Here is a 57,671-nt window from a genome sequence, read left to right on the forward strand (position 1 = left end):
CGCCGAAAAGTGTCCACCATGTCCCCGCACACCCGTCAACCATGTGTCCGGTCCGTACACGCTTTTTTCAAAAGTGACCCGCTGTAAGAGCGGAACCAATAGTGGCCGTTACCTAAATAACGGATATGTACTCGGTTTGATCCGGCATCCTGGTCGGCCCTAAGGCCGCCATCGGGAGCAAGTCGAATCGTCGCACCGCCCCTCCCACAGGGACAGCGCCATACCAGAAGTTGTGTAGATACCCATGCCCATCGCAGGCAAGCCAGCTCCCACATTCGACTGCATTCATTCAGACAAAATGCGGTCAACTGTGGGAGCTGGCTTGCCTGCGATAGCGGTCTAAAGGCTACACAGCTTCCCGATACGGATTACGCGGATCTTGCGTCCAATTCAAAAATGGCTTGCCGGTGTCCATCGGCACCATCTCGATGCAGTCCGCCACCGGGCAGGTGATCTGGCACAAGTTGCAGCCCACGCACTCATCATCAATCACTTCATACTTATGCGTGCCGTCCGCCTGTTTCAAACTGGCGATCGCCTGGTGTGAAGTGTCCTCACAGGCAATGTGACAACGCCCACAACCGATACACGCCGCCTGATCGATCTTGGCGATCACCTGGTAGTTGATATCCAGGTACTTCCAATCCGTGGTGTTACCCACGGCCCGCCCGGAAAAGTCCTGCAGGCTGGTGTAACCCTGGCTGTCCATCCATCGCGACAGCCCGTCCTTCATCTCGTCCACAATCCTGAAGCCATGCAGCATCGCCGCCGTGCACACCTGCACTGCGCCACAGCCCAGGGCGACGAATTCCGCTGCATCGCGCCAGTTGCCGATACCGCCGATGCCGCAGATCGGCAAGCCCTGGGTCTGCGGGTCACGAGCGATTTCGGCGACCATGTTCAGGGCGATCGGCTTGACCGCCGAACCGCAGTAACCGCCGTGGGTACTCTGGGTGCCGACCACCGGCAGGGCGACCATGCGCTCCAAATCCACGCTGGTGATGGAATTGATGGTGTTGATCAACGACACCGCGTCCGCGCCGCCGCGATACGCTGCCCGCGCCGCCACGCGGATGTCGGTGATGTTGGGCGTGAGCTTGACGATCACCGGCAGCGAGCAATATGTCTTGCACCAGCGTGTCACCTGTTCCACATACTCCGGCACCTGGCCGACCGCTGCGCCCATGCCACGTTCGGGCATCCCGTGGGGGCAGCCGAAATTCAACTCGATGCCGTCGCAGCCGGTCGCCTCCACCAGAGGCAGGATGTTTTTCCAGGACTCCTCAACACATGGCACCATCAGCGATACGATCAGTGCACGGTCAGGCCAGTCCTTTTTCACCTGGGTGATTTCCCGCAGGTTGATCTCCAGGGAGCGGTCGGTGATCAGTTCGATATTGTTGATGCCCAGCACTTCACGATTCGCCCCGAAATGCGCCGAGTAGCGTGACGACACGTTCACCGCCGCCGGGTCTTCGCCCAGGGTTTTCCACACCACGCCACCCCAGCCGGCTTCGAACGCACGGACCACGTTGTAGGCTTTGTCGGTGGGCGGTGCGGAGGCCAGCCAGAACGGATTGGGGGCTTTGATACCGGCGAATACAATCGAGAGATCGGCCATTACGCAGCCTCCACATTCAGCATGAGTTGGGCGTGCATGGCCTCGGCGGCCAGCTTGCCGTGTTGCACGGCCTGCACGGTGAGGTCCTGGCCAAGGCTGACGCAATCGCCGCCGGCATACACGCCGGGGATACTGGTACGCAGCTGTTCATCGACAAAGATGCGCTCGCCCACGCGGTGCAGTTGTTGGGCCAGCAGGTCGTGCAGTGCGTCGTTGTCAAAGCCTTGGCCGATGGCCTTGAAGATCGCATCGGCGGCCAGTTCGAAGGTTTCCCCCGTCGGTAGCAAGCGACCATTTTCCAGGTGGGTGCGGGCCAGGCGCATACCGCGTACGCGGCCCTGGTCGTCGAGCAACACTTCGTCGGGTTGGGCCCAGGTCAGCAGCCGCACTTGATTGGCCTTGGCAATGTCTTGTTCGTGTTGGGTCGCGCCCATGTCCGCCAGGCCACGGCGGTACACAAGGTTTACCTCGCGGGCACCGAGGCGGGCCATTTGCACGGCCATGTCGATGGCGGTATTGCCCGCGCCGAGCACGATGCAGCGGTCGGCCAGGGGCAGTTGGGTGAGGTCATCGGCCTGGCGCAGCTCGCGGATGTAGTCGGTGGCGGCGAGCAGGCCGGGGGCGTCTTCGTGGGCCAAGCCGAGCTGTTTGCTGGCCGCCAGGCCGAGGCCGAGGAACACCGAATCGAATTGCTGATGCAGTTCGCTCAAGGTCAGATTGTCGCCCAGGCGCTGGCCATGGCGGATTTCGATGCCGCCTACTTGCAGAAGGAAATCCAGTTCTTTCTGAGCAAAATCATCCACCAGCTTGTACTTGGCGATCCCGTATTCATTCAGGCCGCCGGCTTTCTCCTGCGCTTCGAAAACCACCACGTCATGGCCGTGCAACGCGGCGCGGTGGGCGCAGGCCAACCCCGCCGGCCCGGCGCCGACCACGGCGATGCGTTTACCGGTGGGCGTGGCGCGCTGGAACGGGTGTTCGCTGAAGTGCGCGTTGTCGATGGCGTAGCGTTGCAACAAACCGATCAGCACCGGCGCGCATTCTTCGGCGTTGTTACGCACGCAGGCTTGCTGGCACAGGATCTCCGTGGGGCAAACCCGAGCGCAACTGCCGCCGAGGATGTTGGCCGAGAGGATTTTCTGCGCAGCGCCTTGCACGTTCTCGGTGTGGATATTGCGGATGAACGACGGGATGTCGATCTCGCTGGGGCATGCGTTCACGCACGGTGCGTCGTAACAGTACAGGCAGCGCGAGGCTTCCAGATGCGCTTGCCGGGCGTTGAGCGGCGGTGCCAGGTCGCTGAACTGGCTGGCGAGGGTGGCCGCGTCATCGCGGGGGTGGGGAAGGTGGGTCAGGGTCTGGATCACGGTATTGGCCTCACGGTTATTGAGGTGCTGCCTCTGATGGGCATTGGTTTTTGTGTTGATTGTTCGTGCCTCATCGGGAGCAAGTCGAATCGTCGCACCGCCCCTCCCACATTGGAATGCGTTCCACTGTGGGAGGGGGCTTGCTCCCGATAGCGGGTTCAGCGGTTCACAGCCACTGGTTTGGAAAGCGCTGCCCGCTTGCTCAACTGCTCGAACACCGACGGATACGCCGGCCGCTCCACATAGCGCCCGGCACCCCGTTCTGCGCGCAGGTCGCCATCGGCCCAGACCAGCTTGCCCTGGCTGATGGTGTGGCTCGGCACGCCGCGCACGGTCTTGCCTTCGAAGATGTTGAAGTCGACCTGCTGGTGGTGGGTCTTGGCCGAAATGGTTCGCGTGCCTTCAGGGTCCCAGAGCACCAGGTCGGCATCCGCCCCGACGCGAATCGCGCCTTTACGGGGGTAGAGGTTGAAGATTTTCGCCGTGTTGGTGGAGGTCAGCGCAACGAACGCCTGCATCGACAGGCGCCCCGTGTTGACGCCTTCGTGCCACAGCAGCGCCATGCGGTCTTCGATACCGGCGGTGCCGTTGGGGATCTTGCTGAAGTCGTCACGCCCGGCGGCTTTTTGCTCGGCGCAGAAGCAGCAGTGGTCAGTCGCGGTGGTGTGCAGGTTGCCCGATTGCAGGCCGTGCCACAGGGCCTCCTGATGCCCGCGCGGACGGAACGGCGGGCTCATGACATAGCCGGCGGCGGTCTGCCAATCCGGGTGCTGGTAGACGCTGTCGTCCAGCAGCAAGTGGCCGGCGAGTACTTCACCGTACACCGCCTGGCCCTTGCCCCGAGCGTAGGTGATTTCATCCAGCGCCTCTTTGGTCGACACATGTACCAGGTACAGCGGCGTGCCGATGGTCTCGGCAATTCGTATTGCGCGGCTGGCCGCTTCGCCTTCCACCTGGGACGGGCGCGACAGCGGATGGGCTTCCGGTCCGGTGATGCCCTGGGCCATCAGCTTGCGTTGCAGGTGATACACCAGCTCGCCGTTTTCCGCATGAACGGTGGGCACCGCGCCCAGTTCCAGGCAGCGTTCGAAGCTGGCGACCAAGGTATCGTCAGCGGCCATGATTGCGTTCTTGTAAGCCATGAAATGCTTGAAGCTGTTGATGCCGTGATGGCTGACCAGTTCGGCCATTTCCTCGCGTACCTGCTCGCTCCACCAGGTGATCGCTACATGGAAGCCATAGTCGGATGCGGACTTTTCTGCCCAGCCGCGCCACTGGTGGAAGGCTTCCATCAACGATTGCTGCGGGTTGGGAATCACAAAGTCGATGATCGACGTGGTACCACCGGCCAAGCCTGCGGCCGTACCACTGAAAAAGTCTTCGCTGGCCACGGTGCCCATGAAGGGCAGTTGCATATGGGTGTGGGGATCGATGCCGCCCGGCATCAAGTATTGGCCGCTGCCATCGAGTATTTCAGTGCCGGCGGGAATATCCAGATCGGTGCCAATGGCCCGAATTAGACCGCCTGCGCATAACACATCGGCGCGGTAACTTTCATCATGGGTAATAACGGTTGCGCCACGGATCAACAGCGACATGTCGAGTTCCTCACAGGCTTGACCGGCTTATGCCAGTTCTAAGTGTTGTAATACTGCCGGTCGATGGAGGATTAATTCCTGTCATCGGTGACAGGAATAGAAACTAGCCCGAGTTTTTCGATTGGGCAAGAAGATTTTTCTTAAGCTTATAATTAAATTAAGTGGCTGAATTAAAAGAGAAAAATAACAAAATCACCAAAATGTAGCGAGCGCTCACCATTTTGACGCACTTGACAGCTTCTGTTTTTGAGCAACATTTCTTATTGCAAATCAGACGCTTGAGATATGCCTCTTGACGGCACTGAAAAATAAAAATAATTGTGTTGCACCAGATTGAGACCTGACGGTTCGAACAACTTGCGCAATGGCTGGCCCCAATAGCGCGACAAGTAACCCAGGCTCACTCGGAAAGCTGATAAACATCAGCACGTTATATAAGCGGTGCGGGTTCAGCAGCCGTTGTCGGCACGGTAATTGAGTGCAAAGGCAATTGGTCGGGGCCCGAGATGTCATGTTGTTTATGCGGTACTCCGGCCTCCTGTACACAGCGTGCAGGTGAGCAAAAATAACTTTAAAAAAAACCGTGGAGCGGCCATGCAACAGAACAGATCGCAAGTCATCGAGCGCAACGGCCTGTACGAACTCGACGCCGGCCCCGACGTCCTCGACAGCCCTCGCTACAACCATGACATGGCACCCACCAAGGTGCATGAGCGCACCTGGAACAAATGGCACATCACCGCATTGTGGGTCGGTATGTCGATTTGCGTGCCGACCTACACCCTGGGCGGGGTACTCACCGCGTATTTCGGCTTGTCGGTGGGCGAGGCGCTGATAGCGATCCTGCTGGCCAATATCGTGGTGTTGATCCCGCTGACGCTCAACGCATTTCCCGGCACCAAGTACGGCATCCCGTTTCCGGTGTTGTTGCGCTCGTCATTCGGCATTCTCGGTTCCAACGTGCCGTGCCTGATTCGCGCGTTGGTGGCCTGCGGCTGGTTCGGGATCCAGACGATGTTTGGCGGGTTGGCGATTCACCTGTTTCTCGGTTCGATTTTCGAGGGTTGGAAGTCGCTGGGTGGCACCGGTGAAGTGATTGGCTTCATGATTTTCTGGTGCCTGAACCTGTGGGTGGTGTTGCGCGGTGCCGAGTCGATCAAGCGCCTGGAAACCCTGTCGGCGCCGTTGCTGGTGGCGGTAGGTATCGGCCTGCTGGTGTGGGCGATGCCGAATGTGTCCCTCAGCGAGCTGATGGCGATCCCACCCAAGCGCCCTGAAGGCGCAAGCCTCACCGGCTATTTCATGGCGGGTCTGACCGCGATGGTAGGCTTCTGGGCCACCTTGTCGCTGAACATTCCCGACTTCAGCCGCTACGCCAAGAGCCAGAAAGACCAGATCCTCGGGCAGATCTTCGGCCTGCCGCTGACCATGTTCCTGTTCGCCGCCCTCGGCGTGATCATGACCGCCGCCTCGGTGAAACTGGTGGGCGTCAGCGTCTCCGACCCGGTGACCCTGATCGGCCATATCCAGAGCCCGGTGTGGGTGGCAGTGGCGATGGCGCTGATCATCGTCGCCACCTTGTCCACCAACACGGCGGCGAACATCGTTTCGCCCACCAACGACTTCCAGAACATCGCGCCCAAGCTGATCAACCGCACCACCGCGGTGATCCTGACCGGGCTGGTAGGGCTGGCGCTGATGGCCCATGAGCTGCTGAAAAAGCTTGGGTTGATCGTTTCCGATGTCAGCCTGGAGACCGTTTACTCCAATTGGTTGCTCGGCTATTCGAGCCTGCTGGGCCCGATTGCCGGGATCATGGTGGTGGACTACTTCATCACCCGCAAACAGCAACTGGACCTGGCAGGACTTTACCGTGATGACGTGTACCCGGCGTGGAACTGGAGTGGTTTCATCGCCTTTGGCGTGCCGGTGGTGCTGACCCTGTTGTCGCTGGGCAGCGATGCGTTCAGTTGGTTTTACAGCTATGGCTGGTTTACCGGTTCGGCGTTGGGCGGGGTGTTGTATTACGGGCTCAATGCCAAGCGCGGTATCAAACCGGCCGTAGCCAAATCATCCTTGTGAACGCGGTCAATGTGGGGGGCTTGCCCCCGATGGCGATGTATCAGTCATGCATATATCGACTCGGCCACTGCTATCGGGAGCAAGCCCCCTCCCACATTTGACCGCGTGCCACCTGTTCCAATCATAAGAAATACAGCCTGAGGAGATCCCCATGAACGCTGCCCTCGACGTTCTGCAATCGACCCATCAGCACATCAACCGCGACCGCCTGTGGCAGTCGCTGATGGACCTGGCCAGGCTCGGCGCTACCCCCAAGGGCGGGGTGTGTCGCCTGGCCCTTACCGACCTTGACCGCAAGGCCCGCGATCTCTTCGTGCAGTGGTGCGAAGAGGCCGGCTGTACCGTGAGCATCGACGGCATCGGCAATATCTTCGCCCGCCGTCCAGGGCGCAACGCGGACCTGCCGCCGGTGATGACCGGCAGCCATATCGATACCCAGCCTACCGGCGGCAAGTTCGACGGTTGCTTCGGTGTACTGGCGGGGGTGGAAGTGTTGCGCACCCTTAACGATCTCAAGATTGAAACCGAGGCGCCGTTGGAAGTGGTGGTGTGGACCAACGAGGAAGGCTCGCGGTTTCCACCGTGCATGATGGGCTCCGGCGTGTTCGCCGAAAAGTTCAGCCTGGCCGATACCCTGGCCAAGGTCGATGCGGACGGCGTCAGCGTCGGCGCTGCGTTGAATGCCATCGGCTATGCCGGGACGCGCCCCGAGAGCGGGCATAAGGTTGGCGCCTATTTCGAGGCGCACATCGAGCAAGGGCCGATTCTTGAGGATGAAAAGAAAACCATCGGCGTTGTACTCGGCGCCCTTGGGCAAAAATGGTTCGACCTCAAACTGCGCGGTGTCGAAGCCCACGCCGGCCCGACGCCGATGCACCTGCGCAAGGATGCCCTGGTGGGCGCGGCGGTGGTGGTGGCGGCGGTGAATGCGGCGGCGCTGGAGCATCAGCCGCACGCCTGTGGCACGGTGGGTTGCCTGCAAGCGTATCCAGGGTCGCGCAACGTGATTCCGGGGGAGGTACGCATGACCCTGGATTTTCGTCATTTAGAGCCAGTACGGCTGGACTCGATGATTGCCCAGGTGCGCCAGGTGATTGAGGACACTTGTGCCAAACATGGGCTGAGTTACGAGATGGAACCCACCGCCGACTTCCCGCCGCTGTACTTCGACAAAGGCTGCGTCGACGCCGTGCGCGATGCGGCCAATGGGTTGGGCCTGTCGAATATGGACATTGTCAGCGGGGCAGGGCACGACGCAATCTTCGTCGCCGAGCTTGGCCCGGCGGGGATGATCTTCGTGCCGTGTGAAGGTGGCATCAGCCATAACGAAATCGAAAATGCCGCGCCGGATGATCTGGCGGCGGGGTGTGCGGTGTTGTTGCGCGCCATGGTGGCAGCTTCAGCAGCTATCGCCAGCGGTTGAAAATGTGGGAGGGGGCTTGCTCCCGATGACGGTGTGTCAGTCAATTTGTCCGTCGCTGACCCGCCGCTATCGGGAGCAAGCCCCCTCCCACAGGGGGCCGCGGTGTTCATACATAGTGTGTCTGGCGCGGAACCAGTGTGGGAAGGTGGGCAGCTCCTCCCACAGAGGGGGCATGTTCATACAGGTTGTGTCTGGCGCAGGACCAGTGTGGGAGGGGGCTTGCTCCCGATTGCGGTATTGACGTCAGGCGCCAGGTTGCCAGCCACCGCCGAGTGCGGTCAAAAGCCCCACACTTGCCACCAGCTGCCGCGTCTGTACGGCCTGTAATGTGCGCTGCGCCTGTAGCGCCGCAGTTTGTGCGGTGACCACATCCAGATAACTCACCGCCCCCGCCTGATAGCTGTTCATCGCCAACGCCTGGGTATGTTGCGCCGCCCGCGCCGCCGCCTGTTCATCCTGGGCTTGCTGCTGCAAGTCCCTCAGTTGCCCCAGGTTGTCCTCTACCTCTCGTACGGCTTGCAACACATGGCTACGGTATTGCGCCGACGCCTCTTCAAACTCGGCCTTGGCCTGGCGCTCATTGGCACTCAACCGCCCGCCATCAAAGATCGGCAGGCTCACCAACGGCCCCAACGCCCAATAGCGATTGCCAGCTGACAGCAGATTCCCGACGCCTTGCGTCTGCCCGCCTATCAACCCGGTCAGGCTGAAATCCGGATACCACGCTGCCTTGGCTACGCCGATATTTGCGTTGGCCGCAAACACCCGGCGTTCAGCCGCGGCAATGTCCGGGCGACGTTGCAGCAAGTGGCTTGGCAACTGCGATGGAATCCTTGGCAAGGCCATCAACTGCGGGCTGTGCGGCAATGAAAAGTCACTGGCCGCCACGCCCACCAACTCGCCGATTGCATGCTCGGTCAGGTTGCGTTGGCCACGCACCTCATCCCGCTGCGCCTTGGCCTCGGCCAGTTGATTTTGCGCGCGGGTCAGGTCCAGTTCCGAGGCAATCTGGCCTTCGTAGCGACTGCGCGTCAGTTGCAGCGCCTGGCTGAAATCCTCCAGCGAGCTGTCGAGTATTCGGCTCTGTGCATCCAGGCCATTGAGCTGCACATACAACGTCGTCAACTGCCGTTGCAGGCTCAGGCGCGCCACCGCCAAGTCATCGCCTGACGCTTGCGCCTGAGCGTCGCCGGCCGCGACCTGATTGCGAATCTTGCCCCACAGGTCCAGGTCGTAGCTCAACGAAAACCCGGCGACGTTGCTGTTGTACACCGACGGCTGCGTTGTGCCGCGCAACGGTCTCGCGTCCGATTGCCGTTGGCGCTGCGGCTGTGCGCTGGCGCTGATTTGCGGGAACAGCCCGGCGTGCAACTGGCTGGCATACGCCTGGGAGGCATCGAAGTGCGCCAGTGCCGCGGCCAGGTCCGGGTTGCTGTTGAGCAATTGCTGCTGCAGCTTGTTCAACGTTGGATCGTTATAGAGTTGCCACCACTGGGTCACCAACTGATCGGACGGTTGCGCGCTGTGCCATGGGCCGTCGCTGGTCTGTTCGCGGTAGTGGGCGGGTAGGTCAATCGATGGCGCGGTATAGGTCGGTGCCATTGAGCAACCCTGCAACGCCAGCAGTATCAACGCCGCGAGCGGTTTAAGCCTTGGGCGCATGGGCACCTCCGGCGGCGTCGGCCAGTTGCACCGGGTCGCCTTCGCGCAGGGCATCGGGCGGGTTGTCGATGATGTGGTCGGTGGCGTTCAAACCCTGGTCGATCACCAGGCGCTCGCCCAGGTCCAGACCGATGTGGATGTCTTGCAGGTGCACATGATTCTGCCCATCCAACACCGCCACTTGCGTACCCTGGGCGCGGAAGATCAAGGCGCTGGCCGGGATGCTCACGCCGTGAGTATCGGCCGGAATCGGCAGGCTGGCTTCGGCGTAGTCGCCCGGTAGCAATTCACCGCTGGGGTTGTCGACGACGAACTGGGCGAGCAGGGTGCCGGAGCGGCGGTCGATGGCGGTGGAGTCACCGATCAGGCGCGCCTTGAAGTGTTCGCCTGGGTGCTCAGGCACCGTCAACTCGGCTTCCAGGCCCGGATGGATCACTGCCGCGTAGTTCTGCGGCACCGGCACATACAGGCGCAGTTGGTGGGTGTCGGCCAGGGTGAACAGCGCCAGATCGCTGTCGGTATCGGCTTTGATCAACTGACCGATATCGGTATGCCGCGCAGTGATGGTGCCAGCGAATGGCGCACGCAGGGTTTTGTAGCCCTCCAATGCTGACAAGCGAGCGTAGTCCGCTGCGCCAGCCTCGGCATTGGCTGTGGTCGCGGCGGCGTTCGAGGTTTTTTCATCGGCTTCCTGACGCGACACCGAATGGCTCGCCAACAGGTGTTGCCAGCGCGTGGCAGTGGTGGCTGCCAGACGTGCATTGGCCTGTTCCTGAATCAGCCGTGCGTGAGTCTGCGCCAGTTGCTGGTCGAGGTCAGGGCTGTCGATTTCGGCGAGGATTTGCCCGGCCTTGACCTGCGTGCCCATATCCACTTTCCAGTCTTTCAGATAGCCGCTGACCCGCGCATGGATCGGCGCTGTGCTCCAGGCTTCCAGGTGCGCCGGCAAGCGCAGCGTATCGCCGGCAGTGTTCTGTTGGGGTTGGAACACCATCACTTGGGGAATGGCCGCCGTTTCGGTCCAGGCAGCGACAGATCGCTCGTGCAGCGTGCGGGCGTGCAAGCCGCTGGCGACCAGCAGGGCAGCGAGGGTCAGGCCGCCGACACCCATCAGCATCAGACGCTTGCGCGAGGGTTTGTGATCAGACGACATGGGGCGTTTCTCCAGCAATTGCGCGAGTAGGGTGACGGCCGTGGACCAGGCTGAAGACCACGGGTACAAACAACAGAGTGGCGATGGTGGCGAAGATCAAACCGCCGATAACGGCGCGACCCAGCGGCGCGTTTTGCTCCTCGGACAGCGCCAGGGGCAACATGCCGATGATCATTGCCAGGGCGGTCATGCACACTGGGCGAAAGCGCGTGTAACCGGCTTCCATGGCGGCTTTCAACGCGTCGCCATGTTCGGCCAGGCGTTCACGGCAGAAGCTCACCACCAGGATCGAGTTGGCGGTGGCCACGCCCATGCACAGGATGGCGCCGGTGAGCGCCGGGACCGATAACGAGGTGCCGCTGAGGAACAGCATCCACACGATCCCCGCCAGTGCGGCCGGTAACGCCGTGATGATCACAAAGGGGTCGGCCCAGGACTGGAAGTTGACCACGATCAGCAAGTAGATCAGCACCACGGCGCCGAGCAGCCCCAAGCTCAAACCACTGAACGCCTCATGCAGCGCATCGATTTGCCCGTGCAGGCTGATGGTCGCGCCTTTGGGACGCATGGATGCAGTGTCGTCCAGCACTTTTTGCACATCACGGGCCACGCCGCCCAGGTCGCGACCTTGTACGTTGGCATACAGGTCCAGGGTCGGTTCGATGTTGTAGTGGGTGACCACCGCCGGGCTTTGTACGCGGGAGATGGTCGCCACGCCCCCGAGGATTTGCGATTGGCCATCGGCACCGGTCACCGGTAGGGCCTCCAGTGATGGCAGGCTGTCGAGACGGTACTGCGGGGTGGCGGCGACGATGGAATAGGACACGCCATTGGCCGGGTTGAGCCAGAAGGTCGGTGCCACCTGGGAGCTGCCGGCCAGGGAGGCGACCATGCTGTTGGTGACGTCTTTTTCGGTAATGCCCAAGCCGTTGGCGCGCAGGCGGTCGACATTGACCTGCAAGGAGGGGTAACCGGTGGACTGCTGGATATGCAGGTCTGCAATGCCTGGTACGTGTTGCAAGCGTCGTTCGAGTTCTACGGCGTAAGCGCGGTTTTCTGCATCGCTGCGCCCGGAGATTTTCACATCCAGCGGGGCCGGCGCGCCGAAGTTGAGAATCTGGCTGCTGATGTCTGCCGGCAGGAACGCAAAGTGGCTGCCGGGGAAACTTTGCGGCAGGGCTTCACGCAGTTTTTTCACGTAGTCGGCGGTGGGGGCGTGGTGCTTATTCAGGGTGACCTGGATATCGCCATCCTGAGGGCCGATGGTGCCGCTGCTGCTGTAGGCCATGTCGATACCGCTGAGCGGGATGCCGATATTGTCGACGATGGTGTCGAGTTCGTCGGCGGGGATGACCTCGCGAATGCGTGCTTCGATGCGATCGAACGCAGCGGCGCTTTCCTCGATTCGCGTGCCCAGCGGCAAGCGCACATGCAGCGCGAGGGCACCGGCATCGGTGGCCGGGAAAAAGTCCTGGCCCAGGCTCGGCAGCAACGCGAATGAGGCGATTACGCAGGCCAGGAAGCCGACAATGAAGCGCTTTCGCGCCCCCAGCGCCAACGTCAGCAAGCCATGGTAAGTGTCACGGATATTGGAGAAGTGACGCTCAAAGCCCTGTTGGAAATTCAGCACCGATTGCAGCAACGCATTGCGCGGTTTCGCGTGTTGCTCACCCTCATGATGGTTGATGAATTGATCTTCGGGATGATGCCCCACGCCTTGCTCCGGCGTATGCGGCTTGAGCAGGAACATCGCCAGCGTCGGCACCAGGGTGCGCGAGAGGATGAACGAACTGGCCATGGCAAAGATCACCGCCAGCGCCATTGGCCGGAACAGATAACCGGCGATGCCTTGCAGCAAAAACATCGGCACAAACACGATGCAGATGCACAGCAGCGAGACAAACGCCGGGCCGACGATTTGCGCGGCACCGTCGAGGATCGCAGTGTTCACCGCCTTGCCTTGTTCCAGGTGCCAGTTGATGTTTTCGATGGTCACTGTGGCGTCGTCCACCAGAATCCCCACCGCCAACGCCAGCCCGCCGAGAGTCATCACGTTGAGGGTTTGCCCGCTGACCGCCAGCAGCGCGATGGCCGAGAGCACCGCCAGCGGAATCGACGCGGCGATGATCAAGGTCGAGCGCCAACTGCCGAGAAACAACAGGATCATCGCACTGGTGAGCAGCGCGGCAATGATGCCTTCCTGGGCTACGCTGCCCACCGATTGCTTGACGAACACCGAGGCATCACCCAGCAGTGAGGTTTTCAGTGAAGGCGGCAGGGTTTCGTTGATGCGTGGCAGCATCTGGCGGATGCCGTCGATGATCGACAGGGTAGAGATGCTGCCGTTCTTCAACGCCGGCATCAGCACCGCGCGATGGCCGTCGACGCGCACGATGTTGGTTTGTGGCGGCGAACCGTCGCGCACATGGGCGACCTGGCCGATGGTGATGATTGCGCCGTCGACTGTCTTGATCGGCAGGTCATTGAGTTCATCGATGGCCTTGGGGCTGTTGTTGAGCAGGATCGTGTATTCGTTGGAACCCAGCTTGGCGGTGCCCACCGGGATGATCTGGTTCTGCAAGGCCAGGGCATTGCCGACGTCCTGGGCCGACAAGCCCTTGGCAGCCAGGGCCTGGGGGTCGAGGTCGAGGGTGATCTGACGCTGCTTGCCGCCCATCGGCGTGGGCATGGCCAGGCCGGGCAGCGCGCTCAGGGGCAGGCGGATGTTGTTCTGCACCAGGTCGCGGATCCTGGCTTCGGAAAGGCTCGGGCTGGAGAAGGCCATTTGCAGGATCGGCACCGTGGAGGCGCTGTAGTTGAGGATCAGCGGCGGCGTGATGCCCGGTGGCATCTGCTTGAGCACGGTTTGCGACACCGCTGTGACCTGGGCGTTGGCGGTGCGGATATCGACGCCGGGCTGGAAGAAGATCTTGACGATGCCCATGCCGGGCAGTGATTGCGATTCGATATGTTCGATGTCGTTGACGGTGGTGCTCAAGGAGCGTTCATAGGTGTAGATCACCCGGCCGGCCATGGCGTCCGGGGACAGGCCGTTGTACTGCCAGACCACCGCGACCACGGGTATGCCGATATCGGGAAACACATCAGTGGGCGTACGCAGGGCCGCCATGGGCCCGATGATGCAGATGAATATGGCCAACACGATAAACGTGTACGGCTTTTGCAGTGCGGTCTTTACCAGCCCGAGCATGCGTGAGTCTCCGAGAAGAGCAGGATTGCAAACCCCGGCAGTCTTGCCCGACCCACCTAACACGCACCTTTCAGCCAGGTGAAGGAAGATTTAGGTAATGGCTGAAGATCGTTTCATTGGTATTCATTTGTTCTGCAAACGCCGGCTCTTCAAGCTTGCCAGCCATCGGATACGTCTTTTTTTGATGTTCTTTGGAGCCCTGCCATGTCACTGAAAACCCTGTTGTTGATACCTATGCTGAGCGTTGTTGTGTTGCTCTCGGCCTGCGCCGGCCCGCTGCCCAAGGCCGACCCGAGCCAAGCCTGGATCGGCCTGAAAGAGGAAGCGCCAAATGACCTTATGGCCGAGCGGGTGGACGGTAAACGCGTCGATGACGGGCGCTACTTTGAAGTCAGCCCCGGTGATCATCGGCTGGACGTGACCTTGTTTGAAGACGAACCCGGCGACGACAACCAGCAAGACTGCCAGGGCCGGGTGGAATACAAACACTTCAAGGCGGGTGAGCATTACACACTGGAAGAGTCGAGCCTGGGCACCACCGTGCGTGCATCCCTCAAGGACGGGCACGGCAAGGAAATCGCCGCCACCCAAGACTTCAATTGCATGCCTGGCTAGGCGTGATGGGCCGTCGCCTTGGGAGGCTTGGCGGGCGCGGCAGGTTTGACGTGGGGGTGATGATGCCGGCGAGTCACGCGCATGACCCCCCACAACATGGCCGCGGCCACTGCCAACCAACCACAGATCAACAGAAAAATTGTCGTCGCAAGGCTCATTCGGGCCTCCTTTCGCCCACTTGGGGCACACACAGTCTTCTCAATGGACAGTCTAGCTACCTGGCGGTTGCCTGCTATTGACCAATGGTCGTGTCTGTCCAACTTGTTTGCTCTATCGCGGGTGCTTTACTGATGTGCCAGGCTATACCCGCGCTCAAGAGCATCCTATGATCAGGGCCCTCACCGCCCGTTGATCAAGAGAGTAAAACATTGCGCTTACGCTCGAACCTTAAAACATCCATCTTGCTGGCTTGTGCCCTGGGGTTAACGGCTTGTTCCAGCCAACCGTCGAAGCTGTCCGGCCTGCCGGAGCGCGTTGAACTCAACGGCGTGCCGACCTTTCGCAGCGAGGCTTATCAGAGCGGTCCTACGGCACTTGCCAGTATGCTGTCGCAACAAGGCATTGTCATGACACCGGGGTTGCTGGACAAGCCGCTGCGCCTGCCGGGTGCTGAGGCGAACCTCGAACGCAACATGCAGGTGCTGGCGCGCGAATACGGGCTGATGGTGTACCCACTGGACGCCAAGCTGACCGCGGTGCTGGCGCAGGTGGCGGCGGGTTACCCGGTGATGGCGCGAATCAATTCCAGCTTCTGGTCCGGAGCGCGTTATGTCGTGGTGGTGGGGTTCAACCAGCAGAAGAGCACGGTGTTGTTGCGCTCTGGAAACGAGCGCCGATTGATTATGGAATTCAGCGACTTCGAGTCGGCGTGGAAGAGCGCGGGGCACTGGGCTATCCTCACCCAGCGGCCGAGCCAATTACCGGCCAATGTGGATGCGCAGCGCTGGCGTGATGCGGCGAATGCAACAGGCCAGGCGGGGCAGGAAGGGGCAGCGGCCCAAGCGCTCAAAGTGTTGGCAGAACGCAAATAAAAATGTGGGAGGGGGCTTGCTCCCGATAGCGGTTGATCAGGATAAGTTTTATAGCCTGGCACACCGCCATCGGGAGCAAGCCCCCTCCCACATTGGGCCTGCTTATTTCAATAAGATGGTGGTTAGTTAGCGGCGAACTTCTACCGCATTCCCCCGGTTCTTCAGATTCTTGTCAGCCTTGTAGCGCAACGCAACGTCCGGCACCGCGCCGCCTTTGCCGGTCTCAACCCAGCTGCGAATCCGGCTGGCGTCGGCAAAATGGGTGAATTTGCCAAAGGCATCCAGGATCACCAGCGACACCGGGCGGTTGCCCATGCTGGTCACCAATACCAGGCAATGGCCGGCCTGGTTGGTAAAGCCGGTCTTGGTCAGCTTAATGTCCCAGTTGGCGCGGTTGATCAGGTGGTCGGTGTTGGAGAAACCCAAGGTGTAGTTGGGCTTGCGGAACGCCACGGTCTTTTCCTTGGTGGTGCTCAACTGGCTCAGCATCGGGAATTTACGCGCGTACGCCAGCAGCTTGCTCAGGTCGCGAGCGGTCGAGACGTTATGGATCGACAGGCCGGTAGGCTCCACATAGTGGGTGCTGGTCATCCCCAGGGACTTGGCCTTGGCGTTCATCGCCGCAATGAATGCCGCATAGCCACCCGGATAGTGGTGGGCCAGGCTCGCCGCGGCGCGGTTTTCCGAGGACATCAGCGCAATCAGCAGCATTTCCTTGCGCGGCATCTGGCTGCCGATTTTTACCCGGGAGAACACGCCTTTCATCTCTGGCGTGTCGGTGATGTTGATGTCGATGTACTCATCCATGTTCTGCTTGGCTTCCAGCACGATCAGGCCGGTCATCAGTTTGCTCACTGAAGCGATGGGGACCACCACGTCGGGATTGCTGGAATAAATGACTTTGTTGGTTTGCAAGTCCACCAGCATGGCGCTGCCGGAGGCGATTTGCAGTTTGGAGGCGTCACGCGGGGCCAGGGTGGATTCGGCGGCGTGGGCGAAGGTGCCTGTCAAAGCGAAAAACAGGCCGACAATAGAGAGACGAATTTTCACGCGGATGAACTCGCTAAAAAGTAAGGAAATACCGTTCGGGAACGGGCTTTATGAAAAATGACGTTACATTCTAGGAGTATGGATCAGAAACTGTCGAATGTTCTTCCAGAACCGGATGAAAGTGCTTAAAAACTAAGAAAAAACATTTTTTTCTCAGGCAATAAAAAGCCCCGCGCTAAGGCAGGGCTTTTTCATTACGCCTGGTTATTAACCGTGCAGGGTTTCTGCTGCGTACAAGGTATTTTCCAACAGGCAGGCGCGGGTCATCGGTCCGACACCACCTGGCACTGGCGTGATCCAGCCGGCGCGGGGCAGGGCAGTGTCGTAGACGACGTCGCCGACCAGCTTGCCGTCATCCTGGCGGTTGATGCCCACGTCGATGACGATGGCGCCTTCCTTGATCCATTCACCTTTGACCAACCCCGGCTTGCCAGCAGCGACCACCACCAGGTCGGCGCGGCCAACGTGGCCAGCCAGGTCCTTGGTGAAGCGGTGGGTGACGGTCACGGTGCAGCCGGCCAGCAGCAGCTCCATGGCCATCGGGCGACCGACGATATTGGATGCGCCTACCACGACTGCGTCCAGACCATAGAGATCGACCCCGGTGCTTTCCAGCAAGGTCATGATGCCTTTGGGGGTGCATGGGCGCAGCAGCGGGATACGTTGGGCCAGGCGGCCGACGTTATAAGGGTGGAAACCGTCGACGTCTTTGTCCGGGCGGATGCGTTCCAGCAACTTGGAGGCGTCCAGGTGCTCGGGCAGCGGCAGCTGCAGCAGGATGCCGTCCATTTCCGGATCATCGTTGAGGCGGTCAATCAGGTCGGTCAGGGCCTGTTGAGTGGTGTCAGAAGGCAAGTCGTAGGCTTTGGAAATAAAGCCGACCTCTTCACAGTCTTTACGCTTGTGCGAGACATAAACCTGAGAGGCAGGATCGCTGCCGACCAGGATCACCGCGAGGCCAGGCGTGCGCAGGCCTTGCTGGCGACGCTCGGTGACGCGTTTGGCGATCTGCTGGCGCAGGCTGGCGGCGATTGATTTGCCGTCGATAAGTTGTGCAGTCATTACGCGTGATTAACCATCGAGAGGGGGAAGAAAAGTGCGCGCATTCTCGCACGCCAGGGCGCGAGGGCAAAGGCGCTTGGTCTGCAAATTGCCCTAAGCCCTTAAATAAAATCAGTTTTTTTCAAAAAAGATTTGACGGGTATCAGGACGCTCTATACTATTCGTCGCACTTGTCGGGCACAGCCTAGCACTGGTTAGAAGGTCGAGCAGAATTGTTGTCCTGCAAGGCTGGAAACACTTAGTTTGTAATCCTCCAAGAGTACAGATTAATCAGGCGCCCGTAGCTCAGCTGGATAGAGCATCCGCCTTCTAAGCGGATGGTCGCAGGTTCGAGTCCTGCCGGGTGCGCCATTAGGCAGCTTTGGCACAAGTAGCGCTATATGGTGGGCGTAGCTCAGTTGGTAGAGCACGGGATTGTGACTCCCGTTGTCGAGGGTTCGATCCCCTTCGTCCACCCCATATTTTGAAAGGCGCCAGATTAATCGTCTGGCGCCTTTGCTTTAACAGCTTCAAGCGCGGATGTGGTGGAATTGGTAGACACACTGGATTTAGGTTCCAGCGCCGCGAGGCGTAAGAGTTCGAGTCTCTTCATCCGCACCAATTAAAGCTTTGCTGTGCCGTCAGGCGGGGCAGGGCTCAACAAAGAAGTAGTTTGGTTTCTTTGTTAACGCAATATGGTGGGCGTAGCTCAGTTGGTAGAGCACGGGATTGTGACTCCCGTTGTCGAGGGTTCGATCCCCTTCGTCCACCCCATATTCGAAAGGCGCCAGATTTAACAGTCTGGCGCCTTTTTTGGTTTTAGCGGTTCGTATATCCGGCAGCTGCAGGTGCAAGGTCGAAAGGGTGGGGTGTTTCATCGTATTTGTGTGTCTCGATGATGCCGCGCTGCCCGCAGGCCCTGTGCGCGGGGTCGGGCGTCAGGGAAATGACTGGTTTCTTCTATATAGAAGAGGCGGCGCAGAGCCCTGGCGCAGTTGGCTGTATTTGTCACCGGGGCGAGGTGCATCCGTGCCTTCGTACCGATAAATTGCCGGCTGTTTTCCGCTGTATTTTCAGTAGGGTGACTTCTTGAGTTTGACCCACTAGAATGCATGCCCTTGATTGGGGTCGGAAATGGCCGGCTAACGTCTGTGCAACGAGGAATATCCATGCAAGTTTCTGTTGAAAATACTACTGCTCTCGAGCGCCGCCTGAGCATCACCGTGCCGGCAGAGCGTATCGAGACTGCGGTCAACAAGCGTCTGCAGCAGACTGCCCAGAAGGCCAAGATCGCTGGTTTCCGTCCAGGCAAAGTGCCGATGAGCGAAATCAAGCGTCGTTTTGGTGCCGATGCGCGCCAGGAAGCTGTAGGTGACGTGATCCAGGCTTCCTTCTACGAAGCCGTTGTCGAGCAAAAGCTGAACCCGGCTGGCTCGCCTTCGATCGAACCCAAGTCCCTGGAAGCTGGCAAGGACCTGGAATACGTTGCCGTATTCGAAGTGTTCCCGGAATTCGAAGTGGCTGGTTTCGAAGGTATCGAAATCGAGCGTCTGAGCGCCGAAGTGGCTGATTCGGACCTGGACAACATGCTGGAAATCCTGCGCAAGCAGAACACCCGTTTTGAAGTGGCCGAGCGTGCTGCCCAGAACGAAGACCAGTTGAACATCGATTTCGTTGGCAAGGTTGACGGCGAAGTGTTCGCTGGCGGCTCCGCCAAGGGCACTCAGCTGGTGCTGGGTTCCAACCGCATGATCCCTGGCTTCGAAGACGGTCTGGTTGGCGCCAAAGCCGGCGAAGAGCGCGTTCTGAACCTGGAATTTCCAGCGGACTACCAGAACCTGGACCTGGCCGGCAAAGCTGCCGAGTTCACCGTTACCGTCAACAGCGTTTCCGAGCCTAAGCTGCCAGAGCTGAACGAAGAGTTCTTCGCTCAATTCGGTATCAAGGAAACCGGCATCGAAGGTTTCCGCACCGAAGTTCGCAAGAACATGGAGCGTGAACTGCGCCAGGCCATCAAGTCCAAGGTCAAGAACCAGGTCATGGACGGTCTGCTGGCCGCTAACCCGATCGAAGTGCCAAAGGCCCTGCTGTCCAACGAAGTGGATCGCCTGCGCGTACAAGCTGTTCAGCAGTTTGGTGGCAACATCAAGCCTGACCAGCTGCCAGCCGAGCTGTTCGAAGAGCAAGCCAAGCGCCGCGTTGTGCTGGGCCTGATCGTGGCTGAAGTGGTCAAGCAGTTCGACCTCAAGCCTGACGAAGACCGCGTTCGCGAAATGATCCAGGAAATGGCTTCGGCCTACCAGGAGCCTGAGCAGGTCGTGGCTTGGTACTACAAGAATGACCAACAGCTGAACGAAGTACGTTCGGTTGTGCTTGAAGAACAAGTTGTGGATACTGTTCTGCAGAAGGCTAAGGTGACCGATAAAGCGGTCTCTTACGAAGAAGCAGTCAAACCGGCGGAAGCAGCACAAGCCGACTGATTGTCCAACTCGTTGGAAATTCAACCATAAGCCAGCCTCGCGCTGGCTTATGCGTTTTCAAGACATGACTATTTGGGAGTAACTGCAGAGCATGTTCCGTAATTCCTATATTCAGCAGAACTCTGATATCCAGGCCGCCGGCGGCCTGGTCCCGATGGTTGTCGAGCAGTCCGCTCGTGGCGAACGCGCCTACGACATCTACTCGCGCCTGCTCAAGGAGCGAGTGATCTTTCTGGTTGGCCCGGTAGAGGACTACATGGCTAACCTGATCTGTGCGCAATTGCTGTTCCTTGAAGCGGAAAACCCGGACAAGGACATCCATCTCTACATCAACTCGCCAGGTGGTTCGGTGACCGCAGGGATGTCGATCTACGACACCATGCAATTCATCAAGCCAAACGTGTCGACTACCTGCATCGGCCAGGCTTGCAGCATGGGCGCGTTCCTGCTGACGGCGGGTGCCGAAGGCAAGCGTTTCTGCCTGCCGAACTCACGTGTGATGATTCACCAGCCACTGGGCGGTTTCCAGGGCCAGGCATCGGACATTGAAATCCATGCCAAGGAAATCCTTTTCATTCGTGAGCGTCTGAACACGCTGATGGCCAAGCACAGCGGGCACACACTGGAAGAAATCGAGCGCGATACCAACCGTGACAATTTCATGAGCGCAGAAGCCGCCCGTGAATACGGGTTGATCGACGCAGTGATCGAAAAGCGCCCCGCTTAATATAAGCCGCTCAAAATAGGGCTGGTCGGCATGTCCGACCACTGGCGGGCTTGAAAAAGCCCGCATAAGCCTTCATCTTGTGTTGCAAGCCTATCGGATTTGGATCGAACGAATGACTGACACCCGCAACGGCGAGGACAACGGCAAGCTGCTCTATTGCTCCTTCTGTGGCAAAAGCCAGCATGAAGTACGCAAATTGATTGCCGGCCCCTCGGTGTTTATCTGCGACGAATGCGTCGACCTGTGCAATGACATCATCCGCGAGGAGGTGCAGGAAGCCCAGGCCGAGAGCAGTGCGCACAAACTCCCATCGCCTAAAGAAATCAGCGGCATCCTGGACCAATACGTTATTGGCCAGGAGCGTGCAAAGAAGGTTCTGGCCGTAGCGGTGTACAACCACTACAAGCGCCTGAACCAGCGTGACAAGAAAGGCGACGAGGTCGAACTCGGCAAGAGCAACATCCTGCTGATCGGTCCTACAGGCTCGGGTAAAACCTTGCTTGCGGAAACCCTCGCTCGCCTGCTGAACGTTCCGTTCACCATTGCCGACGCCACCACCCTCACCGAGGCTGGCTATGTGGGCGAAGATGTCGAGAACATCATTCAGAAACTGCTGCAGAAGTGCGACTACGACGTAGAGAAGGCCCAGATGGGTATTGTCTACATCGATGAAATCGACAAGATTTCGCGCAAGTCCGACAACCCGTCGATCACTCGGGACGTTTCCGGTGAAGGCGTGCAGCAGGCACTGTTGAAACTGATCGAAGGCACGGTTGCTTCCGTACCGCCACAAGGCGGCCGCAAGCACCCGCAGCAGGAATTCCTTCAGGTTGATACGCGCAACATTCTGTTCATTTGTGGTGGCGCATTCTCCGGCCTGGAGAAGGTTATCCAGCAGCGCTCCACCCGTGGCGGCATTGGTTTCAGTGCGGAAGTGCGCAGCAAGGAAGAAGGCAAGAAGGTGGGCGAGTCCCTGCGTGAAGTCGAGCCTGACGATCTGGTCAAGTTTGGTCTGATCCCGGAATTCGTTGGTCGCTTGCCGGTCCTGGCGACATTGGACGAATTGGATGAGGCGGCTTTGATTCAGATCCTCACCGAGCCCAAGAACGCCCTGACCAAGCAATACGCCAAGTTGTTCGAGATGGAAGGCGTGGACCTCGAGTTCCGTACCGACGCGCTCAAATCGGTGGCCAAGCGGGCACTGGAGCGCAAGACCGGTGCACGTGGCCTGCGTTCGATCCTCGAAGGCGTGTTGCTCGACACCATGTACGAAATCCCCTCGCAGTCTGAGGTGAGCAAAGTGGTGATCGACGAAAGCGTTATCGAAGGCAAGTCCAAGCCACTGTATATCTACGAAAACAGTGAGCCGACGGCCAAGGCTGCGCCAGACGCGTAAGCGTTCAGCAGTTGCGGTACAAGCAAGGGGCCTCTAGGGGCCCCTTGTTTTTTGGGGCGTTTTCTTGGTGCGGTGGTTAAATTCGCGTGTATTCATGCGTTTAACTACTGGCATTGAGCTTGTTTTTTTTGCATGTAACCCCCATCTTGGTTTCATGCTTACTTATCAACTGTCATAGAGGCGAAATCATGAAGACAACCATCGAATTGCCTCTCCTGCCGTTGCGTGATGTCGTCGTCTATCCGCACATGGTTATCCCGCTGTTCGTGGGGCGCGAGAAGTCTATCGAAGCCCTCGAGGCTGCGATGACGGGCGACAAGCAGATCCTGCTGTTGGCCCAGAAGAATCCTGCTGATGATGATCCGGGTGAAGATGCCCTGTATCGCGTCGGCACCATTGCCACTGTGCTGCAATTGCTCAAGCTGCCTGATGGCACCGTCAAGGTGCTGGTGGAAGGCGAGCAGCGCGGTGCCGTAGAGCGTTTCATGGAAGTGGACGGGCACCTGCGCGCCGAAGTGGCACTGATCGAAGAAGTCGAAGCTGCAGAGCGCGAATCCGAAGTGTTTGTGCGCAGCCTGCTCTCGCAGTTCGAGCAGTATGTGCAGTTGGGCAAGAAAGTCCCCGCTGAAGTGCTGTCTTCCCTCAGCAGCATTGATGAACCAAGCCGCCTGGTTGATACCATGGCCGCGCACATGGCGCTGAAAATCGAGCAGAAGCAGGACATCCTCGAAATCATCGACCTGTCGGCCCGTGTCGAGCACGTGTTGGCGCTGCTGGACGGCGAAATCGACCTGTTGCAGGTAGAAAAACGCATCCGCGGTCGGGTGAAGAAGCAAATGGAGCGCAGCCAGCGCGAGTACTACCTGAATGAGCAGATGAAGGCCATTCAGAAGGAACTCGGCGACGGCGAGGAAGGCCACAACGAAATCGAAGAGCTGAAAAAGCGCATTGATGCCGCTGGCCTGCCCAAAGATGCCTTGACCAAGGCTACCGCAGAGCTGAACAAGCTCAAGCAGATGTCGCCAATGTCGGCCGAAGCCACCGTGGTGCGTTCCTACATCGATTGGCTGGTGCAGGTGCCGTGGAAGGCCCAGACCAAGGTGCGCCTGGATCTGGCTCGCGCCGAAGAAATCCTCGATGCCGACCACTATGGTCTTGAGGAAGTCAAAGAGCGCATCCTCGAATACCTTGCCGTGCAAAAGCGCGTGAAAAAGATTCGTGGTCCGGTGTTGTGCCTGGTCGGCCCTCCGGGTGTGGGTAAAACCTCCCTGGCCGAGTCGATTGCCAGTGCCACCAACCGCAAGTTTGTGCGCATGGCCCTGGGCGGTGTGCGTGACGAGGCGGAAATCCGTGGTCATCGCCGTACCTACATCGGTTCGATGCCAGGAAGATTGATTCAAAAGATGACAAAAGTGGGCGTGCGCAACCCGCTGTTCCTGCTCGATGAAATCGACAAAATGGGCAGCGATATGCGTGGCGATCCTGCCTCCGCGCTGCTTGAGGTGCTCGATCCGGAGCAGAATCACAACTTCAACGACCATTACCTGGAAGTCGACTACGACTTGTCTGACGTAATGTTCCTGTGCACCTCCAACTCCATGAACATTCCGCCAGCCTTGCTGGACCGGATGGAGGTGATTCGTCTGCCGGGTTACACCGAAGACGAGAAGATCAATATCGCCGTCAAATACCTCGCACCCAAGCAGATTTCGGCCAACGGCCTGAAGAAGGGCGAGATCGAGTTTGAAGTCGAGGCGATCCGCGACATCGTGCGTTACTACACCCGCGAGGCCGGTGTACGGGGCCTTGAGCGCCAGATCGCGAAGATCTGCCGCAAGGCGGTGAAAGAACACGCACTGGAAAAACGTTTCTCTGTGAAGGTAGTTGCCGACTCCCTGGAACACTTCCTGGGCGTGAAGAAATTCCGCTACGGCCTGGCCGAGCAGCAGGACCAGGTCGGGCAGGTGACTGGCCTGGCGTGGACTCAGGTGGGTGGCGAATTGCTCACCATTGAAGCTGCGGTGATTCCCGGCAAAGGCCAGTTGATCAAGACCGGCTCCCTGGGTGACGTGATGGTCGAATCCATCACGGCCGCGCAGACCGTGGTGCGCAGTCGCGCCCGCAGCCTGGGCATCCCGCTGGACTTCCATGAGAAGCACGACACCCATATCCATATGCCGGAAGGGGCGACTCCGAAAGACGGCCCTAGCGCGGGCGTAGGCATGTGCACGGCCCTGGTGTCGGCATTGACTGGCATCCCTGTGCGAGCTGACGTCGCAATGACCGGGGAAATTACCCTGCGTGGTCAGGTATTGGCCATCGGTGGTCTGAAAGAGAAATTGCTGGCGGCTCACCGGGGCGGAATCAAGACGGTGATCATTCCGGAAGAGAATGTTCGCGACTTGAAGGAAATTCCTGACAACATCAAGCAGGATCTTCAGATTAAACCGGTTAAATGGATTGACGAGGTCCTGCAAATTGCGCTGCAATACGCGCCGGAACCCTTGCCGGATGTAGCTCCGGAGATAGTCGCGAAGGACGAAAAACGCGAGTCAGATTCCAAGGAAAGAATTAGCACGCATTAATGTGTTAAAGCCTGGGGGCTTCCTTGACAGCTTTTTAGAGCCCTTGTTATAAAGCGGCTCTTAAGTGTCTGTAGGCCACCCAGCACTGGTTTTTGCTTTTACCAAAAAACTTAGAATCATACTCAATAGATATATAAGGGGACTTAGAGTGAACAAGTCGGAACTGATTGATGCTATCGCCGCATCCGCTGATATCCCGAAAGCTGCTGCTGGCCGTGCGCTGGACGCAGTAATCGAATCCGTCACTGGCGCTCTGAAGGCCGGCGACTCCGTGGTACTGGTAGGCTTCGGTACTTTCTCTGTGACTGACCGCCCAGCTCGCACTGGCCGTAACCCACAGACTGGCAAAGCACTGCAAATCGCTGCTGCCAAGAAACCAGGTTTCAAAGCCGGTAAAGCCCTGAAAGAAGCCGTTAACTAAGCTTCGATCAAGCCTTTGCTTACCCGGGTCGGACGCACGTCCGACCTGGCAGCGGAGCGGTAGCGACCCACGTATCCATCGGGTCGCCACGCCGGGGGTGAGAGTTCAAACCCCCGTCCGCTCCGCCAGTTACGAGAAGGCGCATCCTCGGATGCGCCTTTCTTCTATCCGGACTCTACCCACGCTCCACGGTTGCCTATTTTTGAAGTTCAACCGTTTCTGGGGGACGCATGCTGCAAAATATCAGGGACAATTCACAAGGCTGGATTGCCAAGACCATTATCGGGATCATCGTCGCATTGATGGCGTTCACCGGTATCGAAGCCATTTTCCAGGCTTCGGGTAATAACGCGCAGGACGTGGCCAAGGTCAACGGTGAACAGATCACCCAGACCGAACTGAGCCAGGCTGTCGACATGCAACGTCGCCAGCTGATGCAACAGCTGGGCAAGGATTTCGATGCTTCGCTGCTGGACGAAAAACTGCTGCGCGACGCGGCCCTCAAGGGCCTGATCGACCGCAAGCTGCTGCTGCAAGGCGCTGCTGATGCCAAGTTCGGCTTTTCGGAAGCCGCTTTGGACCAGGTGATCCTGCAGACGCCGGAATTCCAGGTGGATGGCAAGTTCAATGCCGAACGTTTTGACCAGGTGATCCGTCAACTGGGCTATAGCCGTATGCAATTCCGTCAGATGCTGACCCAGGAAATGCTGATCGGCCAGGTTCGCGCAGGTATCGCCGGCAGCGGTTTCGTCACCGATGCCGAGGTGCTGGCATTCGCCCGTCTGGAAAAACAGACCCGCGATTTCGCCACCGTCAACATCAAGGCAGACCCGGCAGCGGTGAAGCTCACCGATGATGAGGTCAAGGCTTACTACGATCAGCACGCCAAAGAGTTCATGACCCCGGACCAGGTGGTCATCGACTATCTGGAATTGAAGAAGTCCTCCTTCTTCGACCAGGTCACCGTCAAGGACGATGAACTGCAGGCTGCCTACGAGAAGGAAACCGCCAACCTCGCTGAACAGCGTCGTGCCGCGCACATCCTGATCGAAGTCAACGATAAGGTCACCGAGGCGCAAGCCAAGGCCAAGATCGAAGAAGTCCAGGCACGCCTGGCCAAAGGCGAGAAGTTCGAAGCCCTGGCCAAGGAGTTCTCCCAGGATCCAGGTTCGGCCAACAATGGCGGTGACCTGGGCTTTGCCGGCCCTGGCGTCTACGATCCGGACTTCGAAACGGCCCTGTACGGCTTGAAGCAAGACCAGGTATCGGCGCCGGTGCGCAGTGCCTTCGGTTGGCACTTGATCAAGTTGCTGGGCGTTGAAGCACCTGAGGTGCCATCGTTTGCCAGCCTGAAAGACAAGCTGACCCGCGAGCTCAAGACCCAACAGGTTGAACAGCGGTTTGTCGAAGCGACCAAGCAATTGGAAGATGCGGCATTCGAAGCGTCCGACCTGGCTCAGCCGGCATCTGACCTGAAACTGACCGTCCACACCTCGGCGCCGTTTGGCCGTGAAGGTGGCGAGGGCGTTGCAGCCAACCGTGCTGTGGTGACTGCGGCATTCAGCCCGGAAGTGCTGGATGAAGGTGCCAACAGCAGCGCCATCGAGCTGGACCCGGAAACCATCATCGTGTTGCGTGCCAAAGAGCATCTCAAGCCGGCTCAACTGCCGCTTGAGAGCGTTGCTGCGGCGATTCGCACCCAGATGACCAAGGAGCGTGCGAGCGCTGCCGCCAAAGCCCATGCCGACGAGTTGATCGCCAGCCTGCGTGACGGCAAAACCGCGCTGGACCAGCCGATTGACGGTCAGGCCTGGAAGGTGACTGAAGCGGCGACCCGCGGTCAGGAATCCATCGACCCAGCCGTGCTTCAAGCCCTGTTCCGCATGCCCAAGCCTGCGGCCAAGGACAAGCCTACTTTCACCACGGTGACGCTGCGTGATGGCAGCCTGGTGATTGTGCGCTTGAACGGCGTCAACGAAGCGGCAGCCCCTACGGACGAAGAAAAGGCGCAATACCGCCGCTTCCTCGCTTCCCGTATCGGCCAGCAGGACTTCGCGGCGTTCCGCAAGCAGCTGGAAACCCAGGCAGACATCAAGAAGTACTGATGCCGGCTTGAATAAAAAAGACCCCGTCCTGAAAAGGCCGGGGTCTTTTTTTGCCCTTGATAAAGTGGGTGCTTAACTCGCCTTATGGGTGCTTGCCTGAAAATTTGAGCTTGCCCCAGGTCAGGCCGATCACCGCTGCCAGGGTCGAAGCGGCCAATACACTGAGCTTGGCGGCCGAGAGCAAGGCCGGGTCCGAGAAGGCCAGGGACGAGATAAAGATCGACATGGTGAACCCGATCCCGGCCAGCAGGCCAACCAGGCCGACTCCTGTCCAGGTCACACCGTCCGGCAGCTTGCAGATGTTGAGCTTGACCAGCATCAGGCTCGCCAGCATCACGCCCAGGGGTTTGCCAAGTACCAGCGCAAAGATGACCCCCATGAACACCCCGTGAGCCATCGGATCATCCAGGTTGAAGCCGTGCAGGCTCACGCCAGCATTGGCCAGGGCGAAAAGCGGCATCACGCCGAATGCCACCCACGGATGCAGTGCCGATTGCACCCGTTGCACCGGCGGCAACATCTCCCGTTGGGCTTCGCGCAGTTGTTTGAGAGGTTTGGCGACTTGCTGCGCACCTTCATTCGATTGCGAGAAGCGCTCCATCAGCTCGTTGAACGTGCGTTCAATGGTCTCCAGCGGGCGCTCCGTGGTGGGCTTGGAGTTGACCGGCGTCATCAAGCCCAGGATCACCCCGGCGAGGGTCGGGTGCACGCCGGTCTTGAGCAGCCCGAACCATACAATCGCGCCAGGTAACAGATAGATCGCGGCCTTGCCGATGCCCATGCGTTGGAACACCAGCACCAGCGCCAGCCCGCCTGCGGCAATCACCAAGCCCATGTAATCGAGACTGGCAGTGAAGAAGATCGCGATGATCAGGATCGCCACGATGTCATCGATGATCGCCAGGGCCAGCAACAGGATACGCACGCCACTGGGAATCGACTTGCCCAGCAGCGCCAGCACGCCAACAGCAAAGGCGATGTCGGTCGCGGTGGGTACCGCCCAGCCACTGGCGGCGACGGTGCCGTGGTTGAGCAGGGTGTAGATGAGTGCAGGCATCAGCACACCGCCCAGCGCAGCGCCCAAGGGCAGCGTGGCCAGTTTCAGGTTGGCCAGGGCGCCATCTTTGATTTCCTGACGGATCTCGGCGCCGACTACCAGAAAGAAGATGGTCATCAGCCCGTCATTGACCAGAAAGTGCAGGGAGCGCGAGACGCTGTAATCGCCAAGTCCCAGGGTAACAGGCGTATTCCAGAAGTGTTCGTAGGTCGCGGCGGCGGGGCTGTTGGCCCAGATCAGCGCCACGATCGCTGCCAACAGCAGGACGATACCGCTCACGGCTTCGATATGGGAAAAACGCTCAAGGGCAGACAGCGCGCCCTCAGTCAGGCGCTGAGGGCGGGGGATGGCAGGGTGTTTATCAGGCACGACAAATCTCCATTGGCGGCCCGACCAATGCTTGGCTTTTAACCTGCGCCGTGCCTTATGCAGCAACGCACCCAGAGGCGATGATAGGAAGTAGAGGAATAAGTTGTAAACAAACTTGTCATCGGCCGTGCCAGGCCTTGCCCGTCATTGCACCCAGCGCCAGCGCTATCAACCCCAGCACGGCCCATGGAAATGCGATGACGCCCCAGTGTTGGAGCATCAAGCCGCCAGCCAGCCCACCCCCGGCAATGCCAAGGTTCCACGCGGTGACCAGCATGGATTGCGCGGCATCGGCCGAGTTGCCGGCCGACTTCGCGAGTGCGGTTTGCAGCAGGGCCGGCAGGCCTCCGAAAGCCAGGCCCCAGGCCGCCACGCTGATGTAGATGCAGATCGCAGAGCTGATCCAGAAACCCAGGAGCAGGGCAGCTGCGGCGAACGTCGCGCAACTGATGAGGGTCAGCAACCGCAGGTGTTGATCAATCCATATGCCCACCAACCAGATGCTTACCAACGCCATCAAGCCGAACACCAGTAATACCTGGTCGATCTCGCTGCCGATGCCGGCGGGCACCAGCAAGGGAGCGATGTAGGTGTAGAGGATGTTATGAGCCAACACATAGGTGAAGGTCACCCACAGCACTGGGCGGATTCCCGGCATGGCCAGCACGCGATTCAAGCTCAGACGTTTGCTGGCTGCTTCGCCGGCAAAATCCGGCAATTGCCAGCGCGCCCACACCAGCAGTAACAGGGTCAGGCCGGTCATGATGGCAAAGCTGCTGCGCCAACCGACCAGCGTGCCAAGCAGGGTGCCAGCAGGTACGCCGAGGGACAAGGCCAGCGGCGCACCGAGCATGGCCACGGCGATCGCCCGGCCCTGCAGATGAGGGGCAACCATGCGGCTGGCGTAGACTGCCAACAGCGCCCACAGCAGCCCGGCGAATACACCCGCAAAGAAGCGAGCGATCAAGGTCACGCCGTAGTGGTTGGAAAACGCGGTGACACTGTTGACCAAGGCAAAGCCGCCTATGGCGATCAACAGCAGAGGCCTGCGACGCCAGCCACGGGTCAGCAAGGTCAGCGGGATGGCCGCGAGCAATGAGCCCAGGGCGTAGAGCGTCACCAACTGCCCGACCAGCGCCTGTGACACTTCCAGCCCGGCGCTCATTTGCGGCAGCAGCCCGGCGGGCATGGCCTCGGTGAGGATGGTAATAAAGCCGGCCGAGGCCAGGGCCAGCAACCCTGCCAATGGCAGGGGTTCATGCACGGGCGCCGTAGCGGTCAATGAAGCGTTGTTGTTCATGGGAGTCTCCTTGAAGGGGCAAGGAGGCAGGGTAGGGGGCTGCGATGCGCGGAAAAACAGGCTAAGGTGCCGAACTTATCGGACATTTTTGTCCGCAATCGACCAAGGCATCAGCATGGACAGTCTGAGCGGGCTCTCGGTATTCGTACAGGTCGCGCAAACCCGTAGCTTCACCGCGGCCGGGCGGGTATTGGGCGTGTCATCCTCAGCGGTAGGTAAAAGCATCGCACGCATGGAGGAGCGCCTGGGTGTCAGGCTGTTTCATCGAAGTACCCGCAGTATCACCCTGACCAGTGAGGGCGCGCTGTTGCTGGAGCGCTCGCGGCGTATCCTGGCGGAAGTGGAAGCGGCTGAGCTGGAGTTGAGCGAGGCCAGTGCCACCCCGCGGGGCAAACTGCGTATCAGCGTGCCCCAAGTGCGCGGGTTGTTGATGCCGGTGATCAGTGGCTTTATGCGTGCCTATCCGGATATCGAGTTGGACGTGGATTTTTCCGACCGTATGGTGGATGTCATCGATGAAGGCTTCGACGCGGTGATCCGCACCGGCAAGCCGGAAGACTCGCGCTTGATGGCGCGCCATCTGGGGCATTATCAATTGGTACTTGTCGGTACGCCCGGCTATTTCGACCAATACGGCACGCCACTCCTGCCCCAGGACTTGAGTCATCACGCCTGCCTTCGGCATAAATTCTGCGCCTCCGGCAAACTCGAGCCCTGGCCGCTGCGACGGGTGCCGGGCGCGGCGGAGCCGAGCTTGCGTGCGCCGCTGGTCAGCAGCACCATTGAGTCTCTCAAGCATGTGGCTCAGGAAGGTCTCGGTATTGCGTGTCTGCCGGACTACATGGTCAACGAGGCGGTTGCGCAAGGGGCTTTGCAGCGCGTGCTGGATGAACACCTCGAACACCGTGGCAGTTTCTGGTTGCTGTGGCCGGCCAGTCGCCATGCCTCGGCCAAATTGCGCGTGTTTATCGACCATATGTGTGCCGGGCTTTTTCCTACTGACGCGGCTTCACAAGGCTGAGATGTTTAACCGACAGGAATGCGCGCTTCAAGGCCGCGTTCTGTTGCACAATACCGTCCGGACCGTTTTCCACAGGATTTTCAATGTCGACATCATTTCACTTGCGTAGCCTCGGGTTGGCGCTGGTGCTGGCGGGCGCCGCGGGCTGCTCCTCACCCAAGACCGCTATCTATGAACATGAGAATTTCGACGATTCCGGTACGTTTTCCCGCGATTACCCGGTCAGCGATGTAGCGGCGTGTGAAGCGGCGCGTCGTGCCCTGCTGAGCCAGGGTTACATCATTACCAGCAGCGATCCAAAGCTGGTGGCGGGCAACAAGAGTTTCCAGCAGACCGGCGAGACCCATCTGCAGATCAGTTTCAACGTGGTGTGCGCTGCTGATGGCAAAGGCAGCAATCACTCGACGATGTTTGCCAACGCCTTGCAGGATCGCTATGCGCTGAAGAAGGTCAACAACTCCGCCAGCCTCGGCGTGGGTGTGCTGGGTTCGGTGTCGATGCCGATCGGCTCCACTGACGACTCGATGGTGAAAGTCGCGAGCGAGACCGTCTCGGCGCCGAAGTTCTACGAGCGTTACTTTGCGCTGGTGGATGTGTTCCTGCCGCAGGAGGTCAAGCAGGCCGAGCATATACCCGAGCAGCCCAAGGCTGACCTGGGTGTGCCTGAACCCAAGGCCGCTCCGGTAGCCGCTCCAGTAGCCGAGAAGGTCGAGGCGCCGAAGGAGGCACCTGTAGCGCCTGCCGCTTCGCAACCCCTGGCACCGCCACCTGAGGCTGCGCCGATCGCACCGACCCCGGAACCTGCGCCTGCCTCGGCGCCAGCAACCGAGCCCGCGCCGGCGCCGACCAATCCCAGCCTGCCTGCGCCGACAGAGGCAATACCGCCCTTGCCAGCGCCTGCGCAGTAACTCAGATGGCTACGGGATCGGCCTTGTCGACGTTGATCCCGTAGCGGCTGATGGCCAGGGCGACGTTGTCACGACCAATCACACCGTCATCAGCCAACGCCTTCAAGGCTGCTAAAGCGATAAAGTGCCGGTCTACCTCGAAGAACTCGCGCAATGTCTCGCGGGTGTCCGATTGCCCGAAACCGTCGGTACCCAGTGCGACAAAACGGCGGTTATGCACGAAGGGGCGAATCTGGTCGGCGAACAACTTCATGTAGTCCGTGGCCACCACCACAGCGCCGGTTCTCCCGGCAAGGCAGGTTTCGACGTAGCTTTGGCGCGGCTCGCTTTGCGGGTGCAGGAGGTTCCAGCGTTCGGCGGCGTGCCCATCACGGCGCAATTCGGTCAGGCTGGTGACGCTCCAGACATCGCTATGCACGGCGAAATCCTTGGCGAGCAACTCGGCTGCGGCGATCACTTCGCGCAAGATTGAACCGCTGCCCATGAGCTGCACCTTTGCCTGCGGGTGGCTGCTCAGCGGATACATGCCCTTGAGAATGCCTTCTTCAACGCCTTCCGGCATCCCCGGGTGCGGATAGTTTTCGTTGAGCAGGGTGATGTAGTAATAGATGTCCTCCTGTTCGACATACATGCGCCGCATACCCTCGCGAATAATCACCGCCAGTTCGTAGGCAAAAGTCGGGTCATAGGCCACGCAGCAGGGAATCACCGACGCCAGGATATGGCTGTGCCCGTCGTCGTGCTGCAAGCCTTCACCCATCAGCGTGGTGCGCCCGGCCGTGGCGCCCAGCAGGAAGCCCCGCGCTCGCGCATCGCCCGCCGCCCAGGCCAGGTCGCCGACGCGCTGGAAGCCGAACATCGAGTAGAAAATATAGAACGGCACGGTCATCAGGCCATGGTTGCTATAGGACGTGCTTGCCGCAATCCAGGAAGAAATGGCGCCGGATTCATTCAGCCCTTCCTGCATGATCTGTCCGTCTTTGCTTTCTTTGTAGTAGCTCAATTGCCCGGCGTCCTGTGGGGTATAGAGCTGGCCGACGGCTGAGTGGATACCGATCTGGCGGAACAGGCTTTCCATGCCAAAGGTGCGCGACTCATCCGGCACAATAGGCACGATCAGCTTGCCCAAATGCGTGTCCTTGAGCAGCGTGCCGAGGATGCGCACAAAGGCCATGGTGGTGGAGATGGCGCGCTCACCGGTGTCTTTGAGTTGGGTGGCGAAGGCGCTCAGCTCGGGGATTTGCAGCGGCGCAGCGCTAGTGTGGCGCGCTGGCACATAGCCTCCCAGTGCCTGCCGTCGTGCGGCAAAGTAGTGGGCCTCTTCGCTGTCGACGGCGGGTTTGAGGTAGGGGATTTCTTCGAGCCGGTCATCGTCGACCTCCAGGCCGAAGCGGTCGCGGAAAGCTTTTACCGCTTCGGCCCCCATCTTCTTCAGCTGATGGTTGATGTTTTGGCCTTCGCCAGCTTCACCCATGCCGAAGCCCTTGACCGTCTTGGCCAGTATCACCGTGGGCTGGCCCTTGTGGCGCACGGCGGCGGCGTAGGCGTTGTAGACCTTGTCCGGGTCATGCCCGCCCCGTGAGAGTTTCCAGATGTCGTCGTCGGACATGTCCGCAACCAGCGCCAGCAACTGCGGGTATTTGCCAAAGAAGTGTTCACGCACATAAGCGCCATCCTGGGATTTGTAATTCTGGTAGTCGCCGTCCACGCATTCCATCATGCGTTGGCGCAGCAGGCCGCTCTGGTCCTTTTCCAGCAGCGCGTCCCAGCCGCCGCCCCAGATCACCTTGATCACATTCCAGCCGGCGGCACGGTACAGGCTCTCGAACTCCTGGATCACCTTGGCATTGCCGCGCACCGGACCATCCAGGCGTTGCAGGTTGCAGTTGACCACGAAGATCAGGTTGTCGAGTTTTTCGCGGCCCGCCAGGGAGATGGCCGCCAGGGATTCGGGCTGGTCCATTTCGCCATCGCCGAGGAATGCCCAAACCTTGCGGCCCTGATGCTGCTTGAGGTCTCGAAACTCCAGGTACCGCATAAAACGCGCCTGGTACGCGGCAGTGATCGGTCCCAGGCCCATGGAGACCGTAGGGAATTGCCAGAAGTCCGGCATCAACCGTGGGTGAGGGTAGGAAGACAAACCCTCGCCACCGACCTCGCGACGAAAGTTATCCAGCTGCGCTTCGCTGATACGGCCCTCCAGGTAGGCACGGCCATAAATGCCTGGTGAGGAATGGCCCTGGATGTACACCAGGTCGCCGTCGAATGTGTCGGTTCGGCCACGGAAAAAATGATCGAAGCCTACGTCATACAGCACGGCGGCTGACGCATAGGTGGCGATATGCCCACCTACGCCTGAGTGTTTGCCTGCGCGCAATACCATCGCCATGGCATTCCAGCGGATGAACGCATTGGTGCGCCGCTCGATGGCCTGGTTACCGGGGTAGGGCAGCTGGCGCTCAACCGGGATGGTATTGACGTAGGGAGTGGTCACCCGCCCGTAGAAGTCGCCATGCCGTGCAACGTCGAAATCCAGCAACTGATCGATCAGGTAATGAGCGCGGGGGCGGCCCTCGGTGGACAGCACCGATTCGATGGACTCCAGCCATTCGCGGGTTTCCTGTGGATCATCGTCGAGTCTTACTGGGTCATTCGGGGTCATGTGAGGCTCCAGGGTAGGCGGATTCAAGCAGCGAGCTCCTCGCGGGAGTGATGCAAAATGTAGTTGCAATTGCAACGAGATGCCAGAATCTAGCGCGGGATGAGCTACTATTGCAACCTTCTTGAAATTCCCCGGATGGTGTTGCATGTCGTCGAAAGAACCGGATGTATGGTTCCGTTTTGTCAGGGCTCACAGGACGGTCATCCGTGAAATCGAGCGGCGCCTGGCTGCGGCGGGCCTGCCGCCGTACGCCTGGTACGATGCGTTGTGGGGCCTGGAAAGCGGGCCCGGCGGCACCCGGCGTATGCACGAACTGGCCGATGTGCTGGCCATTGAGCGCTATAACCTCACGCGCCTGGTGGACCGCCTGGAAAAGGACGGCCTGGTAGTGCGTTCCCGCTCCGATGGCGACGGTCGTGCGGCGTTTGCCTCGATCACGGACACGGGTCGAGCGCTGCGCAAGAGCATGTGGAAAATCTACGAAAGCACCGTGGACGAGCTGTTCATTTCACAAATCGAACCCGAGCAGCGCCAGGCATTTGCCGATGCCCTGGAGCGCACGGCGGGCTTGGCGATGGATGCGGGTGTGCAAGTGCGCAGCCGACGTAAATCGTAGGTTCGAAAACAGACTCAGTGCGGGGGACCTTGCTTGCGCAATTGCATTCCCCCTCACTTCAGGTGATAACGCTGCAGTGCGTTTTCCACCTGCTGCACCTCGGTACGCCCTTCATCGGCCAGCGCTCTTAACGCTGACGCCACAATCCAATAGCGGCTCGGCGCAGAGGCCTGCATCGAGCCTGCGCCCAAGGCGATAAATCGTGCATCTACATGCGCGGCTAATTGATCGACAATCACCTGCGGATAACCGGTGACGGCAATGACGGGTGCGCTACTGCCTGCCAGGCAATCACGTAAATGGCAGCTGCGCCTGGGGGCCAAGGGGTGCAAGCGGTTCCAGCGCTCCGCGGTCGCCGCCTCACGGGCCAACCGTGTGTAGCTGGGGCTGCTCCACACCTGCGCCGTAATATTCCAGTCCTGTTCCAGCAACTCTGCGGCGTACATCACCTCTTCCAGCGCCCGGCCAGCCCCGAGCAGGCGCACATCTGCTGCTTGTCCACGCCGGATCGGATACATGCCTTTGTGGGCATCCTCTCGGTCCTGGGCAGTCAGTGTCGTGTGGGCATCCTGGTCATGCAGCGTCAAATAATAAAAACCTGGCTGGCCGTCGATGTACAGCGTGCGTAGTCCTGCCAGCACAATCGCTCGAGCTTCGTCTCCCGAGGCGGGATCGTAGGGTGTGCAGCGTGGATGGGTCGCCAGCCATACTGGCAATGACGGGTGCGTGCCCTTGGGCCACGGGGAAGGCTGGTTCTCGATGTCATTGCACAAGATGCCACGTTGGGCGGTCTGCTCCGACAGTGCGCACAACTGTGCAGACGACACTGCGCTGTGCAGATAGAGCAGGGGTTTTTCGCCGCGATTGCACGCAAACCAGATAGGCCAGTTGCCCACGCGGCGGCTGCATGACTGGCCACGGATCACCCAGGCGTGCCGGCTGGATTCCAGGGTATTGGCCATGCTCATCACCGTATACAGCGGCGAGTTGCCCGGGCAAACGGCGGTGCTGAGTGCATCGATGCAGCTCTGCGCAGAATGCGCGATAGAGGCAGGCATGGGTCCAAGCTCCTTCCAACGGATATTTGTACCCTACTGGAAATGTGATTGCATTTGCAATGATTGCAATCGCACTTCAAGTCATGGGATTAAATTATCCGGCGCCTGTCGCGTTTAACTTTTCAAGCGCAGGAATGTCACAACGTCGACATTTTTTCGTCATGACGGCACTTTAGGCTGGGTTCGCAGGTCATTTACCTGCCACCGCTCTCATTTGAAGAAGGAGTCCACCATGGACGATTACCAGGAAGAACTGCTGGAGTACCAGGCATTCGAGTTGGACCCGCTGGATCCGGTTGACGATGCCACCGAGCTGTAACGCTGACTTCAGGCGGAGTGCCGCTGACTGCGGCGAAATTCCCCTGGGGTCTGGTTATTCCAGCGCCTGAAGGCCCGCTGGAAGGCTTGGGCTGAAGCAAAGCCAAGCAAGTAGGCGATCTCGCCAAATGCCAGCTCGGTATCGCGAATATAGGTCATGGCCAGGTCGCGGCGGGTGTCGTTGAGAATTGCGCGAAACTGTGTGCCTTCCTCGGCCAGTTTGCGCCGCAGTGTCCAGGTCGGCAGTTTTAAGCGTGCCGCCACCTCTTCCAGGTCGGGTTCCCGGCCGCCATTGAGCATCGGCCCGAGCAACCGCGTGATGCGCTCGCGCAGGCTGCGGGTGCGAGTCAGCTGCTCCAACTCCCTTTCACACAGCTGCAGCAGCAGGTGCCAGGTGCTTGGGCAGTGCTGTGGGTTGCGCAGCGCCAAGGTGGGTTGGCTCAGACGCAGTTGATTGGCATCGGCGCCGAAGTGCACCAGGCCGCTTCCCAGCCTATTGTAGTGTTCGTGATAGTCCGGCGCGTCGAATTCGATTTCTATCCGTTGTGCCTGCACCGGCTGTTGCGCCAGGCTGGATAATTGTTGCAGCCAACCGGCGATGATCGAGTCCACCACAAAGCGGTTATAGGCGTTGTAGGGGCTGATGGAGTAGAACCGCAGCCAGGCGCCTTCGGCATCTTCATGAAAGCTCGATTGCCCGCGATAGTTGGAGCCGTACAGCGCTTCAAAGCGTGTGAGCGTGCGCGCCGCTTCGCGCACATTGGGGGCCTGGGCGGCGGTGACACCGGCCAGGCCGGCCTGGCTCAAGCGGCTGAGTTGGCCCATGCGCAGGCCCAGGCCCGGGTCGCCGGTCAGTTGGATGGCCGCGTGGCCCAGGCGCATATAGCGCGGGATCGACAGGCGTGCGCCGGCTTCAGCCAGGCGTGCAGGGTCCAGGCCGTATTGCAGCAACAGCGGTTGCGGGTCCAGGCCGTGGCTCTGGATGGCATCGGCCAGGGTGTGCACGAAGCCCACCGACAGATCCCCCAGGCGCACCGGCTTCAAGGGCTACAGCCAGATATTCAGCAGGCGCGCGCCACGGGCATCGCCGTCGGCGAACACTTGCCCGTTGCTGCTCAGAAAACTCTGGCCGGCGCTGCCCAGGTCCCAGAACTGCCCACGTAAAAACACGCTCATGCCCGCCATGGCCTGGCTGACAGGCTGCTGGCTGATCAGCGTGAGGCGGCGCCAGGCGGCGCCTTCGCTGGTTTCTTCGGGTTTGAGGCTGACCTCGGAAGGCGTCGACACGCTCTTGAAGCCGCGCCATGGACGGTCCCAGGTGTCGCGGCCAGTGACGAAGGCCGGTACTGCGATCAGTTGCGCACCTTGCTCGTTGAGCTTGCGATAGTTGTCCGGGTACCAGCTGTCGCTGCCGACCAGGATGCCCAGGCGCCCGGCAGGCGTATCCACCACGCTGACGACATTCTCATCGCCTGGCTCGATAAAGCCACGCTCATCGTAGATCGGGTAGAGCTGACGCTGCGGTTGGCCCAGTGGCAAACCGTCGGCGGCAAATACCACGCTGGCGTTGTACAGCGCGCCATGGCCGACTTCCAACTGCCCCTGGATCACGCTCGGGTTGGGCAGGGCGATGGAGCCTGCCACCAGGGTTACGCCAAATTCTTTTGCCAGGCCGCCGAACACCACTTGATAGTCGCGCGCCATGGCAGGTGCCTTCATGCGCAGGTAGGCGTCATCCATGCGGTTGTCGCCGGTGGCGCTGATCCAGGCTTTCGCAAACTGCAGTGGGTTGCTGATCGACAGCCAGTTCATCGCATCCTTCAAATGCGTGGCCTGGTACAGCTCGTTTTTTTCGCCCTTGAGCATCAGCCAGGTGCCGATATGTTCGGGCAGCACCACGATGGTCTTGGCGTTGATCAGGCCTTGGTCGCGCGCTTTTTGCAGGTAGCTCGACAGCTTCAGATGCAGGCGTTCCAGGCTTTGATAGTCGGCAGGGAACAGCTCTGGCTGAATGCCGAGCAGGTTGCCACGGTCGGCTGGTTCGCCCTCATTGACGGCGAGGGTGATACGCAGGTCCGACAGGTAATGCGCCACGGGGCGCTCCTGGGTCCACACCAGATACGCGGAGAGGGCGGCAACCAGGGCCATGGTGACGGTGAACGCTAGAAGTTTACGCATGGGGCAACAGACAACAGACCAGGTGCAGGGTTCGCGACTAGGGTAGGGCCCATGGCGCGGCTTGCCAAGGGGCGCTGTGCATTTGGATCAATAACTTGTCAGTTTCAGTCATTGAGCCGTGGTCCACCGCCTCTTAGTCTGTGGGACATAAACCGATGGCACACCGTTCGAGTGCGCCACGTCCCGTGATGATCCGTTGTGGAGCTGTACCATGACCGCTGCTGCCTACCCGCACCTGCTGGCCCCGTTGGACCTGGGTTTTACCACCTTGCGCAACCGTACCCTGATGGGCTCGATGCACACCGGCCTGGAAGAAAAGCCCGGCGGTTTCGAGCGCATGGCAGCCTACTTTGCCGAGCGCGCCCGTGGTGGCGTGGGCCTGATGGTCACCGGCGGCATTGGTCCGAATGATGAAGGCGGTGTATACGCCGGGGCAGCCAAGCTGACCACTGAAGAAGAGGCGCGCAAGCACAAGATCGTCACCCAGGCGGTGCACGAGGCGGGCGGCAAGATCTGCATGCAGATCCTTCACGCTGGGCGTTATGCCTACAGCCCCAAGCAGGTGGCGCCGAGTGCGATCCAGGCGCCGATCAACCCGTTCAAGCCCAAGGAATTGGATGAGGAGGGCATCGAGAAGCAGATTCAGGATTTTGTCACCTGCTCTTTGCTGGCCCAGGCCGCCGAATACGACGGTGTGGAAATCATGGGTTCGGAGGGCTACTTCATTAACCAGTTCCTCGCCGCCCAGACCAACCATCGCACCGACCGTTGGGGCGGCAGCTTTGAAAACCGTATGCGCCTGGCGGTGGAGATCGTGCGTCGCGTGCGCGAGGCCGTCGGCCCGAACTTCATCATTATCTTCCGCCTGTCGATGCTTGATCTGGTGGAAGGCGGCAGCGTCTGGAAGGAAATCGTGCAGTTGGCCAAGGCTATCGAGCAGGCTGGCGCGACGATCATCAACACCGGTATCGGCTGGCACGAAGCGCGTATCCCTACCATTGCCACCAAGGTCCCGCGTGGCGCCTTCAGCAAAGTCACCGCCAAATTGCGCGGTGCGGTGCAGATTCCGCTGATCACCACCAACCGCATCAACACCCCGGAAATCGCCGAGCAGATCCTGGCCGAAGGCGATGCCGACATGGTCTCGATGGCGCGCCCGTTTCTGGCCGACCCGGAGTTCGTCAACAAGGCCGCCGCTGGGCGCGCCGATGAAATCAACACCTGCATCGGCTGCAACCAGGCGTGCCTGGACCACACCTTCGGCGGCAAGCTGACCACCTGTTTGGTCAACCCGCGCGCCTGCTATGAAACCGAACTCAATTACCTGCCCGTCAAGCAGATCAAGAAAATCGCGGTGGTCGGCGCCGGCCCTGCCGGTCTGGCCGCTGCCACTGTTGCCGCTGAGCGTGGGCATCAGGTGACCTTGTTCGATTCCGCCAGCGAGATTGGCGGCCAGTTCAATATCGCCAAGCGTGTGCCGGGTAAGGAAGAGTTTTTCGAAACCCTGCGTTACTTCAAACGCAAATTGCAGACCACTCACGTAGAGCTGTGCCTCAACACTCGTGTGGGCGTCGAGCAGCTGGTGGCAGGTGGTTATGACGAGGTGATCCTGGCCACCGGTATCGCGCCGCGCACCCCGGCGATCCCGGGAGTCGAGAACGCCAAGGTGTTGAGTTACCTGGATGTGATCCTGGAGCGCAAGCCGGTGGGCAAGCGTGTGGCGGTGATCGGCGCCGGCGGCATCGGTTTCGATGTATCGGAATTCCTCGTACACCAAGGCGTGTCTACCAGCCTGGATCGCGAGGCGTTCTGGAAAGAGTGGGGCATCGATACCCAACTGGAAGCACGTGGCGGGGTGGCCGGGATCAAGCCCGAGCGCCATGCGCCGGCCCGCGAGGTGTTCCTGCTGCAACGCAAGGCTTCCAAGGTTGGCGACGGCCTGGGCAAGACCACCGGCTGGATTCACCGTACCGGTTTGAAGAACAAACAGGTGCAGATGCTCAACAGTGTCGAGTACTTGAAGATCGATGATCAAGGCTTGCATATCCGCATCGGCGCCGAGGGTGAACCGCAGGTGCTGGCGGTGGACAACATTGTCATCTGCGCCGGCCAGGACCCGCTGCGCGAACTGCATGACGGCCTGGTCGCTGCCGGCCAGAACGTGCACCTGATCGGCGGTGCCGATGTGGCCGCCGAGCTGGACGCCAAGCGCGCCATCAATCAGGGCTCGCGCCTGGCGGCCGAGTTGTAAGGCGACAACAGGGGCGGTGTTAGACTTGCCGCCCCTTTCTCATTCAGATACCTGCCGATGGGCCCTTTCGATTGGCTGCCTTATGCGCCCCTTGAACCTGTGCAGCTTGATTGGCTGAACGGCATCGAGTTGGCCGTGCTGCGCCTGGACCGCATCGACCCGCTGATCAGCGGCAACAAGTGGTTCAAACTTACCGAACACTTGGCTCAGGCCCGCGCTACCGGCGCCAAAGGGGTTATCAGCCTTGGCGGGGCTCACTCCAACCATCTGCACGCACTGGCAGCGGCGGGCAAGCGCTTTGATTTTCCCACGGTCGGCCTGTTGCGCGGCCATCCCCAAGACACTCCCACGGTGCTCGACCTCAAGACCTTCGGCATGCAACTGCATTGGCTGGGCTACGGCGGTTATCGGGCGCGGCATGAGCCGGGTTTCTGGCTGCCCTGGCGCGAGCAGTATCCCGACCTTTATCCGATACCCGAAGGCGGTGGTGGTCTGGACGGCGCGCTGGGCTGTGGGGTGTTGGTGGAGCAGGCGCGGGTGCAGTTGAGCCACCTCGGTTGGACGGATTACGACGCATGGTGGCTGGCGGCGGGCACCGGTACTACTCTGGCCGGGTTGGTGCTGGCGGAGGCCGGCGCGCATCCGGTGTACGGCGCAATGGCTGTGCCGGATGATCATGGCGTGGCGCAGAATGTGAGTGCGATTGTGCAGACCGGTTATGAGTTGCTGGACGCCTGCCGTGGCGGCTTTGCCAAGGTCGATCCGCTGCTGCTCGACTTTATCGAGCGCACCGAACGGGCCTGCGGTGTGCCACTGGAGCCGCTCTACACCGGCAAGGCGCTGCTGGCATTGAAGCAACAGATCGAGGCCGGACGCTTTGCCCCCGGCGCGCGGCTGATCTTCATCCACACTGGCGGCCTGCAAGGCCGCCGAGGTTTCCTGTAGGTGTCAACGGGTGGGATTGTGCCCGCCCGGCATCATTCGCAAGGCAGTGTTATCGCGCATCACATAATGGTGAAAGATCCCCGCCAGCGCATGCAGCCCGATCAGCCAGTAACCGATCTGGGCGAACAGCACGTGCCAGCCTTCAATCTCCTCGGCCAACGCCTTGTTTTCTGCAATCAGCGGCGGTAACTCCATCCCATAGAACATCACCGAATGCCCCTTGGCACTGACGATCAACCAACCGGCAATCGGCAACCCGATCATCAACGCATACAGCGCCCCATGCATAAGCTTCGCCAGCAGGCTCTGCCATGGCGGCGGTGCCGGTACGATCTTCGGCGCCACCCCCAGGCTGCGTGCGAACAGGCGCAGCCACACCAGCACAAACACGGTAAGTCCGAACATAAAGTGCATTTCGACAATCAGCGTGCGCGCACCGCTGCCTTTGGGGAATTGCCCGCGTAACTCAATGCAGGCGTAGACCACCGCCAGCAGCACTACCATCAACCAGTGCAACGCAATCGACATGGTGCTGTAGCGCGTATCGGAGTTTTTCCACGGCATCGCTTTTTTCCTCACTCATCAGGGCATACCTCCGCTCTTTAGCGACGGAGTACGTTAACTGTATGCCCGTTTTGAGCGCTTCGCTCGTTGCCAATGCCGTTGCCTTGATCCTGGTCAGTAACTTTGCGGCATTTCCCCGCGTGCCAGGCGTGCGTTGATGTCGGCGATGACATTCGGCAGGTCGTTGATAGTGTCGATCAGGTAGTGCGGGCGCGAGCCTTCGAACATCGCTTCGATACGCTGACGCTCGCTGGCCAGTGTGGCGCTGTCCAGGGCGCGAAATTGCTCGTAGGTCAGGCCCAGGGCATTGCCCGAACAGGTCAGCGCTACGGTCCACATCCCGGCACGACGGCCTTCGAGAATACCCGGCACGGTGTCGTCGACCTTCACGCACGCGGCCACATCATCAATGCCCAGGGCAATCACGTTGGCCAGGGCCTGGGCCGGCCAAGGGCGGCCGTTGGGGACTTCGTCGGTCGCGACCACGTGGTCAGCGACATAGCCGTTGGTGGCGGCCAGGGCGACGACTTTGTCCATCACCTGCTTGGGATAGCCGGAGCAGGAGCCGATCTTGATACCTTGGGCGCGCACGCCGGCCAGGGTGTCGAGGGCGCCGGGGATCAGGGCTGAATGTTCGGCGATCTTCTCGATTTGCAGCGGCATGAAACGCTGGTAGATGGAGGTCACGTCATCATCGGTCGGTGTGCGGCCGAAGGCCTTGCGGTAGCGCTCGGCAACTTGCGGCTGGTCGCAGAGAGTGCGGATATGGTCCCACTTGCCCATGCCCATCGGGCCACGGGCTTCTTCGATAGAGACTTGCACGTCGAACTCGGCAAACGCCTCGACAAAGATCTGCGTGGGGGCAAAGGAGCCGAAGTCGACCACGGTGCCGGCCCAGTCGAGGATAACGGCCTGGAGGGTGTTGGGGTTTTGATAGTTCATGGTTCAGGTCCTGTGGGTAATGGGGGCAATCAAATGTCCAGCACTTCCATTTCTTGCAGCACGTCGGCGATAGCCTTGACCGCCGCCTGCATACCGGCCGCATCGACATGGCCGATGCAGCCCACGCGAAAGGTTTCCACCTGGGTCAGCTTGCCGGGGTAAAGGATGAAACCCTTGACCTTGACCCGTTCGTAGAAGTCCTTGAACTGGTAGCGCGGGTCTTTTGGTGCGTGGAAGGTGACGATGATCGGCGCCTGGATCGCCGCCGGCAGGAAACTGCGCAGGCCCAGCGCAGCCATGCCGTCCAGCAGTGCCTGACAGTTGTCGGCGTAGCGTTGATGACGGGCGGGCAGGCCGCCTTCTTCGGCGTATTGCAGCAACGCTTCATGCAGGGCCGCGACGACGTGGGTCGGTGGGGTGAAACGCCATTGTCCGGTCTTGGCCATATAGGTGTGCTGGTCGAACAGGTCCATTGCCAGGGAATGGCAGTTGCCCTGGGAGGCGGCCAGCGCAGCTTTTTCGGCAAAGACAAAGCCCATGCCCGGTACGCCTTCCAGGCATTTGCCCGAGGCGGCGATCAGCGCCTCGAACGGCATTTCGCGAGCATCAATCGGCAGCGCGCCGAAAGAACTCATGGCATCGATGATCAGGCGCTTGTCGTGGCGTTTGACGACCTGGGCGATCTCCGCCAGCGGGTTGAGAATGCCGGTACTGGTTTCGCAATGGATCAACGCGACGTGGGTGATGGCCGCGTCAGCCTGCAGTAGGCGATCTACATCGGCAGCGGTGGTGGGCTCGTCCTCAGCGGTTTCAAAGGTGCTGAACGAGCGACCGAGCACTTCGCAAATCTTCGCCAGGCGCTTGCCGTAGGCGCCGTTGATCAGCACCAACACCTTGCCATTGCGCGGGACCAGCGTGCCGATGGCGGCTTCGACGGCGAAGGTGCCGCTGCCCTGCAACGGCACGCAATGGTGGCTGTCGGCAGCATTGAGGATCGCCAGCAGCTGCGTGCAGACGCTGGCGGTGAGCTGGTTGAAGCGATCGTCCCACGACCCCCAATCCACCATCATCGCCTGACGGGTGCGGGTCGAAGTGGTCAGGGGGCCAGGGGTCAACAGGATCGGCGCGGCAGTGGTCATCTCAAATCCTCGCAAGGGTCGGGGTTGAAGCTACGGCGCCTAAATTGCAGTTTGGCTTGTTATCAATCAAATTGTTTGTTGTTATGCGAGCTATCAGTGAGGCCGATAGCTATGAATCTGTTCCAACTACGTGCATTCGATGCCGTGGCCCGCGAGGGCAGTTTTACCCGTGCTGCGGCGCGGCTGTTCATCAGCCAGCCGGCGGTAACCGGGCATATCAAGGCGCTTGAAGAGCATTACCAGATTGCGCTGTTGCGCCGTACCGCCCGGCGGGTGGAGTTGACCGAAGAGGGCGCACGCCTGGCGGCCATCACCCGGGCGATCTTCGGTTTGGTGGATGAGGCGCAGACCATGCTGGAGGCCAACCGGCAGTTGCTCACTGGGCGCCTGGAAGTAGCCGCGGATGGTCCGCACCTGGTGATGCCGATGATCGCCAGCCTGCGCTCGCGCTACCCGGGCATTACCGTGAACCTGCGCCTGGGCAACGCCCAGGAAACCCTGGCGGCGCTGCTGTCCGAACATGCCGATGTGGCAGTGCTCACCGAGGTGGAGCCGCGCAATGGCTTGCACCTGCAACCTCTGGACGAGTCACGGATTTGCGCGCTGGTGCCGGCAGCGCATCCGTGGGCAAAGCAGCCCGACGGGATTGAACTGGCGCAGCTGCATGAGGTGATCATGGTGCTGCGTGAACCCAGTTCCATTACCCGGCGCACGTTCGACGACGCGTGCCTGGCGGCGAATGTGCAGCCCAGGGTGCTGCTGGAACTGGACAGCCGTGAAGCCGTGACCGAAGCCGTCGCGGCCGAACTGGGGGTAGGGGTGGTGTCGTCGATGGAGGTCAGCCCGGACCCGCGGGTACACGCTGTGCCGATCCTGGGCGATGGCCTGCTGAACCGGCATACGCTCGGCTGCATGGAGCGGCGCCGTTCGCTGCGCTTGATTCAGGCTTTTTTCGAGTTGGCGTGAAGGCTGTCACGCACTATCTCCAAAAAGCTCGCCACCACGCGACGTGAGCTCTGTTCTTTCAGGCAGACGAGGGTTTCCTTCATGCGCTGAGTGCAGTCGCGGATCGGCATGGCGTACACCCGAGCGTCTGCGCCGAACTCTGCCGCCGATACCACGCCCACGCCAATGCCCACCACCACTGCTTCACGCGCGGCTTCGCGGCCTTCAACTTGAATCGCCGGGCGAATGCGCAGGCCGGCCTGGCGCATTTCCTGCTCCAGGGTCTGACGGGTCACTGAGCCGATTTCCCGCAGCACCAAGGGCGTGTCATCCAGGTCGGCCAGGCAGATGGATTCGCGCCCGGCCCAGGGATGGTTGCAGGCGACAAACGCCAGCAGTTGATCGTCGGGCAATGGCAGCGACAGTAGGCGCGCATCGTCGACATCGCGACCCAACAGCGCCAGGTCGGCCTGGTAGTTGTACAGGCGCAACAACGACTCATCGGTGTTGCCGGTTTCGATCTTCACGCTGATTCCCGGGTACAGCCGGCAGAAGCGGGCAATCTGTGGCAGTACATGTACGGGCGCATCCACCGCCAGGGTGAGGGTGCCAGTGAGCAGGGCGCGGGAGTCTTGCAGCAATTCTTCGGCTTGCGCCTCGATCACAAACAGGCGCTGAGTAATGCCCAGCAGGCGTTCGCCCAGGTCGGTCAGGCGTACCGAACGTTTGTTGCGGTGAAACAGCAACACGCCGAAGCGCTCTTCGAGTTTGCGCACCTGGTCGGAAATCGCGGGCTGGGTCAGGAACAGGCGCTCGGCGGCGCCGGTAAAACTGCCGTGCACGGCCACCGCATGGAAGGCTTTGAGTTGGGCATGGGAAACCGACATGGCACGTCCTCTTACAAGCTGAGCTTATATTTGAAATACGATAAATCGATTTTACCTATTAGTCAGCCATTGCTTTGATGCACCTCAGCCGCCGTAGGTTGAGTCCTACAACCTCGACGGCCATGGGCGCAGGCACACCGCGTTCATCTGACCAATACCGCGCCCTCCAAGGCCCGGCATTGCAGTGCTCAACCATAAAAAAAACAGGCGTCTTCTTTCGATTCTGCCGGCACACTCACACCTGAGGTCAGAACCACCATGAATATCCCTATGGGTAGCATCAAGCGTTGGCGCGTGCAGATTTTCGCCATCACCTGGCTGGCGTACGCCGCGTTCTATTTCACCCGCAAAGCCTTCTCGGTGGCAAAACTGGGGATCGGCGACGACCCCAGCTTCCCCCTCGATAAAATGATGATGGCCAACCTCGATGGCTTGTATCTCGCCGCGTACGCCGTGGGCCAGTTCACCTGGGGCATGCTCGCCGACCGCTTCGGGCCACGGGTGGTGGTGCTTGGCGGCTTGCTGGTTTCCGCCGCCGCCGCGCTGGTGATGGGCACGTTTGCGACCTTGCCGATCTTTGTCACCTGCATGTTGATCCAGGGGTTGGCGCAGTCCACCGGCTGGTCGGGGTTGTGCAAGAACCTCGGTAGTTTCTTCCCGGCCCAGCAGCGTGGGCGGGTGTTGGGGCTGTGGAGTTCGTGCTATGCCTTTGGCGGCTTGGTGGCTTCACCGTTCGCCGGCTGGTGGGCCTACACCCTGATCGGTAGTTGGCACGCGGCGTTTATCTCCAGTGCTGCGGTGGTGGCGGTGGTGGCCGTGCTGTTCTTTATTTTCCAGCGCAATACCCCCCAGGATGTGGGTTTGCCAGCGGTGGAGCCCGAGCCGCTCATGAGTGCCGAGAACAGGGCCGCCGAACAGCGCATCAGTGTGCTTGAACCGTTGCGCGCTATCTTGCGCAACCGCACGGTGTTGACGCTGGGGCTGGCGTACTTCCTGCTCAAGCCGGCGCGCTACGCGATTTTGCTGTGGGGCCCGGTAATCGTCTACGAACAGATGCCGTCGGTGGGCAAGGTCGGCGCGGCCATCGTGCCCACCGCGTTTGAGCTGGCCGGTTTGCTCGGGCCGGTACTGATCGGCCTGGCTTCCGACAAACTGTTCGGCGCCCGGCGTATGCCGGCCTGTGTGCTGAGCCTGCTGGCGTTGACCGTGGCCCTGGCGTTGTTCATGGGCGCGCTGCACACCGGCAGTGTGGTGCTGGTGATGGCCTTGCTGTTTGTCATGGGCCTGACTCTGTACGGTCCGGACTCGATGATCAGCAGCACCGCCGCCATTGACTTCGGCACTGCCAAAGCCGGCGCCACGGCGGCAGGGTTTGTGAATGGTTGCGGTTCGGTGGGCGCGATCCTCGGCGGCTTGCTGCCGGGCTACTTCGATACCGTCACGGTGTTTATCGTGTTTGCCGGCGCGGCGCTGTTTTCTTCACTGGTATTGATGCCCTACTGGAACGCCAGGCCGGCTGTTCTGGCGCAGGTGGGGGACTTCATACCGGATCGCAGTGCCACCATCAAACCCCTGCGCACCTGAGGCACCTGGCCGGTTTTTTGGTGGATTAGCGTGTTCTTGCGCTATAAACTCTGCCCCCAAAGCGCCGGCCAGTAGACGTTTCGGCGCCATGGAAAGTAGAGAGTGAGTCATGGGCGCACAGTGGAAAGTCAAACATAAAGAAGCGGCAGCCAATGCCAAGGGCAAGATTTTCGGCAAGCTGGTGAAAGAGATCACCATCGCCGCCCGCAACGGCGCCGATACCGCGACCAACGCGCACCTGCGCCTGGTGGTGGAGCAGGCCAAGAAAGCCTCGATGCCCAAGGAAACCCTGGATCGTGCGATCAAGAAGGGCGCCGGTCTGCTCGGTGAAACCGTGCAATACCACCGCGTGACCTACGAAGGGTTTGCCCCGCACCAGGTGCCCCTGATCGTTGAGTGCGTAACCGACAACATCAACCGCACCGTGGCGGAAATCCGCGTGGCGTTCCGCAAGGGCCAGCTGGGCGCTTCCGGTTCGGTGGCGTGGGATTTCAACCACGTCGGCCTGATCGAAGCATCGCCGGACACCCCGGATGCTGATCCGGAAATGGCCGCCATCGAAGCTGGCGCCCAGGATTTTGAAGACGGTGAAGAAGAGGGCACCACCCTGTTCATCACCGAAACCACCGACCTGGATGCCGTGCAGAAAGCTTTGCCTGAGCAGGGTTTCACCGTGCTGTCGGCCAAGCTGGGTTACCTGTCGAAGAACCCGGTCAGTGGTTTGACCGATGAGCAGATGGCCGAAGTCGAGGCGTTCCTGGAAGGCCTGGATAACCATGATGATGTGCAGGATATGTTTGTCGGCCTGGCTGGCTGATTCTTATCCGGATGCATGGGATCAAAATGTGGGAGGGGGCTTGCTCCCACATTGTTCCAGCGGTGTTAGATAGCGCTCAGTACGCCGTCGATTTCTTCAAAGCTCGGCCGCGCCAGCACATCGGGCTGGCAGCAGTTTTTTTGCAGTTCAACCAGATCCTCACTTACTGCCCCTTCACCCCGATCCAACAACTCCCCCAGCAACACCCCGAACGCGCGCACTTCAATACGCTGCAACGCCCTGGTTTCCAAGGTGTCGGCCGTGGCATGGAATGACGCCGCGCCGAAGTCTCCGAGCAAACAATCACCCGTCACATTCCACAGGATGTTGTGGCCATACAGGTCACCGTGGGTAATCCCCTGACGGTGCAAGTGCGCCGCCACCGAAGCGATGCCTCGTGCCATGCGCAGCGCCACGTCGAGGCTGAAACGGGTATCGGCTTCGTAGATGTCCCGGGTGCAGGACGCCAGGCTAGGCAGCGCCGCGAGGTTGCGGTAGCTCGGGTCGATCAGGCTCATGACCAATGCTGCCTGATCTTGCGGGTGCCCGATGACACGGCCTTGCACCTTGATGAGGTTGGGATGCAGCCCGGCGGCAATGCAGGCTTGCATTTCATGCAGCGGTGACCCGTCGCTGGTGATGGTGCCTTTGTATAGCTTGACCGCGACCGGCAGCGCCTGGGGTTTCCAGATTGCTTTGTGAATGATCCCGGAAGCGCCTTCGCCCAATACTTCTCCCAGTTCCAGTTCAGCCCAGGGAATGTTCGGCGTCCCATCTTCGCCCGTCACTGTCACGGCCATTTCCACCGGGTTGCCGGCGTAGGCCAGCCAGGTCAGGCTTGGCAAGGTCAGCAGCCACTGCGGCAGGTGGGTCAAGCGGTTGGAGGCGATGCGGATCAGTTCCAGGTTTTGGCAGTGGGCCAGGCTTTGCGGCAATTGCGTCAGTTGGTTACCGGCCAGCATCAACTTTTGCAGCAACGGGCGCTGACCCAGTTCATCGGGCAATTGGCTGATGCAGTTGTCGGTGAGGATCAGCCAGCGCAACTTCGGCGGCAGGGCGGCGGCGGGCACATGGCCGATCTGGTTGGCCTTGAAGCCGATCATGCTCAACTTCGCGCACTGCCCCAGGCACGTCGGCAGCTCGGTAAACGCGTTGTCCGAACAAAACAGCACACGCAGGTGCGTCAGGCGGTGCAGGTCCTCGGGCAGGCTACTCAAGGCATTGCCGGTGAGATTGAGGATTTCCAGGGAGTCGGCCAGGTCGAAGATTTCCCGGGGGAACTCGGTCAGCCCGCAGGCCAGGTCCAGGCGCTTGGCGCCGGCCAATTGGCCGGCCTTGAGTTGGGCGAGGGTATTCATGAACAGCGCGGCACTCGGAAGGGGGCGTAAAAGGCGCTCATGATAGCGGCTCGGGTGCGGTTTGCGGGCAGAGCATGTGCAACTGCTGCAAGCGGCTGGCGGTGCGGGCGAGGTCGATGGCCTGGCCTTCCAGGGCTTTATCCAGCGGCTGGTGACCCATGAGGGTCAGGTGTTTGTCCTGATCGTAGAGCACGTCCACCAGGTTGATAAAACGCTGTTGCACGGCGATAGGGCATTCGGCCAACTGCGGCAGGCCGTCGATGATCCAGTGGTCGAAGTCCTGGCACAGCAGCAGGTAATCCATCACGGCGGTGAGCTGTTCACACAGGTCGTTGAAGGTGAACAGGATGGTCCGCGCCTGATGGTCTCGGCACAGCAACTGCCGATTGCCAACCGTCAGGGTTTGCGCCGGGCCATTGGTGGCAGGCACACCCAGGCTTTCCCGCTGTGCCGGTGTACCCGGCCACACATAGTGGCCGCGGGTGAAACGTTGTTGAGCGTGGGCCTGGGGCAGGCTGCGAAAGTCCTGGGGCGCGCTGACTTCCAGCACGTCCATGCGTGCGGCGATCAGGTCGATCACCGGTTTGAATCGTTCGTGATACAGCGGGTTGGGCAGCAACCCTTCGGGCGGGTAGTTGGACGTTACCAATACCAGCACGTCGCGTTGGAACAGGGCCTTGAACAAGCGGCTGATGAGCATTGCATCGCCGATATCGTGCACATGGAACTCGTCAAAACACAGCACACGGCAATCAGCGAGCAACTGATCCAGAGTGACGCCCAAGGCATCCTCATGCTCGCGGTGCGCAAACATGCCCTGGTGCAGCCGGGCAAAGAAGTCGTGGAAATGCACGCGTTGCTTCTCGGCGATGGGCAGCGCCTGGAAAAACCCGTCCAGCAGCCAGCTCTTGCCGCGACCTACCGGGCCGTGCAGGTACAGGCTGCGCGTGGCCTGGCCATAAAGCAGGTGCTGGGCCTCCCGATTCAGGGCGGTAATCGCCCGGATTTGGCCGTCACTGAGGGTGTAGCCTTGTTGTTCGGCCTTTTTCTGAAAATAGGCAGGAATGGGCGAGGCTCCCCAGGCGTCGGATTTTTTACCCAGCAGGCGCTGGAACAGGGCAAGCACGGCCAAGAATAATCACTCTGTATTGCGGTGGTCGCTTACTGTAGGACGCTTGATGCCATTTGACCAACAGTGAAGGGCGCCGAGCCTTGCAAACTGGCACTTTCGCGTTAACTGGCTAACCTCATACAAGGTTGTTACCCCTGTATAAGGAATTGGGGCAGTGAAGGGACCGGCGGTATTGGCTGTCATGGGCGCGATGCTCTGCAACACGGCTTCTGCTGCGCAACTCCAGGTGGAGGTGCGTATCGACGTGCAGCGGGGTTGCCAGTTGGTGGGCACCACTCGCACTGCGGGCATCGAGCAACTTGGCGTATTGGATTTCGGCAGCGGCCCGCGTCTGGATGACCCGGCCGGCCCCCTGAGTTCGGCCCTGATCAGCCAGCGCCAGCCGCGCCTGGAGTGCAACCCCGACACGCCTTACCAAATGCGCGTTGACGGCGGCCTGCACGGTGGCGTGGGCGAAGTGCGTTACCTCAGTAATGCGATGCCCTCAAGCAAGCCCATTCCTTATCGCATTTATGCCGACGCAGCCCGGTTGATCCCCTTGCCGGTGGACGTGCCGGTCAGCGGCCGCGTACCGGACACCGGCTCGGTTGATTTGCCGTTGTATGGCCGCATTGAACCGCTCAAAGACATCCCTGCGGTGGGGCGTTATTCCGACCTGCTCAAGGTCACGGTCACATGGTAAGCCGCTATCTGGCCATCGCGGCCTTGGGCGGCCTGCTGTTGCTGGCCGAGGACGCGCAGGCGGCTGTGGTCAACGGGCAGATTCACGCGCGGTTGGTGATTACCGCCAGTTGCGAAGTCAGCAAAGGCGTGGAACGCGCGCCAGTGACGCCGGACGGTGGCACTGCGCTGTTGGATTTCGGCAGCCAGGGACCGACCTGGAACGACACCTTGGGCGCGACCATTTCCGATGGCGATAAAGCGCCGCTGTCGGTGTCCTGCAACCCGTCGTTGGTCAGCAGTTTTACCGTGACCATCGACGGTGGCGCCCATGGCGACGGCACCACGCGCCGCTTGAGCAACGGGCGCCAGACCATTCCCTATCGGCTATCGGCCGATGCGTTGGGCCAGAGTGCCTACCGCATCGGCCAGCAACGCAATTTTGTCGTGACCCAGGGCGCGCAGGTACCCATTCCGGTATTCGGCTCCGTGGTGGCGAATACCAGGGCCCTACCGGCCGGCATCTACACAGACACCCTGACGGTGACTCTGGATTGGTAAACCATGAGGATGGATATCATGCATGTACTCGTATCGCGAATGGGCGTGTGTGCCCTGGGCCTGGCGCTGGCCTCCAGCCTGAATGCGGCGACCACGGTTACCGGGCAGATCAGTTCGAGCCTGACCTTGATCGCCAGTTGCCAGGTCAACGGCTCCGGGGCGGCTACCGGGCTGAATTTCGGTAGCTTGAACTTCGGCACCACCAACAGCCTGTTTACCAATGCCGACGCCCAGTTGCTGGGCGGCACCGGCACCGGCGGGGCGCTGTCGATTCTGTGTTCAGCCGGTACCACGCCAACGGTGACGGTGCGTGCCGGCGCCCATGATGGCGCCTCGCCGGGGGGCACCCGTGCGCTGGCCGATGGGGCGGGTAACTTCGTGCCTTACGATTTCTACACTGACAGCGGGCGTTCCGCGCTGTTGGCGATCGATGGCGTGGTGACGCTCGCCACCAGTACCGGCGTGGCACAAACCGTCAACCTCTACGGTCGCGCGGTGGGCAAGGCGGGCCTGCCGGCAGGTACTTACACCGATACCGTGGCCGTGGAGCTGACGTTCTGACCCTGTGGCTCAGGCTGGGGGTGGCCTGTGGATTGGCGCTGCCGTTGCCGTTGTCGGCAGCGACCAGCCAGAGCTTCCAGGTCAGCGCGACCATTACTCCCGGTTGCCTGATCGTGGGCGGCGGCTCCAACTACGGCGCGTTGGCCTATGGCAGCTATTCGGCATTGGCCACCGGTACGGTCACGGCAGCCCTTACTGGCGGTGTGACCTTGCAATGCACTCCGGGGGTGGCGCTGACCATGAGTGTGGATGGCGGCCTTTACAACAGCGCCGGGCGCAATTTGCAGCTCAACAGCGGCAGCGCGCGGGTGGCCTATCAACTGTTTCGCGACGCGGCGTTCAGCCAGAGCCTGGGCGTCAGCCAGAGCGTCAGCGTGACTTACAGCGATGCCAACAACATCAGCCTGCCGATTTACGGGCGGGTGGTATTACCCGGCAATCAGCCTGGGGGGACGTACAGCGACACGCTGCAGGTGCAGCTGTCGTGGTAGGGCTAACGGTATTGAGGAGTGGATTTATGCATTCAACTTCCCGGCGGTGGTGGGCCGCGGGTATTGCCTTGGGGCTTTTGTGTGGCGCAGGGCTGGTGCAGGCGGCCAGTTCGGTGCTGATCTGGCCCATCGACCCGGTGCTGGAGGCCGATCAACAGGCCAGCGCGCTGTGGTTGGAGAACCGTGGCACGGAAACGGCCAACCTGCAGATCCGCGTATTTGCCTGGAGCCAGAACGGTTTCGACGAGCAGTACCAAAACCAGCGCGACGTGATCGGCAGCCCGCCGGTGGCCAAAATCGAGCCCGGCCAGAAGCAACTGGTGCGCCTGACCCGAACCCGCGAAGTACCGCCGGGACAGGAGTTGGCCTATCGCATCATCATCGATGAAATCCCCTCGGCGCTGCAGGTGCCGGCGCCGCCGGAAGGCAAGAACACAGCGGCAGCGATTCGCTTCCAGATGCGCTATTCGGTGCCCTTGTTTGCCTACGGCGCCGGGTTGTGGAGCAAGGACGACGCCACACGTCAACGCGACCCCAAGGGTGCCGGCAAGCCGGACTTGAGCTGGCAAAAGGTCAACGTAGGCGGGCGCAGTTACATCGAGGTGCGCAACCAGGGCGCCGTGCATGCGCGGCTCACCGATGCGTCGTTCAAACAAGGCGGGCAGGCCCGGCCGCTGGTAGAAGGTTTGCTCGGCTATGTGCTGCCGGGCGCGAGTATGCGCTGGCCGGTGCCGGATGCCGTATCGGCCGACCAGCCGTTGCAGGTCAGGGTCAACGGTGCGCCGCAATTGGAAAGCCTGGCGCCCAAGCGATAACCGTCAGGTAGCGCTACGGGCATACGCCCGGGTTTTAACAGGATGGAGATGTCCATTGAAGGACACAACGCCATGGTGAGTCGTGGTTGGGCTCGGGGTTTATGGCCATCGGTGGCAGTGGCAAGCGGGTTGTGGGGCGCTGCGATGGCAGGCGACTTGCCGCCGCCGCCGGGCAGCATGGAGGCAGTCGCCGATGCACAGCTGTTTCTGGAACTGGTGGTCAACCAGATGGACACCGGCCGCGTCATTGCGGTCGACCAGCGCGCCGGCCAGCTGTTTGTGCCCGCCAGCGCGTTGCAGGACGTGGGTATGAAATTGCCCGGCGAGCCTGTCGGCAGCGTGGCCCTGGACCAGGTGCCTGGGCTGCACAGCGACTACGACAGCAATGGCCAGCGCCTATTGCTGGATGTACCGCCATCCTGGTTGCAGGCGCAGTTTATCGGCAATCGCAATACCTATCCGCGCACCCAGGCCATGAGCAGCTTCGGCGCCTTGCTCAACTATGACGTGTATTTCAACGACACCGATGACGGCGGCAGCTACCTCGCCGCCTGGAACGAAGTGCGGCTGTTCGACACCTGGGGCACCTTGTCCAACACCGGGCAGGTGCGCCAGACCCTGGCTGATGGCATCACCGACAGTACCCTCGGCAACGGTTACCGGCGCTACGACACCACCTGGCGATTTTCCGATGATGAGCGCCTGCTCACCTACGAGGCGGGCGACGTGATCAGCGGTTCGCTGCCCTGGAGCAGCTCGGTGCGTCTGGGCGGGGTGCAAGTGTCCCGGGACTTTGCCGTGCGCCCGGACCTGGTCACTTACCCTTTGCCGCAGTTCGCCGGTGAGGCGGCGGTGCCCTCGTCGGTGGACCTGTTTATCAACGGCTATAAATCCGACACCGCGCAGCTGCAACCCGGGCCTTATACCCTGACCAACGTGCCATTTATCAACGGCGCCGGGGAGGCTGTCGTGGTGACCACCGACGCTCTCGGGCGCCAGGTGTCGACCACGGTGCCGTTCTACGTTACCAGCACCTTGCTGCAACAAGGCTTGACGGATTTTTCCGTGGCTGCCGGTACCTTGCGCCGTGACTACACCCTGCGCGATTTCGGTTACGGGCCGGGCATAACCAGTGGCACCTTTCGCTATGGCTATTCCGACAGCCTGACCCTGGAAAGCCATGCCGAAGCATCCAGCGACCTGACCCTCGGCGGGCTTGGCGCCAACCTGCGCCTGGGCAACTTCGGCGTGCTCAATACCGCCCTCAGCCAGAGCCAGTTCGACAGCCGCAGCGGCCAGCAACTCAGCCTTGGCTACCAGTACAACAGCACGCGCTACAGCCTGATGTACCAGCGCGTTGAACGGCGCGATGACTACGCCGACCTGACCCTGGTCGACACCCCTTACGCCAGCCTCAGCAAGCGCAGCGAGCAGGTGACGCTGAGCCTCAACCTTCAACGTTTCGGCAGCCTGGGCCTGGGGTATTTCGACGTGCAGGCGGCAGACGATTCGCGCACGCGCCTGCTCAACCTCAGCTGGAGCAAACCGCTGTGGCGCAACACCAGCTTCTACCTGTCGGCCAACCGCGAAATCGGCGACAGCAACTGGGCCATGCAGGCGCAACTGGTGATCCCGTTCGACCTCAACGGCAGCCTGGCCTTGAGCACCGAGCGCAGCAAGGACGGCGCCAGTCGCCAGCGCATCAACTACAGCCGCGCGGTGCCCAGCGAAGGCGGCGTGGGCTACAACCTCGGCTATGCCCAGGGCGATGCGCCAAGCTATCGGCAGGCCGACCTGACCTGGCGCTTGCAGTCAGTGCAGTTGCAGGCCGGCGTGTACGGCAGCAGTGACGCCCAAACGCGCTGGGCGGATGCCAGCGGCTCGCTGGTGTGGATGGGCGGCGAAACCTTTGCTGCCAACCGTATCAATGACGCGTTTGTGGTGGTGAGTACCCAGGGGTTCGCCGGGATTCCAGTGCGCTACGAAAACCAGCTGGTGGGCCAGACCGACCGCAACGGTCATTTGCTGGTGCCATGGAGCAGCGCGTATTACCGCGGCAAATATGAAATTGATCCGTTGAACCTGCCAGCGAACGTGCAGAGCCCCAATGTGGAGCAGCGCGTGTCGGTACGTCGGGGCAGCGGCTATCTGTTGGAGTTCCCGCTGCGCCGGGTGCTCGCCGCCAGTATCACCCTGGTGGATCGCCAGCATCAGGAGCTACCGCTGGGCAGCCTGGTGGTGCACGAGCAAAGCAACACCCAGGCGGTGGTGGGGTGGGATGGGCTGGTCTATCTGGAAAACCTCAGCGCCCACAATACTTTGCAGGTCACCCTCAGTGAGGGGCGCACCTGCCAGGCGACATTCGCTATCGATGAGCAGCAACAGGACGTGCCCCTGATCGGGCCGTTGGTGTGCCAGTGAGTGCTTGAGCAAGGAGACTGCGGGTGAGGGGCAAGGCATGGATGTATGGGGCAGGGCTGTTATTTTCCGGGCAGGTTATGGCGGTGTGTTCGGTGGTTTCCACGGTGCCGGCCAGTTTCGGTTCGATCAGCTCGATGACGGTGCGCACTGCCGCGCAAACCAGCTCTACCACCAACTCCGGATTGAGTTGCACCCAGGCGTTGATTTCGCTGCTGGTGTCCACCGACCACTTCTACGCCACGATCACCTCGTCCACTGCTGGTATGGTCGGGCCGACCGGTGATGTGATTGGCTACACGATTTATGGCAACAACAGCACCAGTTATCCCATCACCCGCGGCACTCAATTCGATTTTGGGGGCGCGGGCGGCATTGCCCAGAGCATTGGCCTGATCGCCGGGCCCGGGGCGAAAACCGTGCCGTTGTACCTGAGCAGCATTACCGGCAGCAATATCGCAGCGGGGCTGTACACCGAGACATTGAACATCGCCTGGGTGTGGAATTATTGCTCGGGAATCGGCGTTGGCGGCATTTGCCTGGGGC

General features: G+C 60.6%; 46 protein-coding genes and 4 tRNA genes (1 of these 50 cut by a window edge). 29 read left to right on the forward strand and 21 right to left on the reverse strand.

Going from position 1 to position 57,671, the window contains the following annotated elements:
* Positions 1-346: 346 nt before the first annotated feature.
* The 3 genes from preA to hydA all read right to left on the reverse strand — a co-directional run bounded on the left by preA (position 347) and on the right by hydA (position 4,586).
* Positions 347-1,621: an NAD-dependent dihydropyrimidine dehydrogenase subunit PreA gene (gene preA, locus TK42_RS13610; protein WP_103734440.1), complete on the reverse strand. Its 1,275-nt coding sequence runs from the start codon at positions 1,619-1,621 to the stop codon at positions 347-349.
* Positions 1,621-2,988 carry an NAD(P)-dependent oxidoreductase gene (locus TK42_RS13615; protein ID WP_103734441.1) on the reverse strand — a complete coding sequence of 456 codons (1,368 nt, stop codon included), beginning with the start codon at positions 2,986-2,988 and terminating at the stop codon, positions 1,621-1,623. Before TK42_RS13615 ends, preA begins: the two co-directional genes overlap by 1 nt.
* A gap of 158 nt (positions 2,989-3,146) precedes the next feature.
* Positions 3,147-4,586, reverse strand: a complete 1,440-nt coding sequence (gene hydA, locus TK42_RS13620; RefSeq protein ID WP_005789316.1) for a dihydropyrimidinase — start codon at positions 4,584-4,586, stop codon at positions 3,147-3,149.
* A gap of 594 nt (positions 4,587-5,180) precedes the next feature.
* On the opposite strand from hydA, the gene TK42_RS13625 reads away from it, so the two are divergent.
* Together TK42_RS13625 and TK42_RS13630 are read left to right on the forward strand one after the other, a co-directional pair.
* Entirely contained in the window at positions 5,181-6,668 is a 1,488-nt protein-coding gene (locus TK42_RS13625) for an NCS1 family nucleobase:cation symporter-1 (protein ID WP_103734442.1), read from the forward strand.
* Positions 6,669-6,819: 151 nt separating this feature from the next.
* On the forward strand, positions 6,820-8,091 hold the full coding sequence (locus tag TK42_RS13630) for a Zn-dependent hydrolase (protein ID WP_078821737.1): 1,272 nt from the start codon (positions 6,820-6,822) through the stop codon (positions 8,089-8,091).
* A 243-nt stretch (positions 8,092-8,334) separates the two neighbouring features.
* Here TK42_RS13630 and TK42_RS13635 read toward each other — a convergent pair whose 3' ends face one another.
* Genes TK42_RS13635 through TK42_RS13645 form a run of 3 tightly spaced genes read right to left on the reverse strand, consistent with a single transcriptional unit; the run spans position 8,335 to position 14,117 of the window.
* Positions 8,335-9,753 (reverse strand): efflux transporter outer membrane subunit, encoded by a 1,419-nt coding sequence (locus TK42_RS13635; protein ID WP_103734443.1) that lies wholly within the window; start codon positions 9,751-9,753, stop codon positions 8,335-8,337.
* Complete coding sequence (locus TK42_RS13640) at positions 9,737-10,906, reverse strand: efflux RND transporter periplasmic adaptor subunit (protein ID WP_103734444.1); 1,170 nt, start codon at positions 10,904-10,906, stop codon at positions 9,737-9,739. Before TK42_RS13640 ends, TK42_RS13635 begins: the two co-directional genes overlap by 17 nt.
* Positions 10,896-14,117 carry an efflux RND transporter permease subunit gene (locus tag TK42_RS13645; protein WP_103734445.1) on the reverse strand — a complete coding sequence of 1,074 codons (3,222 nt, stop codon included), beginning with the start codon at positions 14,115-14,117 and terminating at the stop codon, positions 10,896-10,898. Before TK42_RS13645 ends, TK42_RS13640 begins: the two co-directional genes overlap by 11 nt.
* Positions 14,118-14,321: 204 nt before the next feature.
* Here TK42_RS13645 and TK42_RS13650 point away from each other — a divergent pair, with 204 nt between their 5' ends.
* Positions 14,322-14,732 carry a hypothetical protein gene (locus tag TK42_RS13650; RefSeq protein WP_005789306.1) on the forward strand — a complete coding sequence of 137 codons (411 nt, stop codon included), beginning with the start codon at positions 14,322-14,324 and terminating at the stop codon, positions 14,730-14,732.
* Here the strand turns inward: TK42_RS13650 and TK42_RS26985 are convergent.
* The gene (locus TK42_RS26985; RefSeq protein ID WP_005789305.1) at positions 14,729-14,890 is read right to left on the reverse strand and encodes a hypothetical protein; all 162 of its coding nucleotides are present in this window, start codon (positions 14,888-14,890) and stop codon (positions 14,729-14,731) included. The two genes, TK42_RS13650 and TK42_RS26985, sit on opposite strands and share 4 nt — an antisense overlap.
* A 210-nt stretch (positions 14,891-15,100) precedes the next feature.
* On the opposite strand from TK42_RS26985, the gene TK42_RS13655 reads away from it, so the two are divergent.
* On the forward strand, positions 15,101-15,763 hold the full coding sequence (locus TK42_RS13655; protein ID WP_032880515.1) for a peptidase C39 family protein: 663 nt from the start codon (positions 15,101-15,103) through the stop codon (positions 15,761-15,763).
* Between the two features lie 126 nt (positions 15,764-15,889).
* On the opposite strand, the gene pbpG is transcribed toward TK42_RS13655, so the two are convergent.
* On the reverse strand, positions 15,890-16,813 hold the full coding sequence (gene pbpG, locus TK42_RS13660; protein WP_078821725.1) for a D-alanyl-D-alanine endopeptidase: 924 nt from the start codon (positions 16,811-16,813) through the stop codon (positions 15,890-15,892).
* Positions 16,814-17,020: 207 nt separating this feature from the next.
* Positions 17,021-17,875, reverse strand: a complete 855-nt coding sequence (gene folD, locus TK42_RS13665) for a bifunctional methylenetetrahydrofolate dehydrogenase/methenyltetrahydrofolate cyclohydrolase FolD (protein WP_005789300.1) — start codon at positions 17,873-17,875, stop codon at positions 17,021-17,023.
* A gap of 274 nt (positions 17,876-18,149) precedes the next feature.
* Between folD and TK42_RS13670 the strand changes: the two genes are divergently transcribed.
* The 10 genes from TK42_RS13670 (at position 18,150) to TK42_RS13715 (ending at position 27,568) form a co-directional block, all read left to right on the forward strand.
* Positions 18,150-18,226 (forward strand) — tRNA-Arg (locus tag TK42_RS13670).
* Between the two features lie 32 nt (positions 18,227-18,258).
* Positions 18,259-18,334, forward strand: a tRNA-His gene (locus TK42_RS13675).
* A gap of 56 nt (positions 18,335-18,390) precedes the next feature.
* Positions 18,391-18,475 (forward strand) — tRNA-Leu (locus tag TK42_RS13680).
* Between the two features lie 77 nt (positions 18,476-18,552).
* Positions 18,553-18,628: transfer RNA gene (locus TK42_RS13685), tRNA-His, on the forward strand.
* Between the two features lie 395 nt (positions 18,629-19,023).
* The gene (gene tig / locus TK42_RS13690) at positions 19,024-20,334 is read left to right on the forward strand and encodes a trigger factor (RefSeq protein WP_032880518.1); all 1,311 of its coding nucleotides are present in this window, start codon (positions 19,024-19,026) and stop codon (positions 20,332-20,334) included.
* A 91-nt stretch (positions 20,335-20,425) separates the two neighbouring features.
* Positions 20,426-21,061, forward strand: coding sequence for an ATP-dependent Clp endopeptidase proteolytic subunit ClpP (gene clpP / locus TK42_RS13695; RefSeq protein ID WP_005789297.1), 636 nt, complete (start codon positions 20,426-20,428; stop codon positions 21,059-21,061).
* A 112-nt stretch (positions 21,062-21,173) separates the two neighbouring features.
* A complete protein-coding gene (clpX, locus tag TK42_RS13700) occupies positions 21,174-22,457 on the forward strand; it encodes an ATP-dependent Clp protease ATP-binding subunit ClpX (RefSeq protein WP_003238279.1) in 1,284 nt (427 codons plus the stop codon).
* 188 nt (positions 22,458-22,645) lie between these two features.
* Positions 22,646-25,042 carry an endopeptidase La gene (lon, locus tag TK42_RS13705; RefSeq protein WP_032880520.1) on the forward strand — a complete coding sequence of 799 codons (2,397 nt, stop codon included), beginning with the start codon at positions 22,646-22,648 and terminating at the stop codon, positions 25,040-25,042.
* 148 nt (positions 25,043-25,190) lie between these two features.
* Positions 25,191-25,463, forward strand: a complete 273-nt coding sequence (locus TK42_RS13710) for an HU family DNA-binding protein (protein WP_003174819.1) — start codon at positions 25,191-25,193, stop codon at positions 25,461-25,463.
* A gap of 230 nt (positions 25,464-25,693) precedes the next feature.
* Complete coding sequence (locus TK42_RS13715) at positions 25,694-27,568, forward strand: SurA N-terminal domain-containing protein (RefSeq protein WP_032880522.1); 1,875 nt, start codon at positions 25,694-25,696, stop codon at positions 27,566-27,568.
* Positions 27,569-27,650: 82 nt separating this feature from the next.
* Here the strand turns inward: TK42_RS13715 and nhaA are convergent, their stop codons facing one another.
* Positions 27,651-28,994 (reverse strand): Na+/H+ antiporter NhaA, encoded by a 1,344-nt coding sequence (gene nhaA / locus TK42_RS13720; protein WP_103734446.1) that lies wholly within the window; start codon positions 28,992-28,994, stop codon positions 27,651-27,653.
* 118 nt (positions 28,995-29,112) lie between these two features.
* Positions 29,113-30,294, reverse strand: coding sequence for an MFS transporter (locus tag TK42_RS13725; protein WP_103734447.1), 1,182 nt, complete (start codon positions 30,292-30,294; stop codon positions 29,113-29,115).
* Between the two features lie 115 nt (positions 30,295-30,409).
* On the opposite strand from TK42_RS13725, the gene TK42_RS13730 reads away from it, so the two are divergent.
* Both TK42_RS13730 and TK42_RS13735 read left to right on the forward strand, forming a co-directional pair.
* Positions 30,410-31,315, forward strand: coding sequence for a LysR family transcriptional regulator (locus tag TK42_RS13730; RefSeq protein ID WP_103734448.1), 906 nt, complete (start codon positions 30,410-30,412; stop codon positions 31,313-31,315).
* Positions 31,316-31,398: 83 nt separating this feature from the next.
* Positions 31,399-32,223 carry a DUF2242 domain-containing protein gene (locus tag TK42_RS13735; RefSeq protein ID WP_103734449.1) on the forward strand — a complete coding sequence of 275 codons (825 nt, stop codon included), beginning with the start codon at positions 31,399-31,401 and terminating at the stop codon, positions 32,221-32,223.
* Between the two features lies 1 nt (position 32,224).
* On the opposite strand, the gene aceE is transcribed toward TK42_RS13735, so the two are convergent.
* The gene (gene aceE, locus TK42_RS13740; RefSeq protein WP_103734450.1) at positions 32,225-34,885 is read right to left on the reverse strand and encodes a pyruvate dehydrogenase (acetyl-transferring), homodimeric type; all 2,661 of its coding nucleotides are present in this window, start codon (positions 34,883-34,885) and stop codon (positions 32,225-32,227) included.
* 145 nt (positions 34,886-35,030) lie between these two features.
* Here aceE and TK42_RS13745 point away from each other — a divergent pair, with 145 nt between their 5' ends.
* Entirely contained in the window at positions 35,031-35,501 is a 471-nt protein-coding gene (locus tag TK42_RS13745; RefSeq protein ID WP_032880533.1) for a MarR family winged helix-turn-helix transcriptional regulator, read from the forward strand.
* A gap of 53 nt (positions 35,502-35,554) precedes the next feature.
* Here TK42_RS13745 and TK42_RS13750 read toward each other — a convergent pair whose 3' ends face one another.
* From TK42_RS13750 to TK42_RS13760, 3 genes are all read right to left on the reverse strand, one after another.
* Complete coding sequence (locus TK42_RS13750) at positions 35,555-36,559, reverse strand: pyruvate dehydrogenase (RefSeq protein ID WP_103734451.1); 1,005 nt, start codon at positions 36,557-36,559, stop codon at positions 35,555-35,557.
* A 327-nt stretch (positions 36,560-36,886) separates the two neighbouring features.
* Positions 36,887-37,921 (reverse strand): AraC family transcriptional regulator, encoded by a 1,035-nt coding sequence (locus TK42_RS13755; RefSeq protein WP_103734452.1) that lies wholly within the window; start codon positions 37,919-37,921, stop codon positions 36,887-36,889.
* A gap of 3 nt (positions 37,922-37,924) precedes the next feature.
* The gene (locus TK42_RS13760; protein WP_103734453.1) at positions 37,925-39,055 is read right to left on the reverse strand and encodes a carbon-nitrogen hydrolase family protein; all 1,131 of its coding nucleotides are present in this window, start codon (positions 39,053-39,055) and stop codon (positions 37,925-37,927) included.
* A gap of 211 nt (positions 39,056-39,266) precedes the next feature.
* Between TK42_RS13760 and TK42_RS13765 the strand changes: the two genes are divergently transcribed.
* Positions 39,267-41,306, forward strand: a complete 2,040-nt coding sequence (locus TK42_RS13765) for an NADPH-dependent 2,4-dienoyl-CoA reductase (protein WP_103734454.1) — start codon at positions 39,267-39,269, stop codon at positions 41,304-41,306.
* Between the two features lie 57 nt (positions 41,307-41,363).
* The gene (locus TK42_RS13770) at positions 41,364-42,251 is read left to right on the forward strand and encodes a 1-aminocyclopropane-1-carboxylate deaminase/D-cysteine desulfhydrase (protein ID WP_103734455.1); all 888 of its coding nucleotides are present in this window, start codon (positions 41,364-41,366) and stop codon (positions 42,249-42,251) included.
* A gap of 3 nt (positions 42,252-42,254) precedes the next feature.
* On the opposite strand, the gene TK42_RS13775 is transcribed toward TK42_RS13770, so the two are convergent.
* The 3 genes from TK42_RS13775 to TK42_RS13785 form a co-directional block, all read right to left on the reverse strand.
* Positions 42,255-42,815, reverse strand: coding sequence for a cytochrome b (locus TK42_RS13775; RefSeq protein ID WP_046068703.1), 561 nt, complete (start codon positions 42,813-42,815; stop codon positions 42,255-42,257).
* Between the two features lie 114 nt (positions 42,816-42,929).
* Positions 42,930-43,757, reverse strand: coding sequence for a phosphonoacetaldehyde hydrolase (gene phnX / locus TK42_RS13780; protein ID WP_103734456.1), 828 nt, complete (start codon positions 43,755-43,757; stop codon positions 42,930-42,932).
* Between the two features lie 29 nt (positions 43,758-43,786).
* Positions 43,787-44,896, reverse strand: coding sequence for a 2-aminoethylphosphonate--pyruvate transaminase (locus tag TK42_RS13785; RefSeq protein ID WP_103734457.1), 1,110 nt, complete (start codon positions 44,894-44,896; stop codon positions 43,787-43,789).
* A 111-nt stretch (positions 44,897-45,007) separates the two neighbouring features.
* Here TK42_RS13785 and TK42_RS13790 point away from each other — a divergent pair, with 111 nt between their 5' ends.
* A complete protein-coding gene (locus tag TK42_RS13790; protein ID WP_103734458.1) occupies positions 45,008-45,862 on the forward strand; it encodes a LysR substrate-binding domain-containing protein in 855 nt (284 codons plus the stop codon).
* On the opposite strand, the gene TK42_RS13795 is transcribed toward TK42_RS13790, so the two are convergent.
* Complete coding sequence (locus tag TK42_RS13795) at positions 45,838-46,728, reverse strand: LysR substrate-binding domain-containing protein (RefSeq protein ID WP_103734459.1); 891 nt, start codon at positions 46,726-46,728, stop codon at positions 45,838-45,840. The two genes, TK42_RS13790 and TK42_RS13795, sit on opposite strands and share 25 nt — an antisense overlap.
* A 258-nt stretch (positions 46,729-46,986) precedes the next feature.
* On the opposite strand from TK42_RS13795, the gene TK42_RS13800 reads away from it, so the two are divergent.
* A complete protein-coding gene (locus tag TK42_RS13800; protein WP_103734460.1) occupies positions 46,987-48,312 on the forward strand; it encodes an MFS transporter in 1,326 nt (441 codons plus the stop codon).
* Between the two features lie 109 nt (positions 48,313-48,421).
* Positions 48,422-49,129: a YebC/PmpR family DNA-binding transcriptional regulator gene (locus tag TK42_RS13805; RefSeq protein ID WP_005789254.1), complete on the forward strand. Its 708-nt coding sequence runs from the start codon at positions 48,422-48,424 to the stop codon at positions 49,127-49,129.
* A gap of 65 nt (positions 49,130-49,194) precedes the next feature.
* Here the strand turns inward: TK42_RS13805 and TK42_RS13810 are convergent, their stop codons facing one another.
* The gene (locus TK42_RS13810; RefSeq protein ID WP_103734461.1) at positions 49,195-50,487 is read right to left on the reverse strand and encodes a protein kinase; all 1,293 of its coding nucleotides are present in this window, start codon (positions 50,485-50,487) and stop codon (positions 49,195-49,197) included.
* Between the two features lie 37 nt (positions 50,488-50,524).
* Positions 50,525-51,619 carry a cell division protein ZapE gene (gene zapE / locus TK42_RS13815; RefSeq protein WP_103734462.1) on the reverse strand — a complete coding sequence of 365 codons (1,095 nt, stop codon included), beginning with the start codon at positions 51,617-51,619 and terminating at the stop codon, positions 50,525-50,527.
* 190 nt (positions 51,620-51,809) lie between these two features.
* Between zapE and TK42_RS13820 the strand changes: the two genes are divergently transcribed.
* The 7 genes from TK42_RS13820 to TK42_RS13850 all read left to right on the forward strand — a co-directional run.
* Entirely contained in the window at positions 51,810-52,301 is a 492-nt protein-coding gene (locus TK42_RS13820; RefSeq protein ID WP_177464486.1) for a spore coat U domain-containing protein, read from the forward strand.
* Positions 52,295-52,840, forward strand: coding sequence for a spore coat protein U domain-containing protein (locus tag TK42_RS13825; RefSeq protein ID WP_032880551.1), 546 nt, complete (start codon positions 52,295-52,297; stop codon positions 52,838-52,840). The genes TK42_RS13820 and TK42_RS13825 overlap by 7 nt, the downstream gene beginning before the upstream one ends.
* Positions 52,841-52,858: 18 nt before the next feature.
* A complete protein-coding gene (locus tag TK42_RS13830; RefSeq protein ID WP_032881297.1) occupies positions 52,859-53,401 on the forward strand; it encodes a spore coat protein U domain-containing protein in 543 nt (180 codons plus the stop codon).
* A gap of 2 nt (positions 53,402-53,403) precedes the next feature.
* Positions 53,404-53,892 (forward strand): spore coat U domain-containing protein, encoded by a 489-nt coding sequence (locus TK42_RS13835; protein ID WP_032880552.1) that lies wholly within the window; start codon positions 53,404-53,406, stop codon positions 53,890-53,892.
* A 26-nt stretch (positions 53,893-53,918) separates the two neighbouring features.
* Positions 53,919-54,707, forward strand: coding sequence for a molecular chaperone (locus TK42_RS13840; RefSeq protein WP_032880553.1), 789 nt, complete (start codon positions 53,919-53,921; stop codon positions 54,705-54,707).
* Positions 54,708-54,779: 72 nt separating this feature from the next.
* A complete protein-coding gene (locus TK42_RS13845; RefSeq protein WP_103734601.1) occupies positions 54,780-57,128 on the forward strand; it encodes a fimbria/pilus outer membrane usher protein in 2,349 nt (782 codons plus the stop codon).
* Between the two features lie 41 nt (positions 57,129-57,169).
* Positions 57,170-57,671: the 5' portion of a spore coat U domain-containing protein gene (locus TK42_RS13850; protein WP_177464488.1), read on the forward strand. Its footprint extends 455 nt past the window's final position; the window shows 502 of its 957 coding nt (coding positions 1-502); the start codon lies at positions 57,170-57,172; the stop codon falls past the right edge of the window.

It is taken from the genome of Pseudomonas sp. GZJR-8, assembly GCF_002916705.1.
GTDB lineage: Bacteria > Pseudomonadota > Gammaproteobacteria > Pseudomonadales > Pseudomonadaceae > Aquipseudomonas > Aquipseudomonas synxantha_A.

Bases quoted from the DNA above. Each gene is read 5' to 3' on its own strand.
- preA (WP_103734440.1), bottom strand. From the start codon at position 1,621: ATGGCCGATCTCTCGATTGTATTCGCCGGTATCAAAGCCCCCAATCCG.
- hydA (WP_005789316.1), bottom strand. From the start codon at position 4,586: ATGTCGCTGTTGATCCGTGGCGCAACCGTTATTACCCATGATGAAAGT.
- TK42_RS13625 (WP_103734442.1), top strand. From the start codon at position 5,181: ATGCAACAGAACAGATCGCAAGTCATCGAGCGCAACGGCCTGTACGAA.
- TK42_RS13630 (WP_078821737.1), top strand. From the start codon at position 6,820: ATGAACGCTGCCCTCGACGTTCTGCAATCGACCCATCAGCACATCAAC.
- TK42_RS13635 (WP_103734443.1), bottom strand. From the start codon at position 9,753: ATGCGCCCAAGGCTTAAACCGCTCGCGGCGTTGATACTGCTGGCGTTG.
- TK42_RS13640 (WP_103734444.1), bottom strand. From the start codon at position 10,906: ATGTCGTCTGATCACAAACCCTCGCGCAAGCGTCTGATGCTGATGGGT.
- TK42_RS13645 (WP_103734445.1), bottom strand. From the start codon at position 14,117: ATGCTCGGGCTGGTAAAGACCGCACTGCAAAAGCCGTACACGTTTATC.
- TK42_RS13650 (WP_005789306.1), top strand. From the start codon at position 14,322: ATGTCACTGAAAACCCTGTTGTTGATACCTATGCTGAGCGTTGTTGTG.
- TK42_RS26985 (WP_005789305.1), bottom strand. From the start codon at position 14,890: ATGAGCCTTGCGACGACAATTTTTCTGTTGATCTGTGGTTGGTTGGCA.
- folD (WP_005789300.1), bottom strand. From the start codon at position 17,875: ATGACTGCACAACTTATCGACGGCAAATCAATCGCCGCCAGCCTGCGC.
- tig (WP_032880518.1), top strand. From the start codon at position 19,024: ATGCAAGTTTCTGTTGAAAATACTACTGCTCTCGAGCGCCGCCTGAGC.
- clpP (WP_005789297.1), top strand. From the start codon at position 20,426: ATGTTCCGTAATTCCTATATTCAGCAGAACTCTGATATCCAGGCCGCC.
- clpX (WP_003238279.1), top strand. From the start codon at position 21,174: ATGACTGACACCCGCAACGGCGAGGACAACGGCAAGCTGCTCTATTGC.
- lon (WP_032880520.1), top strand. From the start codon at position 22,646: ATGAAGACAACCATCGAATTGCCTCTCCTGCCGTTGCGTGATGTCGTC.
- TK42_RS13715 (WP_032880522.1), top strand. From the start codon at position 25,694: ATGCTGCAAAATATCAGGGACAATTCACAAGGCTGGATTGCCAAGACC.
- TK42_RS13725 (WP_103734447.1), bottom strand. From the start codon at position 30,294: ATGAACAACAACGCTTCATTGACCGCTACGGCGCCCGTGCATGAACCC.
- TK42_RS13730 (WP_103734448.1), top strand. From the start codon at position 30,410: ATGGACAGTCTGAGCGGGCTCTCGGTATTCGTACAGGTCGCGCAAACC.
- TK42_RS13735 (WP_103734449.1), top strand. From the start codon at position 31,399: ATGTCGACATCATTTCACTTGCGTAGCCTCGGGTTGGCGCTGGTGCTG.
- aceE (WP_103734450.1), bottom strand. From the start codon at position 34,885: ATGACCCCGAATGACCCAGTAAGACTCGACGATGATCCACAGGAAACC.
- TK42_RS13745 (WP_032880533.1), top strand. From the start codon at position 35,031: ATGTCGTCGAAAGAACCGGATGTATGGTTCCGTTTTGTCAGGGCTCAC.
- TK42_RS13750 (WP_103734451.1), bottom strand. From the start codon at position 36,559: ATGCCTGCCTCTATCGCGCATTCTGCGCAGAGCTGCATCGATGCACTC.
- TK42_RS13760 (WP_103734453.1), bottom strand. From the start codon at position 39,055: ATGCGTAAACTTCTAGCGTTCACCGTCACCATGGCCCTGGTTGCCGCC.
- TK42_RS13765 (WP_103734454.1), top strand. From the start codon at position 39,267: ATGACCGCTGCTGCCTACCCGCACCTGCTGGCCCCGTTGGACCTGGGT.
- TK42_RS13770 (WP_103734455.1), top strand. From the start codon at position 41,364: ATGGGCCCTTTCGATTGGCTGCCTTATGCGCCCCTTGAACCTGTGCAG.
- TK42_RS13775 (WP_046068703.1), bottom strand. From the start codon at position 42,815: ATGCCGTGGAAAAACTCCGATACGCGCTACAGCACCATGTCGATTGCG.
- phnX (WP_103734456.1), bottom strand. From the start codon at position 43,757: ATGAACTATCAAAACCCCAACACCCTCCAGGCCGTTATCCTCGACTGG.
- TK42_RS13785 (WP_103734457.1), bottom strand. From the start codon at position 44,896: ATGACCACTGCCGCGCCGATCCTGTTGACCCCTGGCCCCCTGACCACT.
- TK42_RS13790 (WP_103734458.1), top strand. From the start codon at position 45,008: ATGAATCTGTTCCAACTACGTGCATTCGATGCCGTGGCCCGCGAGGGC.
- TK42_RS13795 (WP_103734459.1), bottom strand. From the start codon at position 46,728: ATGTCGGTTTCCCATGCCCAACTCAAAGCCTTCCATGCGGTGGCCGTG.
- TK42_RS13800 (WP_103734460.1), top strand. From the start codon at position 46,987: ATGAATATCCCTATGGGTAGCATCAAGCGTTGGCGCGTGCAGATTTTC.
- TK42_RS13805 (WP_005789254.1), top strand. From the start codon at position 48,422: ATGGGCGCACAGTGGAAAGTCAAACATAAAGAAGCGGCAGCCAATGCC.
- TK42_RS13810 (WP_103734461.1), bottom strand. From the start codon at position 50,487: ATGAATACCCTCGCCCAACTCAAGGCCGGCCAATTGGCCGGCGCCAAG.
- TK42_RS13820 (WP_177464486.1), top strand. From the start codon at position 51,810: ATGCTCTGCAACACGGCTTCTGCTGCGCAACTCCAGGTGGAGGTGCGT.
- TK42_RS13825 (WP_032880551.1), top strand. From the start codon at position 52,295: ATGGTAAGCCGCTATCTGGCCATCGCGGCCTTGGGCGGCCTGCTGTTG.
- TK42_RS13830 (WP_032881297.1), top strand. From the start codon at position 52,859: ATGCATGTACTCGTATCGCGAATGGGCGTGTGTGCCCTGGGCCTGGCG.
- TK42_RS13840 (WP_032880553.1), top strand. From the start codon at position 53,919: ATGCATTCAACTTCCCGGCGGTGGTGGGCCGCGGGTATTGCCTTGGGG.
- TK42_RS13845 (WP_103734601.1), top strand. From the start codon at position 54,780: ATGGTGAGTCGTGGTTGGGCTCGGGGTTTATGGCCATCGGTGGCAGTG.